Here is a 54325-nt window from a genome sequence, read left to right on the forward strand (position 1 = left end):
GCGGTCGCAACGCTTGCGCCAAGGCTCTTCAGGATGCCTGCGGCATGCGCGACCAACTCGGCATTGGTCTTCGCCAGCACGCCCTTGGACATATAGAGATTGTCCTCCATGCCGACGCGGACATGGCCGCCGAGCAGCCAGGCCTGCGCCACCATCGGGAATTCGGCGCGGCCGATCCCGAAGCCGGACCAGATCGCGCCCGGCGGCAGCAGGCTGCGGGCATAGAACATCGTCTCCGGCGTGGCCGAGAAGCCGTACTTCACCCCGAGCACGAGCGAGAACAGCCCCGGCCCCTTCAGCGTGCCGTCGGCGAACAGGTCGCGCGCCAGATGACAGTCGCCGGAATCGAACAACTCGATCTCCGGCAGCACGCCGGCCGCTTTCATCCGCTCGGCCATGATGCGGACGTTGCGCGGCGTGTTGATCACGACCTCGCCGCCCGAATTCATGGTGTTGAGATCGAGCGTGCAGATGTCGGGCTTCAGCAGCTCGATATGCTCGACGCGCTTTTCGGGGGGAAGCAGCGTGGTGCCGGGCCCGGCAACGCGCGGATCCTCGATCGAGGGCACGAAGCGCCCGCCGGGGCCGGTGGTGAGGTTGATGATGAGGCTCTTGTTGCGGGCGCGGATTTTTTCCACCACCTCGCGGTAGAGGTCGACCGACATCGAGGGCCGCCCCGTCGCGGGATCGCGCACATGGATATGGGCGATGGCAGCGCCGGCCTCAGCCGCTTCCAGCGCGGAGGTCGCGATCTGCTCGGGCGTGATCGGCAGATGCGGCGACTGCTCGGGCTTTGTCAGGTTGCCGGTGATGGCGCAGGTGATGATGGTCTTGCCGGTCATGAGATCAGATGATCCCCAGCTTCTTTAGCTCGTCGATCTTCCCGGCATCGTAGCCGAGCTTGCCGCCGAGAATCTCCTGGGTGTGTTCCCCTAACAGCGGCGGGGCGCGGTAGGTCTCGATCGGGGTGCCCGAGAGGGTCAGCGCATTGCGGATCAGCGAGAGGTCCGGCTCGAAGGGATGGTCGACCTTGACCCGCATGCCGCGCGACTGGACGTGCGGATCGGCAAACACCTGCTCGAAATTGTTGATCGGGCCCGACGGCACGCCGGCCTCCTCGAGCTTGTCCAGCCAGTAGGCCACCGGCTGCTTCAGGAACAGGCCGGCGAAGATCGCCATGATCTCCTTGCCGTGCACGACGCGATCGTTGTTCTTGACGAAGCGCTTGTCGGTCGCCAGCTCGGGCGCGCCGAGCACGGCGCAGGTGCGCTGGAACTGGCCGTCATTGCCGACCACCAGCATCAGCTCGCCGTCGGTGCAGCGGAATACGCCGGCCGGCATGCCGCCATTGCCCCAGGTGCCGCGGCGCGGCGGCGTCTTGCCGTTGACCAGGAAGATCTGCAGCCAGTGCGACAGCGACGCGATGACGGTGTCGAACAGGCAGACGTCGATATGCTGTCCCTGCCCGTCATTGGCATCGCGATGATAGAGCGCCGAGAGGATGCCGATCGAGGTGTTCATGCCGGTCATGTAGTCGACGATCGACGGGCCGACCTTCATCGGGCCCTCGCCGGGCTCGCCGTCGATATGGCCGGTGACGCTCATCAGCCCGCCCATCGCCTGGAGGATCGCATCATAGCCGGCGCGCGGCGCGTAGGGCCCGGTCTGGCCGAAGCCTGTCACGGAGCAATAGATGATGCCGGGGTTAATCGCCTTGATGGTCTCGTAGTCGAGGCCGTAGCGCTTGAGATCGCCGACCTTGTAGTTCTCCATGAAGACGTCGGCGTCCTTGGCAAGCTCGCGGATGATCGCCTGCCCCTCGGGCTTGGCGATGTTGACCGTGACCGACTTCTTGTTGCGGTTGGCGCAGAGATAGAACGAGTTGTTGTTGTTGGCCTTGCCCTCGGGATCGCTCAGGTAAGGCGGGCCGAAGGCGCGCGCGTCGTCGCCGGTGCCGGGCCGCTCGATCTTGATCACCTCCGCGCCGAGATCGCCCAGCATCTGGGCGGACAAGGGCCCCGCAAGCACGCGGGTGAGGTCAAGGATCTTGATGCCTGAGAGCGGCAGGGCCGACATGTAAGCTTCCTCCGGGAACTGGATCTTAGAGCTGATCTTGGCGCGGCGGCGAGATCGCGGCCCGCGCTCCCTGCGGATACACCATTTTGGCGGCCTGAGCACTGCACCTGGGGCATACGGCCATCCCCTGCCGGACAGCGAGGCCACCGGCGCCGGCCAATTTCCGCGCAGCGAATATTATCCGGTCAGGTCGCGGCCACCGCAGCCGCCTGCGGCCGCCGCCGGCTCAGCAGAACCAGGATCAGCACGGCCGCACAGGAGAAGACAAAGGTGAGACCGAGCGCACCGCGGCTGCCGAACTGGGTGAGCAGAGCGGCAAGCAGCGGCGGCGAGATGGCCGAAGCGAGATTGAGCGGCAGCGCGATCATCGACGACGCCTTGGCGAACTCGGCCTGGTCGTAGAACACCAGCGGGATCGTCGCCCGCGCCACAGCCATGGCGCCGCTGCCGGCGCCGTACAGCAGGATGAAGACCGCGACCGCCCAGGTCGCGCCCTCGCTCAGCATCAGGAGCAGCATGGCCACGGGCAGCGCCGTGCCGGCGACAAGCCCGGTCGTGATTCCGTCCCAGCGGCCTCCGCCCATGAAATCGAGCCCGCGGGCGCTGACCTGAATCACGCCGAGCATCGAGCCGAAGGCGATCGCCTGCGCCGGCGCCAGCCCCTCGGCCCGCAGCAATTCGATGAAGACGGCGCTCAGGCCGAAGGTGACGAAGGCATTGACGGTGATCGCGGCGACGACGAGGCCGAACGTGCTCCGCGGGATTGACAGCGCGTTGGCTTGCCTTGCAGGAGCGGTGCCCCCCTCCTTCGCGACGGCCCGGCGCGGCGTTGCGAAAGCATAGAGCGGAAGCGAAACCAGGATCAGCATGGCGGCGTAGACGAGGCAGGTGCCACGCCAGCCGAAATGGCCGCTGAGAAACGAGGTGGTCGGCCAGAAGATGCTGCCGGACAGTCCCGTCACCAGCATCAGCGCGCCAATCGCGCTCTTGGCGTGTCGCCCAGCGACTTCGTTGAGCATGATATAGGAGCCGGTCGACAGCGCGGCGCTTCCGCCCATGCCGAGAATGACCCATGCCACGAAATAGAGCATCGGCTCGTGGGCAAGAGACAGAACGACGTAGCCCGGCACGGCCACGACCGTGCCCAGCATCATGACCTTGCGGGCCCCGTGCCGTGCAAACGCCCTGGCGAGCCAAGGCGCGCAGAGCCCCATGGTGACATAAAGCGTGGAGGTGCCCGCGAACACCATCGGCAGGCTCATGCCAAGATCGGCCGCAATGCCGCGGCCGACGATCGGCGGAAGACCGATCGTGCCCCATCCGATGAGTTGGGTGATTGCCAGCACCAGCATGACTCCAAGGAGTCTGCTGTCAGATTTCAGGAATCGCATTTCCAAACGTCGCCTGCCCGGCAGGCGCAGATCACGCCTGTGCCTCCAGTCTTAGCCGGAGACTCAGCGCGCGGAAATGTTGGTTCCGAATGGCACCGCAGCGTCAGCCGCAGAGCGGCCTTACCATGTCAGCAGCAGGCAGCAGGCAAGCCCCTACCCCGCAAGCCCGAGCAAGGATCGCGCCTCCACCGCGGTCGCAACGCGCCGGCCGTGCCGCACGACGGCCTCGCAGGCGACGGTCGCGAGCTCGGCATTGCTGGCGGCGAGGCGCGTCCTGTCGATCCTGATATTGTCCTCGAGCCCGGTGCGCACCGCGTCGGCGCCGCGCGTCAGCGCCCAGTCCATGACCTCGGCCTGGTGACGCCCGATCCCGGCCGCAGTCCACGTCGCGTTCGGTATCAGCCGACGGAGTTCTGCCAGCAGGATGTCGAGGACATGCTCGTCGGCCGGCATCGCGTTCTTGACGCCCATCACGAACTGCACATGCGGACGCGCATCCATCAGCCCCGCCTCGATCAGGCGGCGGGCGCCATGGAGATGCGACAGATCGAAGATCTCGATCTCCGGCCGGATGCCATTCGCCTTCATGCCGGTGGCGAGGGTCTCGACCAGGGCGGCGCCGTTCTCGTAGACGATCGTCGGGAAGTTTACCGAGCCCGTGGACAGCGAGGCCATGTCCGGCTTCAGATAGAGCGACGATCCACGCGCCGAGGGATCGCGGCCCCGCCCGCCGGTCGAGAACTGAACGATCATGCCGGGGCAGTGCTTTTTGATCCCCTCCTGCACCAGCGCGAAACGCTCGGGGTCGGAGGACGGCGTCTCGTCATCGTTGCGCACATGGATATGCGCGAGCGTGGCGCCGGCTTCGAAGGCCTGGTGTGTCGACTCGATCTGCTCGGACGGCAGGATCGGTACGGCCGGATTGTCCTTCTTGCGCGGAACGGAGCCGGTGATAGCGACAGCAACGACGACGGGGTTCATCCCTTGACCTCATGATGATCGCGCTCGCGCGCACGGAGTTCGAATAGACAATCACGTAACGCATCAGGCCCTGCCGCTGCAAACATCATCGATCGCAGCGGCATGGCTTCGTCACATGCGCATCAGGTCGGAATTGCGGCCGCACCGCTTCCCTCCTCCGCACGCTGCCGCTCATAGTCGGCCCGCGGCATCGGAACGGCCTTGGGATTGCCGAGATCGTCGATGTGGATGCGATAGGTTTCCCGGGCCGTCACGGCCGCCATCGCCGCGATGAGTGTGATGCCGAAGGCAATCGCCCCCACCGTCAAGGGAATGTTGGCCGAGCCGGGAGGCGCCACGATCGCAAACAGCGCGGGGAGCAACGCGGTGATGGTCGTGCCTATGTTCTGCGAGATCGCCATCGCCGACACACGTGTTCGCGTCGGAAACAGCTCGGGGTAGAAGCTCGGGAAGATCGCGTTGTAGCCCTGGTAGACGACGCCCCACATCAGCAGCGACAGCAGGATCGCAAGCGGAACGTTCCTGATGCTGATGGCATAGAGGTAGCCGAAGGCGAGCAAGCCGGAGAGCAGCGCGCCGGCGATGATCGGAGGCTTGCGGCCGACCTTGTCGGAGAGATTGCCGACGAAGGGAATGACGAACACGGCCAGCATGTTTCCGAGCACCGGGATCCACAAATAGACGTCCTTGGCAAAACCGATGCCATAGGCCGGCTGCACCGCATAGGCCGCACCGAAGATGGTGGCAACGACCGGGATGACGTTCATCAGCGCCATGCAGATAACCCTGAGCATGTCGCGCCAGCTCAGCTTGATGGCCTGGACGATGGGCGCCCGCGGTGTTTCTCCCCGCTCGCCCTCGCGGGCAAAGGCTGGGGTCTCGTCGACTTCGCGACGAATGATGTAGCCTGCGACGATGACGAAGAAGGACAGCAGGAACGGGATGCGCCAGCCCCAGCTGTTGAAGGCTTCGGTTGGCATGTAGGCCGCCAGCGGCAGGAACACCGCAGCCGCGAGGATTTGTCCGGCCTGGACGCCCTGGAGCGCAAAACTCGCATAGAAGCCGCGCCGGCCGAACGGCGCATGCTCCAGGATCATCGAGCTTGCCCCGGAGATCTCACCGGCGACGGCAAATCCCTGCACGAGGCGAAGGATGACGAGCAGGATCGGCGCCAGGATGCCGACTTGATGATAGGTCGGCAGGATACCCACCGCCATCGTCGAGATGCCCATCAGGAACATGCAGAGGATGAGAACGGTCTTGCGGCCATGGGTGTCGCCCCAATGTCCGAGCACGAAGGCGCCGATGGGACGCGCCACATAACCTACGCCATAGGTCGCAAGCGAAGCGACGATGGCGACGGTGGGATTGTCCGACGGGAAGAAGATTTGCGGGAAAATCAGCGACGCGGCGGTCGCGTAGATGAAGAAGTCATAATATTCGAGAGCCGACCCGATCCAGCCGCTCGCAGCGGCCTTCCTGGACTGACTCATGTCGTGGATCGCGGTCATCTCTAAATTCCTCCCTGGGTTTGCTGACGTCCCGTTGGCGGGCTTCTTGGAGAAATTGGGCAGCACTTTCCCGGCGCCCTGCGGATGTCCGCGCGCGCTTGTCACTGCCGATCGGTGTTTGATTGGTCGCGACAATAGGCTTTCACCGGGCTAACACAATTACCCAGTTATGCGAGAAACCTAACATGATGTTATTTACGCGGTGGAACGTACGAAGCCCACCGCGCTCAAGGCGGCTTCTTCAACTTCGCTCGCGTTGCGCTTCGCCCGATCCCTCAGGATGCGCCCTCGGCCGCCGGCTCTTGCGCGCGATCCGGCATGGGTCCATCACCCGCCAAAGCACGAAGCCAGCGGCGATACTCCACGCCGAGAAGATCGCTTCTCAAATGGATCTCGTCCTTGGGATGAAGCGGCAAGGTCTGCGGGCGCTGCGATTCGACGATCACGCGATCCTGCTCGTATACCTTGTCCATGCGGGTTACGATCTGCTCGACGGCAACGTCAAAGCCATAATTGATGGCGGCCGTCAGATGCAGCACGCAATTTTCCAGATCGACCGGCGTGACGGCCAGGAACGTGCAAAAGCGCTCGACCTCGCCGGTCTCCTTGTTGAAATAGGCCGTCGTGGGGCGGAAGCAGTAGTAACGATAGACCGCATTGATGGGAATGCCGCGATGATCGCCGTAGGGCTGAAACAAGGTGATCTCGCTTGTGCGCAAGCCTTCATGCGACAACACCACATCGTAATCCACGAGTTCGTCGGGATCATCGGGATTGCCATTGAGGTTGGCGTGCACGAACGGAAAGTGCGCGGGGTCGAGGAAGTTCTCCACGGCACGAAGGGCGTTTGCGTTGTAGTGGTACGGCCCGGCCTGGACCTTGCGATAGGTCGGATCGTCCCACACGGGAAACTGAGGAACGGCGGCGACCGGATTGCCCATGCAGACCCAGATGTATCCATACCGCTCGACCGCGTGATGGCGGAATGCCGCGGCCCGGCTGGTCGGCCGGGTCGTCGGATGGGCCGGGTACCGGCGGCAGGCTCCATCGGCGCCGTATTCCCAGCCATGATAGGGACAGACGACACAACCGTCCTTCACCCAGCCGAGCGACAAGCGCGCACCGCGATGACGGCAATAGTCCTTCCATGCGTGAACCTCGCCGTCATGGCGCCACAGGATGATATCCTCACCAAGCAGGCGCGCCGGCACGATGGCATCGTCCGCGACCTCCTCGCTGCGGCGGACCACGTGCCATTCGTTGACGATGGCGCGATAGTCGGCTCGCTCGGTGTCCCAGGTTGACGCGATCACCATGACCTCACCTCACTCGCAGCCGGACAGGCCGTCATCGCGCATGCGGTCGCGTGGAGTGACAGGTGGGCTTCCGCCTCTCCCGCAATTCACGCCCCGAACATCCAATACAACCATTGGATGTTCTTGCGTCAACAAGAATGTCGGGATTGTACGACTGCGAATGAAATTTGGGGCAAGCGTCCCGCCGGCATGCCTCGGTGCAGACGGTCGAATGCACCCGGCGGGCGGCTTTGAGATCGTGACCTTGTTCAGGTCACACGACGATTGAAGCTAGCTTCCCAGCGCGTTCTCGCCGGCTTCGCGCCCGGGCACGCTGACATGGACCTCGTGCCCCTGGCGGATCGCCAGGGAGGCTGCGGCGACCGCCGACTCGAAGGCGGCTTCCTTGGTGGCGTATTTGCTTTTGACGTCGCCGTCATGCAGCACGCCCCATTCGTCCTCGACCGGCACGATCGCGTATTGAGCAAGGCCCATCGTCCAACTCCTATCGCTGCGTAAGCTGCGGATGCGTGGCCGTCACGCGCCACACCGTGTTGCCACTGTCGTCAGCCACCAGCAGCGCGCCCGATTTGTCGATGGCGACGCCGACGGGACGGCCGCGCGCCTGGTTGTCGCTGTTGAGAAAGCCGGTGACGACATCCTGCGCCGGCCCGCTCGGCTTGCCGTCCGCGAACGGCACGTAGACGACCTTGTAGCCGTTCAGCATCTGCCTGTTCCAGCTGCCGTGTTCGCCGACGAAGGCGCCGCCACGGTAGGCGGCCGGCAGACTCGTGCCGGTGTTGAATGCCATCCCGAGCGGCGCGACATGCGAGCTCAGCGCATAGTCAGGCACGATCGCCTTGGCGACGAGATCCGGCCGCTGCGGCTGGACGCGGGGATCGACGTGCTGGCCGTAATAGCTGTAGGGCCAGCCATAGAAACCACCGTCCTTTACCGAGGTCATGTAATCAGGCACGAGATCGGGACCGAGTTCGTCGCGCTCGTTCACCACCGTCCACAACGCGCCGGTCTGCGGCTCGAAGCTGAGGCCATTGGGATTGCGCAGGCCGCTGGCAAAGATCCGCCAGCGTCCGCTGGTGCGATCGACCTCCAGGATGGCGGCGCGATTGTGCTCGGCCTCCATGCCGTTCTCGGTGATGTTGCTGTTGGAGCCGACACCCGCATAGAGTTTTGAACCATCGGGGCTCGCGACCAGGCTCTTGGTCCAGTGGTGGTCGATCGGCCCACCCGGCAGCGGCGTCAGCACCGTACCCGGCGCGGTGATCCTGGTGTCACCCTCTGTGTAAGGATACTTGACGATCGCATCGGTGTTGGCGACGTAGAAATCGTTGCCAACCAGCGCGACGCCGAACGGCGAGTTGAGATGATCGAGGAAGACGCTCTGCATATCCGGCACGCCGTCGCCGTTGGTGTCGCGCAGCAGCGTGACGCGGTTGCTCTCGCCGGTGTCGCCGCCTGACGTCGCCCATGACTCGATATAGCCCATGACGATTTCCTTGGGCCGCTTGATCGAGCCGCCCTTCGGCGCCTTGGACTCCACCACCAGCACGTCGCCGTTCGGAAGCACGTAGAGGGAGCGCGGATGCTGCAAGCCGGTCGCAAAGGCCTTGGCCTGCAAGCCCTGCGCAACTGCCGGGGTCTCGTCTTTCTTCCATCCGACGATGCGCGCGATGTGCATCGGCGGCAGCCAATATTGCTGGATGTCGGGCAGATCAGGATTGGCGCCGATCTGCGCCTTGGGATCGCCGCTGCCGTCATCGCAGCCGGCGAGACACAGCAACGAAGAACACAACAATGCGTGAGCAATAGAAGACTTCATCGCGCAACTCCCACGCCGTGACGATACACCATGGCCCAGCCGAGCCAGCCGGTGACCGGCAGGATCAACACGGTGATGACCGAGAGTATGAGCCCGGTCGGCCACACCGAGGTCCAGGCATCGCGCGTGTGGATTAACGCGTTGATGGTGGCGAGGATCAGCGCCAATGCGTTGCCGATCAGATGCGGCCAGGCCGGCGGCTGCGCTCGCACCAACCTGTTACCGAGAAAATCGGTGAGGCCTGCGATGGCCGCCAGCACGCCGAAGATGACGCCCACGACCAGCAGCCAGGCCGAAAAATTTGCCCACATGATCTCGGCGCTGATGACATAGGCGATATCCGTCAGCAGCGCTCCGATGAAGCACGCAATCGGGATCGGCACCAGCATCGGATGAATCGGATGGCCCGCGATTTGCGCGGTGGTGCGCACGCGCACAGTCTCTTGCACGGTTGACCTCGTGTGATGTTTTGCCCACCCGATCGGCCAACTCGTACTGGAAGTGATGGTTCCTATGCCGTGTACCCATAAGCGGGCGGCAACGTCCAGCTTCGCTTCAAATACCGGGCGCTCTTGTGCAACCGCGCAAATATCACGATGGGAAAGACGCGAAGGTTAGGCGCGAGCCCGCTTCGAACGCTATAGCCGCCGCACCTCAAAGTACGTTTTAGCCCCGCGCTGAAAGCCCGCGCCCTCATAGAAGCGCAGCGTCGCCTCCCGCTTTGAACCGGTCGCCAGATGGACCTTGTAGCAGTCAGCCCGCGCCGCGAGATCGAGAGCGTGAGCGAGAACTCGTCGGCCCAAGCCCAACTTGCGATACTCAGCGTGGGTGACCACGTTCTCAATCACACCATACGACCTACCGCCACGAGACAGGTTCGGCACAATCGCGAGAGTGCATGAAGATACAAGCAGCTCTTCCGCTTGCGCAACGATCACGGTCATAAAGTTGGATGTAAGCAGAGTCATCCAAACGCGCTCCGCTATGGGAGCATCTGGTTGAGGCTCACTCGGATGAAGATGCTGGTAAAGCTTCAGCACATCAGACAGGTCGCCTTGTGTAGCTGAACGGACGGTGACTTCGTTCATTAATGATCCACTGCTCGAAGGGGTTTGCGGGCGGAGCAAGCGTTGACCGGCCTACAGCCCGAATCGCGAACGACCCCACCGCCGTTCAACTCGCTTCAAACAAGCTATGGCTGCGTCCTTTCGAGTGCTCGTCCTATAGCCAGCTTCGTCAGACTGCAATTCGCTATGCGCTATCGAGCTTTACCGCCGCTTCATTTCTCTGCGGGACGCGATTTGCGCCCTTTACCCGGTCCCGTTCCGTAGCTCAGCTGCTCCAGGAGCATGTCTGTTACAAGGCGCCTTAATTGCGCATTCTCGAATTCAAGCCGCTTGATCTTGTTAGCCGGCGTCTCTCCTGACCCATCCACCGACTTCGCCATGTGATCGCCGCCCGCCGAGATAACATTGACCGTCTGATCAGATTGAAAAGCCTTTCTCCAACGATGGTAAGTCATGACGCTCACACCGATCGCCTTGGAAATCTCGCGCTGTGTCTTTCCTTGAGCCAACAGTTCATTGGCTCGGCCGAGCTTCGCAGAAATCTCGTCGGTATCGTGCCTTTTGCCCACCATCGTAACCTCAAAACGTCAGCGGCTTAACGATAGCCACCTATCGTGAACTTTTTCTAATAGGCGCTTTCCGACGCAGGCGTGTCGGCCAGATTCGCCATGTAAACACGCCTCAGACCATCCTCCAGCGAGCTCAAACGCCGCGCTTGCCATCGGCCGCATCCCGCGTTGCTTCAGCCAGATCGCTCGCCATCATCTCCGCGACCAGCTCTGCAAAATTGCGCTTCGGCTTCCAGCCGAGCACCTCGCGCGCCTTGCTGGCGTCGCCGACGAGGAGATCGACCTCGGTTGGACGGAAATAGGAGGGATCGACCTTCACAACCGTCTTGCCGCTCTTGGCGTCGACGCCGGTCTCGTCGACACCCGCGCCACGCCATTCGACGCGACGGCCGACATGGGCGAAGGACAATTCGACCATCTCGCGCACCGAGTGCGTCTCGCCGGTCGCCAGCACGAAATCATCGGGCTTGTCGGCCTGCAGGATCTTGTGCATGCCCTCGACATAGTCGCGCGCATGGCCCCAGTCGCGCTTGGCTTCGAGATTGCCAAGATAGAGCGTCTGTTCGAGACCGACCTCGATCCGCGACACGCCGCGCGTGATCTTGCGCGTGACAAACGTCTCGCCGCGGATCGGGCTCTCATGGTTGAACAGGATGCCGTTGGACGCGAACATGCCATAGGCTTCGCGGTAGTTCACCGTGATCCAGTAGCCGTAGAGCTTTGCCACGCCGTAGGGCGAGCGCGGATAAAACGGCGTGGTCTCCTTCTGCGGAATCTCCTGCACGAGACCGTAGAGCTCGGAGGTCGAGGCCTGGTAGAACTTCGTCTCCTTCTCCATGCCGAGGATGCGGATCGCCTCCAGCAGGCGCAGCACGCCGATGGCGTCGGCGTTCGCCGTATACTCCGGGCTCTCGAAGCTGACGGCGACGTGGCTCTGGGCGGCGAGATTGTAGATCTCTGTGGGGCGGATCTGCTGCACCAGGCGGATCAGATTGGTCGAATCCGTCATGTCGCCGTAGTGCATCAGGAACGGCACGTCGCCGACATGCGGATCCTGATAGAGATGATCGACGCGCGCGGTGTTGAACGAGGACGAACGCCGCTTGATGCCGTGCACGACATAGCCGAGCGACAGCAGGTGTTCGGCGAGATAGGCGCCGTCCTGTCCGGTCACGCCGGTGATGAGAGCGATCCGCTCAGACATGATCCGCACTTGCTCCCAACAGTGCCAAAAGAGACGGCGGTCTCGAACCCGGACCGAACCTCGCCTTCTTTGACAGAACGGCCGCCGGGGTCAACCCGGTATGGCGGGCATCTCCCGACCGCCGTTGCGGTGCAATTCGCTCTCATTTATCAAATTGAACAACCCGGTATGAGCAGAAACCACATTCGCCCGTGTCGCAACGCTCCGTCTTCCGTCGACGCTTCGCGACGGCGCGCCGTTGCGAGTTGACCAAGGAATCCCGGATGCACCCGACCGACCTGCCTGCCCACCCCGGAATCGTTCGCCCCGGCGCGATCGGCCACAGCCGCGCAGTCGTCGGCCGCAATTTCGCGTTCATACCGCCTGAAGGCGTGTTGAAGAGCCGGCTGCCGGCGTGGTCGTCAACGACCGTGCGGTTTCTGGCGGCGCCGTCGCTCGGAGCCGAGTTTGCCCAATTCATGCTGGAGATCGAGCCTTCGGGTGGCACGGCCCGGCCGATCTGCGTCGACCTTCAGCATTTCTTCTACGTCGTGACGGGTGCCGTCGACATCAGCATCGGGACCGAAGCTCCGACCTCGCTGACGGAAGGCGGCTTTGCCTATTTTCCGCCGGGCACCTCTTTCACGATGCATTGCCATCCCGCTGCACCCGCCCGCGTCCTCGCGCTCAAGAAGCGTTATGAAACGGCCGAGGGCATCGCGGCGCCGACGACGATCATCGGTCAACACCAGGCGATGCCGATGACGAACCATACCGGCTTGCAAGGGCGCGGCTTCAAGCACCTGCTGCCGATGGGCGATCTGCGCTTCGATTTCGAGATGAACCTGATGTTCTTCCAGCCCGGCGTCTGTTTCCCGGCCGTCGAGACCCACATCATGGAGCACGGGTTGCTCATGCTGGAGGGCCAAGGCCTGTATTACCTCGGCAACAGCTGGCACGAGATCTGGGTCGATGACTTCATCTGGATGGGATCGTTCTGTCCGCAGCAGTTCTATCCGACAGGATCGAGCCAGGCGGTGTATCTGCTGTACAAGAACGTCAACCGGGACGTTGCGCTCTGACAGGGCTGCAGGTCGTTGCCCGAAGCCGACAGCGATTGGTTTGATGCCGATCGCAGTTTTGCGAACCGGCGTTTTTTCGCGCCTTATTTCTGACGAGCATTGAGGCCGAGCGCCGGCGCCCTGCGGCGCACTGTTTCTGGCCCGGAAGGCCACCTGCAACCTGCTGATTTCAGAGACCTATTCGTTAATGGAATTTCAGGCAAAAATTGCTATATTATGGGCATGAACAAGGTCACGGCCTCCTCGACCGCTGAACACATCCGGACGCTGGCCCGGACGCATCAGGTAACCTATTCGGAGGGACCAAACGACCGTCTCGCGCACCACATGTCGCGGCTCGCCGGAGACATGGTCGAATTCGATGAAATCGAGCAGCTCCTTATAGGCTTGCAGCGCGCAAACCGGATCACACGTATCGAGATGATCCAGCTTCAGGCCCGCTACCTCCACGAAGCCAAGCCGTGACGTTCGATCCGTTCGGCGACTTTGAAACGCGCGGCTACCTCCGTAATCATGCCCAAGAGAAAAATCCTCCCATTGTAAGGAGGCTTGAACACGCCTCCTTCACGACGGGTATCGATGATGCCTTCGCAGCGATTGAGAAGAAGAAACCTTTGGCCTACGCGGATGTGCTGTACGCACAAGACGCTGTTCGAGGCCATGTATCCCTGGGCCGGGCTGGATCGTACCGAAACGGCACCTGATATCGCGGTAAACCGAGGTGGAGTTCTCTTCGCGCATCCGAAATCTATTCGGAATGCGATTGAGCACGCCCTCAAACTCGGGAACGACCCAAAGACCATGCGGGCCAAGCCAGGCGAAGTTATGGGCTATCTCGCGCACGGCCATCCTTTCCTGGACGGCAATGGGCGGACGATCATGGTTATTCACTCGGTCCTGGCGCAGCGCGCCGGGTTCAGTATCGACTGGGCTTCGACGGACAAGGCTGCATACTTGCAAGCGCTCAAGAAAGAGCTCGACAATCCCGATAAAGGTATCCTGGACAAATACCTCGTAGCGCATATCCACCCGGCCGTCAGGGACCTCAAACAGCATATCAGCGCAGCCAAAGGCCTCGACGGCGGCAATGGTGACGCGGATGCCGTCCGAGGGAGAAACGACGATCCGGCGGTCCAAGCCGAATACAAGCAGCAACAGATCAAACGCGAGGAGCAGAGCAAGGGAGCCTAATCATCCCGCCCCCGCGCAACCGTCCGCCTGCAGTGATATCTGCGTTATAGAGCTGGAGCGGGTGAAGGGAATCGAACCCTCGTATTCAGCTTGGAAGGCTGCTGCTCTACCATTGAGCTACACCCGCGTCTGGGGCTCCCTAACACGGCCGGGCGGCGGTCTCAACTGCCCGAGGAACGGCTTTGCTGCCCGAAGGGCGGCATCTTGCGGCTTTCGGGCGCTTTTCGGTCCTTGCGCACAGACCCGGTTCCGCCCTCGCCGCCTCCCTCTTAACAGCGGCCGCCCCCCGGCCTATATTGAGATCTTCCGCAACCAACGAAAGGAGGTGATCCAGTGTCTCTTACCAAGCGCTGTCACCTCGCTGGGATCGCCCGCTAAGCTTTGAAACGGGCTTGGCATTTGGGGCGCTCTCAGCCCTGGACCAGCGAGCAAGAAATCGGGCGCGACGGGGTCTTCCCCGCCGCGCCTTTTCTTTTGGGAATTGCCTGGGTCGGAAGGCCCGGCTTGGCCGCCTAGAGAGTGCGAAGGCGCTCGCGCAGGGCGACGGCGGCGATCAGGATGCCGATGCACCAGGCCATGGCAGCGCGGGGCGGCTCATCGCCGAGGAGCACGGTGAAGATGCTCGCGCACAGGCACGGGGCGATCGCCTTGCTGGACCGGCTCACGAGCGAGAGCAAGAACGGCATTGCGGCGATCGATATTTGAAGCACGCTCATTGTCGCGTCGGTTCGCTGCGCAGGGCTCAGAAGCCGCAGACGTTCAGCGTGCGCGGCTGCTTGCCGCGGCGGCTCTCGACGATGCGCTCGCCGCCGTTCTCGGCGGAGCTGCCGTAATAGCGGTGATGGCCGCTCTGGTCGTGCAGATCGGCAGGCTCCGATTGTGCTGCCCGCCGCGCGTCGCAGATGATCTTGATGGTCGACATGGCCGCCTCCGAAGTGTTCTTGTCGCCATCAGTCGCCGCGGCTTCAGGCGGCGTTCACACTTTTGGGCCGCAATCGGGTTTCAAGACGGTTTCGTCGCAGCCCACGCAACGCAATAATTTCCGCGAAGCCATTGTCGGAAGCGGCCGGGGTGATACGTCCTTCGGGCTGCGTGCAGCCGAAACAAGCGAGGTGAAAATGCTTTACGCGATCCTGGCCTACCATGTGGAAGACGAGATCCTGTCGTGGACGCCTGAGCAGGACGCCGCTGTCGTGGCCAAAGTCATCGCGGTTCAGGAGCCGCTCAGGGCGAGCGGACACCTTGGGCCGGCTGCCCGTCTGGATGGGACCCGAAAGGCGCACACCTTGCGTGGCCCCGGCGCGGGCATTGTGCTGGACGGCCCGTTTGCCGAGACCAAGGAGCAGCTTCTCGGCTTCCACCTTGTGAACTACGACACCGATGAGGAGGCCATCGCGGCAGCGCGGACACTGCGTCAGGTCAATCCGTCTGCGGTCTACGAAATCCGCCCGGTCATGCTTTACGTGCCGGCGGACGGGTTCGGCGCGACATAGAAGCGCTGGATCAGCAGCCCGCCGAAAGCGATGAACCACAGGAAGGGCGCGACGTGCGGCGCGAAGGCCGCCACGATCGTGCCCGGGATGAACACCGCAAGCGGAAACAGCGAGGCCACGATCTCCCGGCCCCAGCCACCGACGATCCGCCACCACAGCCAGGCATTGAGCCCGGCGATCGCGCTCAGGTGCAGGCCGTAGAGCACGGCCACCGCGCTGCTCATGGGGTAGTTGGTGTAGAGGCCGTTGGTCACCGGCAACAGCACGATCGACAACAGGAAGAACAGATTGAGCATCACCGCACCGCGGCTGCCCACCGGCTGGCGCGCCAGCCGGCGGTGATGGCTGATCCAGAACACGCCGGCGATGATGAAGCTGAGCGCGAAGCCAATCAGCTTGCCGGAATAGACCCGGGCGAGATCGCTCCACTCGGGCGCGCTGGTGAACACCGCCGCCTTGGGCAGGTCATAGGCGAGCAGCGTCATGGCGACGCCGAAGATGGTGTTGCTGAGCGACTCCAGCCGCCGCATCTCGAACTGTTCGGGCTTGAGCTCGGCCATGCCGGGGCGCTTTTCGGGCTGGAACTTCGTGTTGTCTTGTCCCTAGGTCTTAACACCGGTTCCGTCCAGCCGCATTGCGATTCGCGCCGGGATCGCCGATTCTCGTTCTTTCACCGGGGCGATTCGTGGCGACATATCTGGACACGCTCAATGCGGAGCAGCGCCGCGCCGTGGAGCATGGCGTGGCCGACGGCGCGACCGTGGGCGCCCCCCTGCTCGTCATCGCCGGCGCCGGCTCCGGCAAGACCAACACGCTCGCCCACCGCGTCGCCCATCTGATCGTCGCCGGCGCCGATCCCCGCCGCATCCTGCTGATGACGTTCTCCCGCCGCGCAGCCGCCGAGATGGCCGGCCGGGTCGAGCGCATCTCGCGAAAGGTGCTTGGCGAGAACAATGCCGCGATCATGCGTGACGCGCTCACCTGGGCCGGCACTTTCCACGGCATCGGCGCGCGGCTGCTGCGCGAATATGCCGAGCGGATCGGCGTCCATCCGGCCTTCACCATTCACGACCGCGAGGACTCCGCCGACCTGATGAATCTGGTCCGGCACGAGCGCGGCCTGTCGAAGACCGAGAGCCGCTTTCCGGCCAAGAGCACCTGCCTCTCGATCTACTCGCGCTGCGTCAACGCCGAGATGGAAATCGAGAAGGTGCTGGGGGCGCACTATCCCTGGTGCGCCGGATGGGCCGCCGAACTGAAGGGCCTGTTCGCGGCTTACGTCGAGGCCAAGCAGGCGCAGCACGTGCTCGATTACGACGACCTCCTGCTCTACTGGTCGCAGATGATGAGCGATGCGCTGATCGCCGACGAAATCGGCGGCCGCTTCGATCACGTGCTGGTCGACGAATATCAGGACACCAACCGCCTGCAATCCTCGATCCTGCTGGCGCTGAAGCCGGACGGCCGCGGGCTCACCGTCGTCGGCGACGACGCGCAGTCGATCTATTCGTTCCGCGCCGCCACCGTGCGCAACATTCTGGACTTCCCGCAAAGCTTCTCGCCCCGCGCCGAGATGATCACGCTCGACCGCAATTACCGCTCGACGCAACCCGTGCTGGCGGCGGCCAACGGCGTCATCGGGCTTGCCCGCGAGCGCTTCACCAAGAACCTCTGGACAGACCGCACCGCGTCGCAGAAGCCGCAACTCGTCACCGTGCACGACGAAGCCCACCAGGCGCGCTACATCGTCGAGGAGGTGCTGGCCAACCGCGAGCAAGGCGCGCTCCTGAAGCATCAGGCGGTGCTGTTCCGGACGTCCTCGCATTCGGGTCCGCTCGAGATCGAGCTGACCCGCCGCAACATCCCCTTCGTGAAATTCGGCGGGCTGAAATTCCTCGACGCGGCCCATGTCAAGGACGTGCTGGCGCTGCTGCGCTTTGCCGAAAATCCGCGCGACCGCGTCGCCGGCTTCCGCATCCTGCATCTGCTGCCGGGCATCGGCCCCGCAACTGCGCAGCGCGTGCTCGACCAGATGGCGGAAAGCACCGACCCGCTGCACGCACTCGGCCAACTCCCGGTGCCGGCACGCACCGGCGACGACTGGACCGCCTTCGTCCGCACGGTCGAGAATCTGCGCTATTCGGAATGGCCGGCTGATCTCGAACGGGCGCGGCTATGGTACGCGCCGCATCTCGATCGCATCCACGAGGATTCCGAGACGCGTCGCGCCGATCTGATGCAGCTCGAGCAGATCGCGAGCGGCTATGCCTCGCGCGAGAAGTTTTTGACCGAGCTCACGCTCGATCCGCCCGATGCGACCAGCGACAAATCAGGTCCTCCGCTCCGCGACGAGGATTATTTGATCCTCTCCACCATCCACTCCGCCAAGGGCCAGGAGTGGAAGTCGGTGTTCGTGCTCAACGTCGTCGACGGCTGCATGCCGTCGGATCTCGGCGCCGGCACCAGCGCCGAGCTCGAGGAAGAGCGCCGCCTGCTCTATGTCGCGATGACGCGCGCCAAGGACGATCTCCACCTCGTCGTTCCCCAGCGCTTCTTCGTCCACGGCCAGGCCGCCAAGGGCGACCGCCACGTCTACGCCTCCCGCACCCGCTTCATCCCGGAATCCCTGGTCTATCTGTTCGAGCGCACCGCCTGGCCGAAGGCAGGCGCGGGCGCGGCTCGCACCGCCGCGCAAGGCCCGAAGGTCGACATCGGCGCGCGGATGCGGGGGATGTGGCGGTAGACACAAGAGACTGTTGTCGGGACCTGTCAGGATAACCAGAACAGCAGAGGTCTGACATGAAAGCCGTCGTCGTCGAGCAGTACGCGCCCATCGATCAGATCGAGCTGAAGGACGTTCCGTCCCCGCGCATCGAGCCCGGACAGTTGCGCATCCGGGTGGAGGCCGCGGGCATCGGATTCGTCGACGGTCTGAAGCTTCAAGGCCTCTATCAGACCAAGGATCCCCTGCCCTTCATTCCCGGAACGGAGTTCGCGGGAATTGTGGAGGAGGCCCCGGGCGAGCCGGGAGGCTATCGGCCGGGCATGCGCGTGATGGGCATGACGCGGTCTGGCGCGCTCGCTGAAGAGATTGTCGTCAAGCCTGAGGCGCTCCATCCCCTTCCGGACGGCGTTGCCGCCGAAGTCGCGGCCTCGTTTCGTGCCAATTATCTCACCGCCCTCTATGCGCTGAGCGCACGCGCCATGATCGTCGCAGGCGAGCAGCTTCTGGTGCTGGGGGCGGCCGGCGGCACCGGGACCGCAGCGGTGCAGATCGGCAAGCTGCTCGGCGCCCGCGTCATTGCGGCGGCATCGACGGCGGAGAAGCGCGAGTTCGCGCAACAACACGGCGCCGATGCCGTCATCGACTACACGCAAACCGGCTGGCGCGACACGCTCAAGGAGTTGACCAACGGACACGGCGCCGATGTGATCTTCGACCCCGTCGGCGGCGAGATCTCGGTGCAGGCTTTTCGCTCGATCGCCTGGCGCGGCCGCCATCTCGTGGTCGGCTTTGCCGGGGGCGCGATTCCCGCGCTGCCCTTCAACCTGCCGCTGCTAAAGGGCGGCGCCCTGCTCGGCGTCGACCTCGCGCAGATTCCAACGCGCGAGCCTGAGGTGCAGAAGCGTTTGATGTCGGAGCTGACGGGCTGGCTCGCCGAGGGCAGACTGAAGCCCGCGGTCGGCCGCGTCTTTGCGCTCGAAGATTTTCGCGAGGCATTCAGGACGATGCAGACGCGCGCCGCCCTCGGCAAGATGGTCGTGCGGATATCGAAATAACCTTCACAAACGGAAACCGAGCATTTCCGAAAGCCGCCTTGTCGCGCGGCTGCGGTCCATTAAATCTGCCCGATCATCCCACAGAGACCTGATCGATGACCGCACCGCTCGAATTCGGACTGGATACCTTTGGCGACGTCACCAGGGACGCCTCCGGCGCCATGCTTCCGCATGCGCAGGTGATCCGCAACGTTGTCGACGAAGCCGTGCTGGCTGACGAGGTCGGCCTCGACTTCATCGGGCTCGGCGAGCACCACCGCGCAGATTTCGCGATCTCCTCGCCCGAGACGGTGCTGGCTGCGATCGCGTCGCGCACAAAACGCATCCATCTCGGCTCGGCCGTGACGGTGTTGAGCTCGGACGATCCGATCCGCGTGTTCCAGCGGTTTGCGACGTTGGATGCGCTCTCGGACGGGCGCGCCGAGGTGATCCTCGGCCGCGGCTCGTTCACGGAATCCTTTCCGCTGTTTGGCTTCGATCTGCGCAAATACGAAGAGCTGTTCGAGGAAAAGCTCGATCTGTTCACGGCGCTGTTGTCGCAGAAACCGGTGACCTGGGAAGGCAAGCTGCGTCCGCCGCTGAAGGACCAGTTGGTCTATCCGCCGGTCGAGAACGGCCGGCTCAAGACCTGGATCGGCGTCGGCGGCAGCCCGCAATCGGTGGTGCGTGCCGCGCATTACGATCTGCCTTTGATGCTCGCCATCATCGGCGGCGATCCCGCGCGCTTTGCGCCCTTCGTCGATCTCTATCACCGCGCCTTCAAGGAGTTCGGCCGCCCCGCGCAGCCGATCGGCGTGCACTCGCCCGGCTACGTCGCCGAGACGGACGAACAGGCGCGCGAAGAGCTGTGGCCCGATTACAAGGCGATGCGCGACCGCATCGGCAAGGAGCGCGGCTGGCCGCCGATGGGTCGTGGCGAGTTCGTCAACGAAGCCGAGCACGGCTCGCTCTATGTCGGTTCGCCGGAAACCGTGGCGCGCAAGATCGCGAAGACGGCCAAGGCGCTTGGTATTTCGCGCTTTCAGTTGAAGTATTCGGCAGGGCCTTTGCCGCACGGGAAGCTGATGAAGAGCATCGAGCTCTACGGGCGCAAAGTGGTGCCGATGGTGCGGGAGATGATGGGGTGAGAAGCTCGCGTCCGCCTCAGTCCGTCTTCGCCCTACGGGCTTCGCCGGACACCACGCTTCGCCCTTCAGGCATTACGTGGCTGCGCCACGCGTAGCCTGAAGGGCGAAGCGTGGTGGGGGAGGCAGGACTCGAACCTGCGAAGCCATAAGGCGGCTGATTTACAGTCAGCTCCCTTTGCCACTCGGGACACTCCCCCGCTCGACGGCAGCACAATCGGGCCGGACCTTGCCGGCGACCGAAGACGGCCATGGAACGTGAAGGCCGCAACAGCCCGGATGGGGCGCGACCGGTCGCGGTTATGGGCGATGCGGTGGGGCAAAGTCAACCGAGGCGAACAGCTAAAATCGCCCCCGGAGGCACCCAAATTGCCATATTCCGGGACCCGTGACACAAGCGAGCCCATGAAGGACAAGAAATTCACCCCGAGGGGCCCCCGCGGCGGGGCTAAGCCCTTCAACAGGCCCGGGAAATCGGCCGGTCATCCCGCACGGCGCGACCGCGATTCGCAGACCGATGGTCCCGTCATCCTCTATGGCTGGCACACCGTCACCATGGCGCTGGCCAATCCCCGGCGGCAGATCCGCAGGCTGACGCTGACTGAGAACGCCGCCAAGCGGCTTGCGGACGAGAACATCGCAACCCGCGTCACACCCGAGATCGTCCGGCCCCAGGATATCGACCGCCTGTTGTCGCCCGATGCCGTGCACCAGGGCCTGCTCGCCGAGGCCGATGCCCTGCCCTCGCCTGACATCGAGGACCTGGCGCAGGACGGCATGGTGCTGGTGCTCGACCAGATCACCGATCCGCACAATGTCGGCGCCATCCTGCGCTCGGCCGCGGCATTCGCCGTCAGGGCGATCGTCACCACCGCACGCCACAGTCCGGAAGCCACCGGCGTGCTCGCCAAGGCCGCCTCCGGCGCGCTTGAGCTGGTCCCGATGGTGACGGTGCAAAATCTCGCCCGCGCACTGACCACGCTGAACGAGCTCGGCTTCCAGACCGTCGGGCTGGACAGCGAAGGCAGCGAAGACCTCTCGGACGTCGTGCTGCGCGAGCCGCTCGCGCTGGTGCTCGGTGCGGAAGGCACGGGGCTGCGGCGTTTGACGCGCGAGACCTGCAGCGTCGTGGCGCGGCTCGACATGCCCGGCGAGATCAAGAGCCTCAACGTCTCCAACGCCGCCGTGCTGTCGCTCTATGTTGGCGCCAGCCGACTGGGATTGATGAAGCGCTAGCGTTTTCGAGCGAAGTGGACGCCGGTTTGCGTAAAGAAAACGCGTCCAAACAAGATCCAAAACACAAAACGCCCGCCCGCTTGGCGCGGACGGGCGTCTCGTTGGCAGAGCTGATCAGAGATCAGTAATAGCGGCGCAGCACGCGGTGACCGCCGTAATACGGCGCGTGGCGCGGGGCGTAGCCATAGCGCGGGCCGTAGCCGTAATTCGTGCGCGGCAGATAGCCGACGCGGGGGCCATAGCCGTAGCGATACGGACGATAGTGCGAGCGGTGATAGGGAGCGACGGCGGCGGCGCCATAGCCGTAGCCACGGCCCTGGCCATAGCCGTAGCCATAGCCATACCCGCGGCCGTAGCCGTAATTGGCGGGCGCAACGACCGCGTCCTCACGATAGGTCGGATACGGCGCGAAGGCGCCCGGGCCGGTATAGGTCGGGCCCTGGTTGACGTGGTAATATTGCGTGGCCGGCTCGGCGAGGCGCTCATAGGCGCCGTAGCCGGCGCCATAACCATAACCGCCGCAACCGGTGTTGCAGCCGGAATAGACCGGCGCGACCGGCTGGCACGGATTGAAGCCGCACGCCGCGGCGGGCGCGGTGGCGACGAACATCACGGCAGCCGCCGCAACCAGTCCCGAAATCATCTGACGCATTACTCTCTCCTGTTGATTTTCGTATTTTGGTTTTTGTTCTGGATCTTGACGTGTCTTAACCCGGCGGCCTGCCGGGCACCTGTGCATGCGGACGCGGTCGCGGCGGCCGCGGACGATCGTTGATCTCGGGCGCGAGGATCACCGCCGGCGGATTGACGGGCACGTCCATCTGCGCCGGCAGCGGCGCCGATTGCGCGCCCCAGCTCTCGTGATAGCTCGCGGCGGGTTTCGGCAATTTGCGGTTCGCAGGCGGCTCGACCTCGAGCCGGCCATAGCCCGGCCGCAGGCCCATCGTCGGATAATAATGGCCGACGTCCTCGGGCTGACGCTCGGCGATGTAGCGCCCGCCATAGATCGTGGGCTGCACCTGGATGTTCTTGCCCAGGCCCCAGGCCCCCTCGATCACGCTGTAGGACGCGTCGATGTTGTTGATGATGATCGGCACGCCCGGGCGGCCGGGAACGACGATATCGAAACCGCCGCCGGCAAACGCCGTCGCGGGCAGTCCGATCAGAAAAGCAGCGAGCGCCACAGCGCGCATGGAAGGATCCCGGTTTATCCGACGCTCAACCTATCCGATCGCTACGGAGAGAGGGTTAAGGCCCTCTGACCAAATTGCAGTAAGCCTAACGCGTAAGCATCGGATGCTGCTCGAATGCTGCGAAGCGCGCTAGCAAAGCGTTAACGGCACGTGACAGCGCCCGGAACTCGTTCCGTGCACTCACATCTGTTTGACCTCGGGCCCTCGAAAATCCCTTGTTTCATCGGAACGTCGAGCGCCTCCAGCGTTTAGCTCCCCGTCAATCAGAAGGGAGACAACAATGACGAAGATGAAACTCCTCGGCGCCGCCGCGATCGCAGCGACCATGGTGACCGGCTCCGCGATGGCGCAGGCGGTGATCAACAATCCGGCGCGCTGCTCGGCACAATTTCCGAACGCCAATTGCCAGAATCTGGGCCCGGGCAATCCCGACAGCGGCACCCGCAACCGCCGCGTGAGCTATCGCCAAGGCAATGGCGACTGGAATCAAGGCAACGGCGACTGGAATAACGACTGGAACAGGAGCCGCACCGGGTTCTGGCCGACCGACGTCGCAGCTGGCGTGGCCGGCGCCGCGATCGGCACCGCCGGCGCGATCGCCACTGCGCCCGCTCGCGCCTGGGACAACAGCTACGCTTCCGACGATAGCTGGAATAACTCCTGGGATAACAATCGCGGCTGGGATACCCGCACCTACGGCCAGCGCAACGGCTTCGTCTGCGAGCCGGGTACCTTCTTCAAGGGTGAGGACGGCCGCCGGCATATCTGCCAGTAAGCCGATTTAACGCGAACGAGACGGATCAGGCGGCCTTCGGGCCGCCTGTTTCATGCCCGCGAGTGCCATCGCAGGTTCTGGCACTTTCCGTCCAAGTCTGATATTGCGGCGCGCACGGGCGGACAGCCCCGGCACAGGCCGGACCTTACCCCGCATCCCAGCGTCGCCGGCTTAGCTCAGCGGTAGAGCAGCGGTTTTGTAAACCGAAGGTCGGGGGTTCAATCCCCTCAGCCGGCACCAGCGCTCGACGCGCACCTCTCAGCCCGAATTTTTTCCCGCGCTCCCCTGTTGGAAATGCTCGGCGCCGGCGATCTCGACCCAGGCGTGTTTCGATTGCTCGAAAACCGATTTGACGGGAGCCGGAAAATTCGGGTCCGCCATCGCGCCGATGGCGACGCCGATCATGTCAGGCAGATTGTCGGCTCTCCAATAGACCGTCGAGCCGCAGTCCGGACAAAAATAGGACCGGACCTTGCCGCCGCTGTCGGCAGCGCGAACGTACTCCCTCGGCGTCCCCGAGACCGTGACGGCCTCAGCCGCGTAGAAGGCACCGACGCCGAACGGCGCACCGGTCCGGCGCTGGCAGTCAGTGCAGTGGCAGGCGACGACCAGGCGCGACGGTCCCGGAAGCGAAAGCGCGACAGCGCCGCAACTGCATCTGGCATCGATCATCATGCACACTCCGATCCCTCGTGTTTTCGGCTGCCGGGCATTTTGTTCCGCCCGGAATTGGCATGGGCCTCATGCACAACGCACGTCGACCCAATCCGTATCTCGAAGCGCAGAAGTCGGAGCGTGCATGCCCATTTTGACCGATCACGAAGACCTCGCCATTCAAGCCAAGCTCAATTTCATCCTCGGTGCCAAGACATACGACACCTACCTTCAGGGCTTTCGTTGCGCGGAATTGTCCGGCGGCGTCGTGATCGCCTACGCCCGCAGCGAGTACATGGCGGGCGTCATCAGCGCCGAATACAGCACGCAGATCGCGGTCGCGGTCGAGAGCGTGATCAGGCAACCCGCGGCCATGGTGCTGGTGCTGCCATGCCCCAAGCCGCCGCGTTGAGCCCTCACTCCGTCCCCGCCTCGAACGCCAGCAGCACGTTGCCGGCAACCCCGCTCCACTGGCCGTAGCCGGAATTGGTGTAGACCATGCCGCCGGCAATGACCGGCCCGGGACCGTCGATCGCCCCGCCATGTGCCGCCACGCCATTCACAGCCTTGTAGTCCTGCGCGGTGTCGAACTCCCAGAGCAGCTTGCCGTCGGTCGCATAGGCACGCAGGAAGCCGCTGACGCCGCCGGAGAACACGATGCCAGGGATCAGGCTCACCGCCGCCGACAGCGCGGGGCTGCATTGCAGGCGATCACCGCAGGCGACCGGCGCTACCTCCATCACGACTTTCCCGCTGGCGAGATCGAGGCCGAACAGGCCGCCGCCCTGCGTCGGGTCGAGCTGCCGCGAGCCGTCGCGCCTGAAACGCACGTCGGAGTTCGCGACATAGATGCGGTCCCCATCCGCGGCCGAGCCCCATTCGCTGCCACCGAGCGCACCGCCCTTCCCGATGCGCGTCTGCCACAGGATCTTGCCGCCGTCGTCGGGATCGAGCGCATGCACGACGCCGGATTTCTGCGCGATGGCGAGCACGCGCTTGCCGTCGCGCAAGGTCACCAGGATCGGCGACTGGCCGAAATCGTGATCGGGCCCGTGCTCGTCGGGGCAATTGGTCCTGTCTGCGGTGAAGCACGCCACGACGAAAGCATCTTTCGGCGTGGCCTGCTGCTTCCAGAGCAGCTTTCCCGTCGCAAGATCGTAGGCAAGGATCGCGTCGCTCATGGCGGACGGCGGGTTCGAATAGGAATTGCTGGTCGCGACATAGATCGCATTTCGCTTCACGTCGATCGTCGGCGCCGACCATATCGCGGCACCGGAGGGACCATAGAGCTGCGTCCCCCTCGCATTCTTGTCGGTCGGATGCGGCGCTTCGGGGATCGTATAGGCCTGCCACACCGCCTTGCCGGTCGCGGCCTCCAGCGCCACCACGCTGCCGCGGAAGGTGCAGCATTCATAAGAGGGTTGCGAGCCCGAGGCTTCCTCGAGCGAGGACACCGGCACGTAAAGCACACCGTCATGCAGCACCGGCGCGCCGGTGATGCGCGCCCCCGGATGCTCCTCGACCCTGGTTTTCCAGATCAGCGCGCCGGTCAGCGCGTTCACGGCATAGGCGTTGGCGCGCAAATCGCCGAAGAAGATCGCGAACTGATCGGAGCCGGGAAGCGGCGCGAAACTGATCGCCGCGCGCACCGCGGCATCGATCGCGAGCGTCCACACCGTGCAGCCGCTGCGCGCGTCGAGCGCGTGCACCTTGCGGTCGGTGCCGCCGATGAACAACAGGCCGCCTGCGACAGTCGGCGGCGCAAAGGACAGCGAGGCGCCGGGAAAGGCATAGGCCCATTTCAGCCGCAGGCGCGGCACCTGCTCGGCCGTCAGCCCCGCCATGTCGGCCGGCTGGAAGCGGCTGTTGGCGAGATCGACGCCCCATCCGTTCCAGCGCGGGCCGTCGAGCGGTTGCGGAAAGCCGCGGGCCTCTCGCGTGCAGCGGCCTTCCGCATCGCTCGCGCTGGCACCGGTCGCGGCCTTGCCGGTGACAAAAGACGCGATCGCGCGGCGCTCGAGGTCGCTGCGGTCCTTCGCCATCGCAGCCATGCTGCCGGCGGTCAACGCCCCCAGCACATGATCGAACGACATCGCCTGCATGGCGCCGCGCGCGGGCGCACGGCTTTGGGAATCGCCGCCATCGTGACATTGCGCGCAGTGCATCGCGTAGAGCGCGGCGCCGTTCTGCTGCGCCAGTGCCGGCGCGGAGCACCACATCAACAGGGCGGCTACGACAACACTCGGCCTCATGGCGTGCTCCGGCATCGTCGTCGCAATGCGCGATGATTTTACACAACCAGAAGTGTACAGCGACCGCCGTGATCGAAGCAACGGGACTTTCCGCCTGCGCCTGTCACATCGCCGTGGTCATGCGGGCGCGATCGGGCAATTCATCCAGCCGCCACAGCCCGAGGCTCTTGTCGCGCCAGCCGCCGCCGCCCTCCTCGCAACGCTCGTTGATCAAAGCACGCGGCACGGGCCAGTTGAACGGCGCCCGCTCCATGTTGAGCGCACGCCAGTCGCCGTCCTCGCAATCGCGATTTGCGTCCCATTCGGGGAACGTCGTGACGAGCAGGAAGCGGGCTCCGCTCGCACGAAAATTTGCGACGGCGCAGGCGATGTTGTCGAAGCTCAGATGAACCAGGCAGTCCCGGCACAGGATCACATCGGCAGGCGGCAGCGCATCGCGCGTGATGTCGGCCATGACAAACCGGCCAGACACCTCGCCGCGCGCCACGCGCTGGTTGTTGGCTTCGATCAGCGACGGCACGATGTCGATGCCGGTGTAATCGACATCGAGCTTCATGCGGCCGATCCAACCGGCATCGCCGCAGGGCGCATCGAGCAGCGAGCGCGCGCCGAGCTGCCGCAGCAACGGAGGGAGCTCCTCCCGGATCGCGGCCGTCGCCGGGTCCTCCGAGCCGAGGCCGGAAACCGACGTGGCCGCGCCCCACAGATTAGTCTGCTGGATCCGCGCGAACCGCGCGGCGAGATCGAGACCCGCAAAGTTCTCGCGGTCGGCGACGAACCGCTCATGGGCGAGCACGGGAGGACGTTTGGCGGTCATGGGGCGCGGCTCACGTCAGAACTCCGTTGCGAGCTCAGCTTACATGCGAAGCATCGCGTCCGGAATCTTCCTCACGTCGGTTTCTGCCACTCCATGATGTGGAAATATGGCACCCGGAGATGGCGCGCGTTCCTGTCGGGGTCACCGCCCACGGGCTTCGGTTCGATGAACGAGCGCAATTGCAGTCCGTGATCGAGCAGCAGTGTCATGTAGGTGCTGAGCGGACGGTGCCAGTTCAGGACCCGGATGCCACGCCAGCTCACCCAGGTCGCGCGTTCCTCCATGTAATGATCGATGGGGAAGCGCAGGGCGCCGTCGCCGTCGCGCGTCCAGCCTTCGGGCGGGCCTGCGGTATTGAAGCTGGTCAAATTGGCGATCAGCAGCGTGCCGCCCGGGCGCAGCGCCGTCGCCATTTTCGCGATCGCCGTAACGAGATCAGGCATGTCGATCAGGCTGAGATAGCTGACGACCAGATCGAACTCCGCATCGAAATCCATCGTCTCGGCGCGGCCGAGCCGGTAGTCGCCGTTGGGGTCCAGCTCCCTGGCGCGCGCATGCAGCGCCTCGGTGGGATCGATGCCGGTGGTGCGGATGCCGGCGCGCTGCATGATGCGGCAGAAGCGCCCCTCCCCGCAGCCGACATCGAGCGCATTGCGGAAACCGCGTCCTTCGATGCGCTCGCGCATCGGCGCGTCCAGCACGAAGCGGCGGCCGTAGTCGCCCTCGTCGCCCTGCTCGACGATCCAGGCGGTCGCGGACGCGGACCAGCCGTCGCTGACATCCTCATTCATGGGGTGGCCTTCGGAAATGATGTTGGCCGCTTGCCTCGCGGGGACGGCTACTGACCACAGATTGGACCGAAGTTCAACATGAGGTAGCATGCAGGCTGCATGCGCCCCACCACCGCCAGGGAAAAGACCAAGATGGTCGCCGGTGCAGTTACGGCCGTCGTCGTGACGGCCGTGCTGTTCGCAATCGCAATGGGATTTCTGCTGGCACTGTAACGCCAGCGGCGCGGCGGACGGATGCCGCCGAGCAGACTTACGCGGCACGTACCGTGCGCAGGAATTTTCCGACTTCGTCCTTCAGCCGGTTGCTGTCGGTCGCGAGCATCTTCGCGGTCGAGAGCACCTGCGAGGAGGCCGAGCCGGTCTCGGCCGCGCCGCGCTGCACGTCGGTGATGTTGGTGGAGACCTGCTGGGTGCCGTGAGCAGCCTGCTGCACGTTGCGCGAGATCTCCTGGGTCGCGGCGCCCTGCTCCTCGACGGCGGCGGCGATGGTCGAGGACACCTCTGACAACCGCTCGATCGTCGCGGAGATGTCGCGGATCGCATTGACGGATTCCTGGGTCGCGGTCTGAATCCCGGAAATCTGCAGGCTGATCTCGCCGGTCGCCTTCGCGGTCTGCTCGGCCAGCGTCTTCACCTCGGAGGCGACGACCGCGAAACCGCGGCCGGCCTCGCCGGCACGTGCCGCCTCGATCGTGGCATTCAACGCCAGAAGGTTGGTCTGGCCGGCAATGGTGTTGATCAGCTCGACGACGTCGCCGATGCGGGTGGCCGCGACCGAGAGCTCGCTGACGCGCTCGGTCGTGGTGCGCGCCTGGGTGACGGCTTCGCCCGCCATCCGCGCCGATTCCTGAACCTGCCGGCTGATCTCGTTGACCGACGAGGACAGCTCTTCCGTGGCGGTCGCAACCGACTGGACGTTGCCGGTGGCTTCGCCTGACGCCATTACGACGACCGACGTCAGCTCCTGCGCGCGCTGTGCGGTGGTGGCCAGCGTCGAGGACGACGCCTCGAGCTCGGTGGAGGCCGAGCCTACTGTCTCGATGATCTCGCCGACCGCACGTTCAAAACCGTCGGCGAGGTTGACCATGTCACGCTTGCGCTGCTCGGCGGCCAGCTTCTCGGTCTCGAGCTGGGCGGCCTTGAGGCGCTCGACCTCGAGGCCGTTGGTCTTGAAAATTTCGACGGTCTTGGCCATGTCGCCGATCTCGTCGCTACGATCCTTCTCGGGCACATCGATCTTGAGATCGTTGCGGGCCAGGCCTTCCATGGCGAGCTTGAGGCGGGCGATCGGCTGCGACATCGCCTTGAGGCCGATGAACAGCGCAATCGCGATGCCGACAAGCAGGCCGCCGGCGCTGACGCCGATCACGGTCCAGGTCGCGGATTGGGCGTCGCGGTTGATGGCCTCCTTGCGCTTCGCCACCAACTGTGCCGTTTCGCTCACGAACTGGGCGATACGCGCCAGGGCCGCATCCATCACCGGATCGCACTCCTTGTGCGCCCGTTCAGCCGCCTTGGCGTTCTCTTCCGGGCTGCTCGCCTGCGAGCCGACCTTCAGGACCGGATCGCAGCCGGCGAATACCCCCTTCAACTGATCGCTGATGCTCTTGATCTGGCTCGTGCGCGACGGATCGTCCTGCTCCGCCGCATCGAGATATTGGCGGATTTCGTCGCGGTTCTGCGTCGCGGTCTTGAGGCGGCCGGCGTTGCCCGCCTCCGTCGCCTCGGTGAAGACCGCGTAGAGCGCCGCGTGATAGGTCTCGGCACGGCGCTGGGCGCGGGTCAGGTTGAGCGCGGAGGATTGCGAGGCGGCGAGCTCGCTGAAGCCATCGACCGTCGCGGTGAGTTCGCGGGTGCCGAAGGCGGCGACGGCGACCATCGCGCATCCCATCACGGCCACGATCAGCGCGACCTTCCAGACGATCTTCAAATTGTTCAAAAAGCTCATGTCAGCAGCCCAATGATTTTTTCGGTCTCCAGTGACCGAAGCAGTCTCAGCGACGCCATTGGAACCGGCGGACGTTAAAATTTGATAGCAAATGTGGCTTGTTGCTTACGGGAAAATAACCGTTTGCGGCATGGACGTAAGCTTCACGTAAGCTTCAGCCGCTTTTGGCAGCATTGGCCAGACTTTAGCGGCTCCGGAACCAATCGTCCGCGTCAATCGTTCTTTGCTTCATGCGGATCAGAGAAGAAAATCGAAACATGTTTCTGTTGGGGGCGGTGACGCTTTGCTGCACCCTCGTGGCTGGCACGTTTACGCTGCTGGAGCCGGTCGTCTGGCAACCCGCCGAGAAGCAGGTCGCCTATAGCAGAGCCGTTGATGCCTCCGCTCCCGAGCCGGTCCGGGTGGTCGGGGCGCGCTTCGTGCCGAACGTCAATCCGCGCGAGCGATAGCGTTCACCGCGACAGGCCCTCGTTGGGCGCTTCGGGCCTGCCTTGGGCTCGCGCCAATTCTTCGACGAACGCAATCACCTCCGCCCGCTTGCCGGGCGACAGCAACAGGAATACGCGGACGAGCCTCAGGCCCTGCGCTTCCTCGGACTCGGACTGGTCTGTCTTGGCATCCATCCCTCACTCTCGGGCGAGCGGGAAAAATATGCAATCCCCAGCGGGACACCTCCTTGATTCGGCCGGCCAGCTTTGCTGGAATAGCTCCAACAGAGGGTGGACCATGAAGTGGATCAGCGAGCGCGACGCACTGATCGCGCAGACAATGGCCTTCGTCCAATCGGTCACCGGCAAAAAGGGGAGCCTCCATCCGCCGGAGCCCCCGATGGCTGCGCCGGACGTCCCGGTGAACATCGTCACCGTCGAGACCTCCAAGGTTGAGGCCCTGAAGGTTGAGGCCCTGAAGGTCGAGACCCTCGTCGTCGAAACCCTTGCCGTCGAGACTTTCACGGTCGAGATCGACCCGCCACAGGCGGTCTTGCCGCCCCCACCCGTCAAGATCTCCCCGCCGCGAACAAGCGGCGATTTCCGCTCCGAGATGCAGGGCCGCATCGCCAATTTCCGCAAGCATCAGGAGCGGTTCGAACGGGAGCGCGAGGAGTATTGCGCGGCCACCCTGACCAGACTTCGGGCCGCGATCCGCGACCCGTCTCTCCGTCCGCCAGCCGACGAGTAAGTCCGGCGGGTTTGGTCAGGCAGCTACAACCAGGACCACACCAGCCAGAGATTGGCCGCACAGGCGCCGAACAGTGCCAGCGTCAGTGGCAACAGCATGTGCCCGCAGCAGGTTTTGAGGTCGGTCGTCATGGCCGGAAACATCCGCTGATTCCGGCAAATGAGTCCCGGGGATTCTTTTTTCGGGGATTCAGGTCTCGTTAAGGACTCAGGGCCCGCTCCCCCGGCCTCTTGATCACGCCGCCGTGATCGACCCGGAACACTCGTTCCCTCAACTCGTTAACGCGCTTTCCCGGAGCGGAAAGAATGCCCTACGCCCTGTTCTGCAACGACGCCCAAATCAGCAAGGCCTACCCCGATGAGGCCGATATCTGGAAGCTTGCGCAACAAAGCGGGCTCGTGGTGGATCTCAGCACCGACGACGAACGTCACGGGCCACGCCGGGTGCTCGACAACGACTACGAGATCAAGCCCTGCCGGGCAGCCCAGGGTGAGGACCCCGCCAGGAACAAGGCGGAGGCTGAACGGCAGTCCAGGATGGAGCTAGAGCTGAATTCCTGAGGCTAAATGCCTGAGGCCAAGCCGGCAGGCCTGACGACCCTCAACGGATCTCAGGGGGTCGCGGTCGCTAGCGACGCCTGCTCACCGGCGATGACCACGCAGGCCTTCCGGCGGTGCAGCCCGCGGATCGCGCCTGTCACCTTCAGAACCTTGCCCGATGGGCAGGAGGCATCCTTGACGAAGGCAACCTCATAGGGTGCCAGCATCAGAGGCTCGGACTTGAGGATTGTCTGTGCAGAGCACGGCAAGGAAATGAAGCACGAGAGCACACCAGCCGACACCAAAATACGCATGTCCGTCGTCCCACCAGCCCACTAATTCTCATATAACGCTTTCCGGCGCGCGAGTTCCGTAAGCGGCAAAAATTATTTTTGCTTTACGCCAGTCCCATGACGCGCGTGAGAAAGCGCACGCCCGACCATTTGCTTGCAAATGACGCGCCAGATGGTTCACGCAAAGCAAATAAGAGGGCTCGGAACGGGAGGCCCACAAACGAAAGGCCGGCTGGAGCCGGCCTTTGTCAGATCGCGAACGTTGGCGGAGGGTCAGTAGCGCGAGGCTGCCGGACCGCCCCAGCCGAAGCGATAGTTCACACCGACCTTGACGGTATGCTCGTCCTCCCGACCTCGAACGCCGACGACGTCGACCGGGCCGGAGGTGATCGTGGTGCTGCCGAAGTTGTAATACTGGTACTCGGCCTTGGCCGACCAGTTCGGCGCGAACATGTATTCCAGGCCGGCGCCGACGGTGTAGCCGTCCTTGCTGTTGCCGGTGGCGGTGAAGGGCTGCGCCACGCCGGCGACGTTCACGCCGAGGCCGCCGTTGCGCCAGGCGTAACCGCCCTTGGCGTAGAGGAGTGCCGGGCCCCAGGTGTAGCCGAGCCGGCCGGTCACCGACCCGATCTGGTCGGTGTTGGAGGTCACCTGCGTACCCAGCGGGAATGTGACGCCGCTGTTGCTGGTCGGCAGCCAGGAGTACTGCGCCTCGATACCCACCACCCAATTCGGGGCGAACTGGTAGTCGAAGCCGCCCTGCACGCCGCCCATGAAGCGGGCGTCGCTGGACTGGAAGCTGCTGTCGCCGGCAAAGGCACCGCCGACATGGCCGCCGATGTAGAAACCGGTCCAGTTGTAGATGACCTGCGGCGGCGTATAGGCCGGGGCCTTGGTGTAGGTGCGCGCCTGCATGTCGGCCGCAGCCGCCGGCCCTGCCAGCGCCAACAGCGCGACTGCGCCCAGCAAAATCTTCTTCATGATCATCCCCGTTCTTTCATTTACGACACTCAGGAAACAACGTGGCGTGAATTGGGTTGCTTCGCGGCGATGCCGGAACGTTGATCGTTCGCAACTGTGACGGGGCGGCAACATCGCGATTTTGTTCCGTCACGTCTGCTTGCGCCAACAGATTTTGCCGTTGCCGCAAGGCCTTCCGTAACAATCTGTCGCAAGGCGGAACTGCCCCGTTCAAAGCTCCCCGAAATGTGATCCGACGGCTCAGGCGCCCGAGGTCTACCACCGGGCGATGAAGGCGGGCTTTGCCCTACCGCGTCATCTTTTCCAATTCCGGAAAGGGTGCGTAAACCGCACCGGCGCAGAGCTCGCTGGCGCGGTCGACGACGCGATCCGCCCGGCCGTTGACGAAGACCACCGCGCGCTCGCGCGCCCCGCCCCTGTAGCTGCCGTCGGTCTCGCGCGGGGTGAAGCGCAGGCAGCTCACATAGAACTGTCGCCCGCCCACCTCACGCTGCACCGGCTCGGCCATGCTGGCCTCGCGCACCCCGACGGGGTTGTTCAGATAGCTGCGCATCAAGGCCAGCGTGTCGCTGCGGAAATTGTCGGGAAACGGCTGCGGCCCGCCGGCCTGGCTCCCGCCCAACAGAGATGGCCGGTCGCCGTCGCTGCCAAAGCATGCCGCGAGCGCCAACGGCAACACCAGGATCATCGCACGTTTCGCTAATCGCGCCACAGGTCGCGCTCTCCGCTCGATCGACTCGGAGATGTTCCAGCCCCAAGGTTTGCAATGATGCATGTCTAGAGGTGTTTTGCCCGACGAGTCAACGGATTCGTAAAATCCGCAAACGCGCACGTCCGTCAAGCCATTGATTCATCGGTCGCCGGCTACTGTGCATGGGGTTGTTTTCGCATTTTTTGTTTGTGGTCGCGATCTGCAGGGAATTCGCTCGCAGCACCGGCCCGCCGTCAGCACCTCGCGCTTTCGCACGGGTATGACGAACGGGCCGGGCCTGGATTCCGCACGCGGCGGCGGGGCAATGCGGGATGCCGCCGCGCGGGACCAGTCGTTAGCTGCGCTTGTCGGTGGTCACCGGCTTGGTCACGTCAGGCTGCGCCTTCAGCGACTTCTTGGCCGACAGGTGCTTGTGGTGGCTGCGATGCGTGCGCACGGTCTTGTGCTCGTCGGGTGTCACGGCCGCGTTGGCGTTCATCGCCTTCGACTTGCTGTCCACCTTGGCGTCCGCCTTGACGTCGGCAGCACCCTTTGCGTCAGAAGCCTTGACCTCGGGAGCCTTGACGGCGGTGTCGGGTTTCGCGGCGGTGGTCGCCTTGGTCTGGCTCTGGTCCGCCTTGATCACCGGCGCGGTCGTGGTGGTCTTGGCGGTCTCGGCTGCGAAGGCCGGGGCTGCGATCACGGAGGCGGCGAGCAAGGCGGCGGAAATGGTCTTCAACATGGTGTGTCTCCTCTTGGAAGGATCTTGAGGCGGCGCCCTCTCGCCAGCTCTTCGATCGTGGGTGTGAGCCTAGGCGTGTCGCGCTGAACCCATTCTGAAGCCGGCTGGCAGCTTCCATTCATCTCGATGACAAGTTTGTCATCCACCCGCGGAGCGGGAATGTTTTTACCGGATGGGTGTTCCGGTCTTTGGGCAATCGTGTAGGATCGCCACGTTCCATACGGGAGAACTTAGATGCGCAGACTCTCAATGCTTCTGGTGCCGGGACTCGTTTCCATGACGCTGGCAGCCGGGCCGGTTCTGACCAGCGCCTATGCCGCGGGCAGCGACGAGCCCTCGCCGCCGAAGTCGGACACCTCGACCAAGAAAGAAAAGAAGAAGAAAAGCTCCTCCGTCAGCGATCCCAAATTCCTCGCGGCCTATCGCACCGCCTACACCACGATCTACGACAACCACGACTACACCGGCGCGATCGGCCAGCTGAAGTCGCTCAAGCGCGACGACGTCGCCGACGTCGCCAATTTGATCGGTTATTCCTATCGCAAGCTCGGCGATTACCAATCGTCGAAGGTCTATTACGAGCTGGCGCTGAAGGACGATCCGAACCACGTCCGCACCTGGCAGTATTACGGCCTCTGGCAGCTCGAGCAGGGCAACCGCGAACAGGCGCAGTATCATCTGAATAAGATCGCTTCGCTCGCCGGCGCCGACAGCTCCGAATATCGTTCGCTCGCCGCCGCGCTCGACAAGCCGACCGGCGCGACGCTGGTCTACTAAGCGCATCTCTGAACGACGACGAACGGGCACAACCTCGCGGGTTGTGCCCGTTCCGCTTTCTCGGCTAGCCTTCGCGCACGAATCCTCCCCACAATTGGTGCGCAATGGACATTTGGCTGCGATCCGCGATCGACTACATCAGCTCCTGGATCGAATTCCAGCAGACGACAATCCAGCAGCCCGGCGTCATCGTTGCGTTCGCCCATCGCGGTGAGGTCGTCGCCGAGCATGCCTTCGGCCTCGCCAATCTGGACACCGGCGAGAAGCTCACCCCGCGCCACCGTTTCCGCATTGCCTCGCACTCGAAGAGCTTCACCTCGGCCGGCATCATGAAGCTGCGCGAGCAGCGCAAGCTCCGGCTCGACGACACGGTCGGCCAATATGTCGGCGGCCTGCATCCGCGCGTCGCCGAGACGACGATTGCCCAACTGCTCTCGCACACCGCGGGACTGGCGCGCGACGGTGCCGATGCCGGCCAGTTCACCGACAACCGCTCCTATCTGAACGCGAACGAGCTGGTCGCGGAGCTGAAGCTGCCGACCGCGATCGAGCCGGGCACGCGCTTCAAATATTCCAACCACGGCTTTGGCCTGATCGGTCTCGTGATCGAAGCCGTCACCAAGGAGCCCTACTCCGTCTGGATCAAGCGCGAAATCGTCGAGCCGGCAGGTCTGCGCGAGACCGAACCGGACGCGCCGCTTCCGAAGGGGGCATTGCTTGCACGCGGCCACACGCGACGCGTGCCGCTCGGCGAGCGCGGCGTGATCCCCGGCGACAATCCCACGCACGCAATGGCGTCCGCCACCGGCTTTGCCGCCACCGCCGGCGACACGGCACGCTTCTTCGGGCAACTCGCCCCCAACGCCAAAAGGAGCGTGCTGTCAGTCGCGAGCCGCCGCGAGATGACGCGGCATCAATGGCGCATTCCGCAAACCCTCGAGGCCTATTACGGACTCGGCGTCAACGCGGGCAAGACCGACGGCTGGGATTGGTTCGGCCACAGCGGCGGCTTCCAGGGCTACATCTCGCGGACCTGCTCCATCCCGTCCTGCGAGCTCGCGATCAGCATCCTCAGCAACTCGCTCGATGGTGCCGCGCCATTCTGGATGGACGGCGCGATGCAGATCCTGCGCGTGTTCAAGACGCGCGGTGCGCCCGACCGCCGCGTGCGCGACTGGACCGGCCGCTGGTGGACGATATGGGGCGCGACGGACTTCGTGCCGATGGGCAACCGCGTGCTGCTCGCCAATCCGCAATTCAACAACCCGTTCATGGATGCCGCCGAGATCGAAGTGACCGGCCGCGATACCGGCGAGCTCGCCTGGGCCGCCGGCTATTCCAGCCACGGCGAGCCGGTCCGCCGCGTCCGCAACGCACGCGGCAAGGTCAGCGACATCTGGATCGCCGGGGCGCATGTGAAGCCGGCAGGCGTCGTGGCGAAGGAGATCGAGCGGCGATACAAGCCGCGCAAGCGCAGGCCTACTCCCTGATCAATCCTTCGACCTCGCCGCGAAACGCCTGCCGCGAGCCGTCGCGCGAATAGAACATGTGGCCGCCGGGATAGACGACGAACTTGACGCGCTGCGTCGCGAAGGCCGGCAACTGGTCGAGCACCCGCTTCGTTCCGAAATAGGGCGTGGCGAGATCGAACAGGCCGTGCCCCACCAGCACGTTCAGCTTCGCGTCGGTGGCCATGATCTGGCGCAGCTCCGACACCGACTGCGGCGGGCTGATGCCGCGGCCGTAATCCCAGTCGATGGCGCCGTTCAGGACTTCGTAGGAGCCATCAGGTCGCCAGTTGAGCTTGCGCGAGAGCACGTCGACCGCGGCGCTCGTCAGCGGCGCCTGGAGCGCATCGCCCGAGGGGTCGCCGAACCGGGAATTGCCCGAATCCGGATAGGGATCGAAGCCGCGCACAGAGGCGTCGTAGCGTCCCGTCACCTTGGCGTTCTTGCGGTCGAATTCGCGGCGAAATTCGCCGACGTCGAAGCGGCCGGCGAGCCTGCGGCTCACCGCCGGGTCGATGCCGGTGAGCTCGGCGACCTTGTCGGCAAGACGATTGGTGGCCTCCTTATCGGCCTCGCCCTTGACGAGATCGGCCAGAAATTCGCCGCGCGCATAAGCCTCGACATCGGCGAGGTCGGCGCGCTTGACCGGCCCCTTGGCTTCACGCGCGACCGCGACATAGCTCGGCAGCGTCGCCACATATTGCAGGAGGCTCGTGCCGGTGAACTCGCGGAAGTCCAGCAACGGCGACACCAGGATCAATCCCCTGACGCCGACGCCGTGCTGGATCTGCAGCTGGCGCACGACCTTCGGCCCGCGAATGCCGCCATAGCTTTCGCCCGCGACATATTTCGGCGAGGTCAGGCGATTGTGCTTTTCAAGCCAGCGGCGGATCACGAGCGCAATCGAATTGGCATCACCGTCGACGGAATAGAACGATTTGCGCGCATCCTCGCCGCTCGCAACGAAACGGCTATAGCCGGTGCTGACGGGATCGATGAAGACGAGATCGGTGAAGTCGAGCCAGGTCTCCGCGTTCGGCTTCACCTCGGGCGAGGCCGACGGCGACAGGGCTTCGCCATCGAGCGGCAGCCGCCAGGGACCAGCCGCACCGAACTGAAGCCACGCCGAGGACGCGCCGGGTCCGCCGTTGAACAGGAACGTCACGGGGCGCGTCGCGCGGTCGGCACCATCAAGCTCGTAGGACGTATAGGCGATGTCCGCGAGCGGTTCGCCCTTGCCGTCGAACACGCGGATGGAGCCGGCGGTCGCCGCGAAGTTGAGGGTGCGACCGGGCAGATCGAGCGTCTGCTTCGTGGTCGAATCCGGCGGCAGGCGGTGCAACTCGGCGGCCGATGACGAATTCTGCGACGCGCCTTGCGGACCACCTCCGCGCCCGCCCTTCTGGCCAGCAGGCGCCGCCGTCTCGGCGCGCGGCTGCGGCGGATCGTCCGCGCGGGCAAATCCCGCGAGCGCGAAAACCGACACCGCCAGCACCAGGGCCGTCCGACGCAGCGCCGGCAAGTTCGTGACCATGATCGTCCTCCCTGCCCGGCTGTGGAGGCCGGAGAGCCCAAAAGGCTAACGCGGAATTGCGACGGTTTGGGGGATCATGGGCCCGACCGCGCCCGAGGAGGCCGATCCGGCTCGAAACGCCCGGTTTTGTCCCCAATCCGGCCGTCGCCCATTTGCCTTGAAAGGCGGTCATCCTCGACAATCGAGGCCGACCTCGTATAGACGAGCGCGGCGGAACTTTCTCCAGCCAGCGGCCCTGCCCGGAAGCCATGACCAAGCCATCGCGATACGACCGGATCGCCTTCGTCGCCAGCCCGAGCAGCGAGGCGCAGGCCGCCTTCCATCAGCTCACCTCGCAATATGGCAATTGCAATCCTGACGAGGCCGACATCGTGGTCGCGCTCGGCGGCGACGGACTGATGCTCCAGACGCTGCACCACCACATGCGCTCTGGCAAGCCGATCTACGGCATGCATCGCGGCACAATCGGCTTCCTGATGAACGAGTACTCGCCGCACGATCTGCGCACGCGGCTCGAAGCGGCGCATGAATCCGAGATCAATCCGCTCCTGATGCGCGCGACCGACACCAACGACCGCGTCCATTTGCACCACGCGATCAACGAGGTCTACCTGTTCCGGCAGACCTCCCAGGCAGCACGCCTGCGGATCCTGATCGACGAGCGCGAGCGCATGCCCGAGTTGATCGCCGACGGCATCATCGTGGCGACGCCAGCCGGCTCGACCGCGTACAATCTGTCGGCGCAAGGCCCGATCCTGCCGATCAACGCCGCACTGCTGGCACTGACACCGATCAGCGCCTTCCGGCCGCGGCGCTGGCGCGGGGCGCTGCTCCCCAACACCGCCTATGTCGTGATCGAGGTGCTGGAAGACGACAAGCGCCCCGTTGCGGCAGTCGCCGACCACGAGGAGGTGCGCAGGGTCCGGCGCGTCGAGGTGCTATCCGACAAGACCATCTCGATGCGCATGCTGTTCGACCCCGGCCACAGCCTGGAAGAGCGCATTTTGCGCGAGCAATTCGGCTCCTGATCCGCCTCTGAGCCCCCCGGTCTCAACCCTTCGTTAACCGCCGGCGCGATATGGTTAACGAAAGTTGACCGCTTTGGCCATGGCGTCATGTTCCGCATCGATTTCAACAAGCTGCGCTTCCTCGTCTGCGACGACAATCCGCACATGCGCCGCATCCTGCGGACGCTGCTGCATTCCTTCGGCGCGCGCGAAGTCTATGAAGCCGAGGACGGCGCCACGGCGCTGGAAATGTACAGCCATTACGTCCCCGATATCGTCATCACCGACTGGGCGATGCCGATCTTCGACGGGCTCGAGCTCGCGCAGATGATCCGGCAACCGGAATCCAAGGGCAATCCCTACGCGCCGATCATCATGCTGACCGGTCATTCCGAGAAGCGCCGCGTCACGGTGGCGCGCGATGCCGGCGTCACCGAATTCCTGGCCAAGCCGATCTCGGCCAAGGGCCTCTATCAGCGCATCCTCAACGTGGTCGCCAGTCCCCGGCCCTTCATCAAGACCAAGACCTATTTCGGTCCGGACCGCCGCCGCAACACCGCGTCCGCCTATATGGGGCCCGAGCGCCGCGTCGGCGAAAAGCACGAGGTGCTCCAGCAGCCTTCGCTGCTCGACAAGGCCCGCTCCACCATCTAGCGCAACGTCTCACACGATCGGGGCAGATATCATGGCGAAGAACAGCGCAAAGGACATCGAGGTCGCGGCCTTCGCCACGCATCAAGTCATCACGCAGCCTAATCCGTTGCGCAAGGTTCTGCGCCGCGTCGACGAAAAGGATATGGACGATCCGATCGGCCGCGCCGAGCAGGCGCTCGCGGGCCTCTCAGGCGAGTTCAAGGACTGGATGACGATCGAGGTCAACCGTCTCTCGGCCGCCTACGTCGCCATCCGCAACGACGGTTTCACCAAGGACAGGCGCGACGAGCTGTTCCATGCCGCGCACGACATCAAGGGCGACGCCGCAACGTTCGGCTATCCGGCGGCGGCGGGAATTGCCGAGAGCCTGTGCCGCGTGATCGAGCACGCGCCCGATCTCGAACGGGTGCCCGCCGAGCTGTTCACGCACCACATCAACGCCATCCTCGCCATCGTGCACGAAAACACCAAGCTCGACCGCATCAGCGTCTCCGCCGAACTCAGCCGCCGCCTGCGCAAGGTCGCCGACGATTACCTTGCCCACGTCAATCGCGACCGCCCCGAGCACCTCGAGGTGATCCTGGCGCCGAGCATCGTGCCGGCGGAGTAAGGTTCGGCTCTCTCCTCGTCGTTGCGAGCGCAGCGAAGCAATCCAGAAATCCCTCCGCGGGGACAGTCTGGATTGCTTCGCTGCGCTCGCAATGACGGAGTTTGCGGATCCAGCTCGACCTACGCTGCGATCAGATCGTCGTAGACCGGATCGATCGCATCGTCCGCGACGATCTCGTCGCAGAACAGCCTTGCCTCTTCGCGGGCGGACTCGGTGGCAAAGCGGCGAAGCAGGACCATCAGCGGCTCGGTGGCGCCGCGGTCGGTCTCGCAATGGGTCAGCACGCGCTCGACCATGCGCCGGCGCAGCCGTGCTGCACCGTCGTCGCTGTCGATAAAGCCCTGCTCGTGGCAGGCATCGAGCGCGACCTGGAACGCCGCAAACGTGGCCTCGGGCAGCCCGGCGCGGCGGAGCAGTGCGTGCAGGCTGTTGCCGCCGCGGTCGTGCAGCAGCGCCGAGACGCGCGCCAGCGGCAGGTCGGCGAGTTCGGCGAGCGCCGCATCGAACAGATCGAGATTGCTCGACAGCAGCGCGCGCAGGATGAGGCCGGCGGTGAGCTGGCCGGTGATGCGCAGGTGCCGCACCAGGCCCTGCATGTCCTCGCCGCGCGATCGCGCCGCGATGTTGACGGTGGAACGGTCGCGCGCCTCGATCGTCACGCGTTCGGCACGGTCTGCGCTCAGCCAGTTCCGCGCCACGACGAATTGCGCCAGCGTCTCGGAAAGCTTTGCCACCAGTGCCGCGCGCGTGGCCGACGGCAGATCGTCCAGCACCAGCATCGCCTCGCGGATCGCGGCGAGATGGCCGTGACGTTCGACAATGCGGTTCCAGGAGAACGGCGCGAGTTCGGCGTGGGGATTTTCGATCAGCTCCAGCGCGGCCGCCGCACAGCCGACTTCGGCGATGGCGGCGCAGACCGAGACCGGCAACGCGATGCGGCGCGCGACCGCGCATTGCACCTCGTCATTGCCGGTCGCGACGATGTCGACGAGATCGGCGTCGATCAGCAGCGGAGAATGTTCGAGCACCGGCAGCGCGACGGTCGGCTGGTCCGCCGACAACGCCCGCACGATTGCGGCCGGCGCCTCTGTGCTGCGCGCAAAAGCCTCGGCCATCGCCTGCCGTACCAATGGCGAGGGATCGTCGAGCAGCATCAGCAGCGCGCCTTCGGCGGCGACGCGGTCGTCATGGGAAAGGTCTGAGATCAGCCAGGCCCGGGCCAACGCCCGCGTTGCCTCGGCCCGCTCACCAGCGGGCGCGGTCCTGATCCAATTGATAAACTGCCGAACAATCATGCTGCTTCCGGCTTACACAACAAACGAAAATGGTGACGGCGCGTCACCTGAAACACAAAATAAACCACGACGCTTAACAAAGCGTTCACCATAAGCGGCTGGTTTTATTGATGATTTGTTAAGGGAGCAAAAGCCGCTCAGAGCGATCTATCAGCTCGAGAACGTGCCGCTGCGATCGCTGAAGAGATCGAGCGGCTGCGGTGCGCGCACGTCCGGTGTCGCCGAAGCGACGGATGTCAGTGAGGCATTGTTGCCCCACAATTTCTGCACGGTCGTCGAGACCGGCTGCGCATCGCTGGGCTGATAGATCGAGCGGAAGGCCGGCGTGGTCGGCGCATTATCGGCAACGGCCGTCGACGACGTGGCGCTGACCGGCGTCACACCGCGCGCCTCGGGGAAGGTCTGGAGATAAGCGGCGTTGTCCACCACGGGCGCAGTGGGCTGCACGCCGTTGGCGCTCGCGACCTGCGTGGTCGACGGCGTGCCGCCATACATCGCCATCGCACTGCGGGTGGTCTTCGAATTTGCCGCGCTGGCATAGCGCGCATCCAGCACCGAATAGACTTCGGAGACGCTGCGCGCACTGCCATCCCTGGCATAGAAGATTGAGCGGTTGGCGGAGGCCGCATTGGGAAACAGCCGCGCGCCAACCGCTTGCGGATTGTCCTGGGCATTGGCGATCAGTTTGGCGGCGCCGCCGACGCCCATGAAATGCGCCATGTAGAGCTCGCTGTCGCTCGGCCTGCGACCGAGCAAGCCTGTGAGCTTGAAACTGTTCGACTGCGTCAGCGCAGCCGCCATGCTGGATGCGGCTTCCGGGTCGTCGCGCAGCTTCATGATCGACCGCTTCATGAAGGGGTCGTCAACGGTATAGCTGCCGGAGGAGGTCCTGGTGATCGCGTTGGCGTAGTTGCCGTAGCCGAGCTGGGTGCCGGCCTCCTTCACCGTGCCGAGCCAGGTCTGGTCGATGAACTGGTAGAGCCCGTGCGCGGAGGACGTGGTGGCCCCTGCTGTCGGATCGAAATCCGATTCCATCTTGGCGGTGGTCAGCATGTATTGGAAGCTGACGCCGGTGATGTTCGAGGCCTGTTTGATCGCACCGGCGACGCGTGCCCGCGACGGATCGAGAACCGCCGTCTGAGAGGCACTGGAGTTGTCGACCGACATGATGAAGTGCCCGCCCCGTGCGGCGTTGAGCGGCACCGGCAATTCGGCGCCCTATCGTCTCACCGTGGGACAGGTATGGTTAATGCGGGGTTAATTTGAAGGCTCGCCCCCTCTCGAGTCATTCCGGGGCACACCGCGGGTGTGAGCCCGGAATGAGCGAGGGCTATTTCTTATAAACGTCGTTGGGATCGAACAGCCTGCCTGCATCGACGAAGACGAGCTTCGCGCCGCCGCCCTCGGCCTCGACCTTGCGGTAGAAGCACGACCGCCGCCCGGTGTGGCAGGCCGCGCCGATCTGCTCGACGTGAAGCCAGACCGCGTCCTGATCGCAATCGGTGCGGATCTCGACCACGCGCTGGGTCTGACCCGAAGTCTCACCTTTTCGCCACAAGGCATTGCGCGAGCGGCTGAAGTACCAGGCCTCGCCGGTCGCGATGGTCTTGCGCAGTGCCTCTTCGTTCATATGCGCGACCATGAGGACGTCACCACTGGCGACGTCGGTCGCGACGACTGTCACGAGGCCGGCGGCATCGAAGCGCGGCAGGAAGGACAAGCCTTCCTCGATCTCATGGGAGTGAGCGGACACGAGCGTCCTCGCTTAAAGCGTTAGCGAGGTCAGCGCGTGCCTCGCACCATGGACAGGAAACGGGCCTGCTCCGCCGGGTTGTCGCGGAACATGCCGGTGAAGCGGCTGGTGAAGGTGGAGGCGCCATGCTTGGCGACGCCGCGCACCGACATGCAGGTATGCTCAGCCTCGATCAGAATGGCAACACCACGCGGCTTGAGGATCTCGTCGATCGCCGCCGCGATCTGCGCCGTCATATGCTCCTGGGTCTGGAGCCTGCGGGCGAAGATGTCGGTCAGGCGCGCGAGCTTCGACAGGCCGACGACGCGCTCCACCGGCGTATAGGCGATGTGCGCCTTGCCGTAGAACGGCATCATGTGATGCTCGCATTGCGAGGTGAATTCGATGTCGCGCACCAGCACGAAATCGTCATAGCCGGCCGTCTCGCCGAAGGTGCGGTCGAGCACCTCCGCCGGGCACTGGTGGTAGCCCTGATAGAGCTCGTCGAAGGCCTCGACCACACGGCGCGGCGTGTCCAGGAGGCCCTCGCGTTCGGTGTTCTCACCGATATAGGCAAGCAGCGTCTTCACCGCGGCTTCCGCCTCGGCGCGCGCCGGACGCGGCTGGTCGGCGCGGACGGCGGCCGCAAGGAATTCGGCAGGATCGAGCTCAGCCGGGCGGCTCTCAAGCTGCTTGTTGGGGCGGATCGGTTTGATCGTAGCGTCCATGTCTACTCCGTTCGACGGCCTTGCGGCCGGAGTGTCACCGGCAGACGGGGCGGCAAGCCGCCGGACGCCTGAAGAGAACAGTTTTGACGAAAAAGAGCCTTGGGTCATCACACTGGCAGCGCAGATCTGGATCGCTGCCGCCGCACCGCTGGACTTTTTTTCCGCCAGTTCCGCCCCTATATAGGACCCTGGACGGCGCCCGCCAAGGCCGATCCAATGCGGAAGTCCCGGACTCCATCACATGCTGAACGACATTTATAACAAGCGGATCATCGAGCTGGCCGGGAATATTCCGCGCCTCGGGCGGTTGTCGGACCCCGACGCCAGCGCCACGGCCCACTCCAAATTGTGCGGCTCGACCGTGAAGGTCGATCTCAAGATGGAGGGCGACACCGTCACCGACTTCGCCCATGACGTGAAGGCCTGTGCACTGGGCCAGGCCTCCTCATCCATCATGGCAAGTCAGGTCGTCGGATCGACTGCCAGCGAACTCCGTGAGTTACGCGAAACCGTTCGCAAGATGCTCAAGGAGAATGGCGTTCCTCCTGAAGGCAAGTGGGAAGAGATCAAGTTCCTCGAGCCGGTCCGCGACTACAAGGCGCGCCACGCCTCGACGCTTCTGACCTTCGACGCCGTGGTCGATGCCATCGGCCAGATCGAGGCAAAGGCCAAGCAGCCGGCGACGGCCCAAGGCTAACTTATCGAGGCTAACGTCATCTCGGCTCCCCCCGTCGATGTCATTGCCGAGCGTGCGTCGGCGCGACCCCGAACAGGGCAGGCCTACTTCGAGCCTGCACTCGGCGCCGCACCGGTCGGCACGACGGCCTCAGCCGTCTTGGTCGATCTGACGGGCTGTTGTTCCGCCTCCGCCCCGAACCGCGCCTGCGTCTTGGCCTCGGCCATCGCCGGTGCGGAGACATCCACATGCGGCAGCACGTCGGCAACCTGATCAGTCGTCACGAGGTTGGTAAGCTTCAGCTCGCCCGCGTCCAGTTCGCGCAGATCTTCCCACGGCGGCACGCTGAGCGCGAGCGACAGCAGATCGCCGGCGCCGCCCATGTCGAAGGTGTACTTGGCGAGCCGCCCGATATCGCGTTCCACGATCATCAGGTCCTGCGCGCTGTAGCTTGCGGCCTTGGCATCGTCGGCGCGGTCGCCCATCCAGATCTGGTGGACGCGGACATGCGCCGCTTCCGGCACGTAGCGCTTCTTGCCGGCCAGCAGCAGGAACGCGCACATGGATTCGCAATAGGCCTCGGGGGCCACCGTCGGACGAACGCCCTGCCCGCCACGGTTCTGAAGGCTGATGCCGACCGTGGTCAGGAGGCCCAGAGTGCGGAAGCGCCGGCCGAGCGTGATCGCGTCGTTGACGGAGCCGCCGCTGGAGTCGAGCACCACGGTGGCGCCGCCGAGCTGCCGCCCGCGTGAAAATTCTTCAAAATCCTTGGGCGTGTCGGCGGTGATGATGCCGACCGCGCTGACCCAACCGCGGCAGTTCGGCTCGCAGGCCACCCAGTTGAATTTCATCGGCAGCTTGCGCTCTTCGAGGGCGCCACCGGCCCGGGCCGACGATCCCATGGTCGCGACGGCACCAGCCAACACGACCCCACAAGCAGCGGTTCCCACCAGCAACCAGCCGCGAAGATTAAGCGACTTCAGAAGTTTCAAACTGGTCCCTTCCCCAAGCCCTAAAGCAAGTCAGGCAAGCCCCGTTTCGACGTCCCGTGAGTCTCACACGAACGTCACAAAAATGGTATCCGGGGGAATACAGATCGTCCATAGGTACTTGCTGCACTGCTCCCTGAAAGCAGGCAAAGTATGGCGCGCAAACAACACGTCGCTGTTCCCTGCGTTGGAACCGCGCAACATTTCGCTCAAGGCCGCAGCAACGCGCACATGAAGCATTCAGCTTGCGAGCACTGTTCCAATCCCGTCGGAGGCGCGCTTCGGCTCCCGCGCAGATTCGGCCGCGCGCTGATCTGGCTTTACCGCCATACGCTCTCACCACTGGTCGGCTACAACTGCCGGCATCTGCCGACCTGCTCCGTCTACGGCGACGAGGCGATCGAGCGGTTCGGACTTTGGGCCGGCGGCTGGATGACGCTCGCGCGCCTGCTGCGTTGCAATCCGTTCGGCACGTCGGGAATTGACAATGTGCCCCTCACCGCGCCGCCAGCTTCGCGCTGGTATTTGCCGTGGCGGTACGCCCGCTGGCGCGGCGTGAATGCGGCCTAAACATGCTGCGGTGCTTTGCGCATCGCGGCCATGAGCGGAACCGGAACTTCTCCCTCGCGTTGTTTTGTCGCTCCATTGGGAGGAAACAACAATGCGCTGGAAAATCAGCCCTCACTTTCACTTCGGGCTCGGTCCCAATTCGAGCTCGAGGGGGCATCACCACGACCCCAGGACGATTGACCTGCTCGCGATCGTCGCTTTGCTGGCGCTGGTCCTCGGCTCCGGCTGGTATCTAGGGACGAGCCTCGCGACGCCACCGAGCACGACGGCGTTCGTCGTGCCGAGCCAGAGCGTGCACTGGTAGTTAGCGGAACCAGAAGAATCGCCCCGGCGGCGGCTGGACTGCCTCAGGCGGGCGCGGTCGCTTGGGGCGCGGCTTTGGCGCTGGCTCAGCGGATGAGGTGGTCTCCGCGGCGGGGGCCGCCTCGCTTCCCGGCACCCTCACCGACAGCAGCAAATTCGACTCGTGCATGCGCCAGCGATAGCCGACGCCGAAATCGATTGGCTGGGCGCGCGTGAACAGTTCGGCGTAGCGCTCCTGATAGCGGCCGGGGAATTCGTTGATCGGTCCGAGATAGCGGCCGAACGGGAAGAAGCCCCACTGCTTCGCGCTGTAGTTCGCAAGCGGAATGCCGGAATCATCCTGGATGATGGTCGCGCTGTTGGCGAGCAACCAGTCGCGTGCGACAGTGAAGTTACCGGAGTGCAGTAGATACGATGCACTCTTGATCAGGCTGTTGCCGGGGCCGAGCGTCTCGCAGAACTTCAGGAAGCCCGCGGCGCGCGCGCTCGCGTTGGAGAGATCGGCGGAGAAATAATACAGCGTGCGCGCTTCACCGTCGGGGCCCGCAAAGGTGATGCGGGTGCCGCGCGTCGCGTTCGGTCCGGGATTGTCGTTGCCGACATGCATCCCGCCCTTGTCGTCGAGCGCGACCATCTCGACATTGCGGATGGTCTTGCCGGAGCGAACCAGGAAGACATAGAGGATCGGCAAGGTGCCGTTGACCTGGTTGGCGTGCAAATCGACCTTCATCTGCTTGGTGATGAAGAACGAGAAGCTCAGGATCGAGCCGAGCGAGCGCTCGACATTGTAAAGCGCAGCCCCGACCGCACCGCGCGGCAGCCGCGTCAGGTCGGGCACGGCCCCGACCGGCTCCAGCGCGCCGAGCACGTAGGTGCTCGCCTTGGAATAGAAGGCATTGGCGTAGAGAAAATCAGGGCCGCTGAACAAATAGAACATGGTCGGCTTGGGCGCCGCCAGATTGGCGTCGGCCCAGTTGCGGATCCTGGAGATCTGCCGCTGCTCGAGCTGGGCGAAAGCACCGTCGAAGAATTTGGCGTGGCGCTGCCAGCCCGGGTCCTTCGTGAGCGGCACCAGCGGCGAGTCCGCCGACGGCTGCATGCCCGCGAGGAATCGCGCGGTGTCGTCGAAGGTGACGTCGGCCGCGCGCGCGGACGAGATGGCCGCAGCCAGCAGGGCAACAGCGACGGCTGCAATTCTCATGGATCGAAACATGTCTATTCGCGATTGTGTGACGTGCCAGCGGCGACCGGCCGCCTGCGGAAAACAGCATAAATCAACAGGCCGGCGAGCATGACGAGCATCCCCGCCAGGGAATGCCATGGCCGCTCGGTCAAAAGGTAGTACATCATGAACCCGGTCACGAGCAGGAAAACCAGCGGTGTGAACGGGTATCCCCAGGCCCGATAGGGCCTTGGCAGATCGGGATCGGTGATGCGCAGCTTGATGACGCCGGCGACCGTGAAGAATGAGCAGAACAGCAGCGCGAACTGGATGAAGTCGAGCACCGCCTCGAAGCTGCGCGTGAACAGCAGCAGATTGGCGACCGCGAGCTGAAACAGGATGGCATAGGCCGGCGCACCGCTCACCGATCGCTTCGAGAACACCCGCAGCGCCGGAATGTCCTCGCCCATCGTCATCATGACGCGGGGGCCGATCCACATCATCGCGCTGATCGAGGAGATCAGGCCGAAACAGATCATCGCGCCCACGATCCGTCCGCCGAGGCTGCCGAAGATCGCGGTGCCGGCGACGCTGGCGACATCGAGCTGGCCAGCGAGTGCGCCGACCGGCGTCGAATAGAGAAACACCGCATTGAGAGCGACGTAGAGCACGAGCACGATCAGCGTACCCGCGAGCAGCGCCCGCGGCAGGTCACGCTGCGGCATGTTCATCTCGCCGATGATATAAGTCGCGGCATTCCAGCCCGAGAACGAGTACATCACGAAGACGAGCCCGATCGCGAAAGGCGCGCTGACGATGTGGGCGAGATCGCCCGGCTGCGGCGTGAAGGTGATCGGCTGCGGCACGCCGATGATGAAGCCGGCGACCAGGAAAGCGATGATCAGCACGACCTTCAGGATGGTCGAGACCAGCTGGAAGGTCGAGGAGTGCCTGACGCCTGTCAGTTGCACGATCGAAACCAGCCACACCATGCCGATCGCGAGCGGGATTGGCGGCAGGTCAGGCACGACCGATTTGGCGTATTCGCCGAAGGCCATCGCCGCGAGCGCGACCGGCGCGGCAAAGCCGACCGTGGCAGAAACCCAGCCGGCCAGAAAGCCGAAGGCGGGATGATAGGCGCGGCCGAGGAAATTGTATTCGCCGCTCGAGCGCGGAAACATTGCGCCAAGCTCGCTGTAGGAAAACACCCCGCATAGCGCGACGATGCCGCCGACGGTCCACAGCAACAGGATCGAGAAGCCCGAGGGGATGTCCTTGACCTGGAAGCCGAGGCTGGTGAAGACGCCGACCCCGATCATGTCGGCCACGACGATGGCGGTGGCGACCAGAACGGAGATCCCCGACCCGCTTCCGGTCAGCCGGCCAGTCCAGGGCGCAGGTCCCGCATCTGATGCCGTCATCGGGGTCCTCAAACCTCAGGCGTCGCGCCTCGTGGGAAGCATCGTGCAGTTCGGTCCAGTCAATTCAAGCAGGGTTAACAAGGGTTAAATGAGGCGGCTGGAATCGGTATATTGACACCGCTTACGCACGATACTGGGCAATAAACCTGCACAAACACCGGAGAATCCCGTTTTTCTCCCCCCACAATCACGACACGATTGCATGGTCCCTTGAGCGTTCCGGATGTGGGGAAGTTTCTCCGGACACTTAACGTCGCCTAAACGCCAGTCGGCTCAATTGTCTAGAGATTGCCGATGGACGTGTGACTTGGGTCGTGACTTGGGGTCATGGGTGGATGGTCGGGGCCGTTCCGAAACTGAGAGCTGATAGCCGTGCCAATCGGACGCCGTCCGATGTGCGCGGTCGTGCGCTCCGGATCGGCCTGATCTCTGCCTTGGTGCCGCTGTCGCTGACGCTGGTTCAATGCGGCAAGGCGCCCAATCCGGCGGCGCTCGCGGCGAACTCGCAGGCCAACGTCCAGGTCGTTGCGAAGACCAAACCTCAGCAAGTCGCAAGCGCCGACACGTTTGAGGATCGCTTCCCCGCCCCACAGTTTGGCGAGCGCTTCCCCTCGGCGAGCGAGAGCTTTCTGCAACGGCAGATGTCGGACTTCTCGCCCAAGCGCGCCGTGCAGCAGCAGCCTCCGCCTGAGCAGGCGCCCTACAAGGTGGCCTCGCTCGCCCCGCAGGTCCCCTATCAGCGCCCCGCCCGCGAAGACCTCACGACGCTCGTCAGCATGAAGTCGTCGGCCTTCCCCTATTTCGGCAACAATCCCGCCTCGGACGCGCCGTTCCTCAACATCTCCAAGGGCGACCGCCGCGGCCACCGCAGCTATTCCGGCCGCGTCTACTGGCAGGACGAAACCTACAACGACAGCCGCGTGCTGATGCACGTGCCCGAGCATTTCGACGTGCGCAAGCCGGGCGTGATCGTGGTGTTCTTCCACGGCAATGGCGCGACGCTCGAGCGCGACGTGCGCGACCGTCAGCTGGTGCCGCAGCAGGTCACCGATTCCGGCGCCAACGCCATCCTGCTCGCTCCGCAGATGGCCATCGATGCCGCCGATTCCAGCGCCGGCAAATTCTGGCAGCCGGGCGGCTTCAAGCGCTTTATGGAGGAATCGGCCAACCACCTCGCCCGCGTCACCGGCGATCCCAACAGCGCCCGCGCCTTCGCCAACATGCCGATCGTCATCGTCGGCTACAGCGGCGGCTTCCTGCCGACGGCCTGGAGCCTCGAGGTCGGCGGCATCAGCGACCGCGTTCGCGGCGTCGTGCTGCTCGACGCCGTCTATGGCGAGATGGACAAGTTCGCCGCATGGATCGAGAGCCACCGCTCCGGCTTCTTCGTCAGCTCCTACACCCGCTACACCGCTCGGCGCGACCGCGAGCTGATGAGCACGCTGCGGCAGAAGGGCATCAGCGTCTCCGAAGACATGGATGGGCCTTTGCGTCCCGGCAGCGTCGTGTTCGTCGAAACCGGCGACGGCATCACACATCGTGATTACGTGACCCGCGCCTGGACGCGGGATCCGCTCAAGGACGTGCTGGTGAAGATGTCGGCGACGCCGTCACTGGCGCTGACGCGCGTTGCGTCCACCAACCCGTCGGCATCAAGTCGATAGCGATATTGCGCGCGCCGGGATTTTGGCCGCACTGCCTGCGGTTGCCTCAGGCTTTGATCAAAATGTGATGTTGATGGCCGGTTTCCCCGGGACTGACCGGATTGCTTCTGCTGGCAACGATCATAGTTTGCCGGGCGAGTTGCATCTGGAATTCGACGAGGACAGTTCGTGCGTCAGGGACTTTACAAGGTCGACTTCCACACGGTTCATGGAACCGGATGCGGCGTCATCTATGTGACCGAGGGCAAGATGCGCGGCGGCAACTCCGCCTTCGCCTTCATCGGCACCTATACCGGCGAAGGCAGCAGCATCAAGGTCAAGATCTCGACCGAGCGCTACAACGACGACCCGTCCTTCAAGGCGCTGTTCGGCCACGACAGGATTACCCTGACGCTCGCCGGCCGTGAGGACGGCGACACGGCAGAATTCGAAGGCACCGCACTGCAAGTGCCGGGCGTTGCCTTCAGAGCGGTCCTGAGCCGGATCAGCGACTGACCGTCCGGCTTCCTATCTCAGGTTTTGGGCAGCTTCGGAATGCTCTCGGCAAAACCATTGTAGCAGGCCAACCGCTCGTCCTCTTCCTTGAAGAAACGGCAATCGGCGTAGCCCTTGGCCTTGGCCGGCTTGGGCTTCGGCGCCGGTGGCATCACCCCATCGTAGCAGTTGAGGCGGTCCTTGGTACCGTCGTCGATGTCGAGGCAGGCCTGGAGGCGCGCTGCGATCGATTGCGGCTTGCCCTTCGGAGCTGCGGCGGGCTTGGCGGCAGCTTCCCTGGTCGCCGCTTTGGTCCCCTTGGGCTGGACCTGCACCAGCGGCTTGTCCCCCACCATCGGTGGCTTGTCGGCTTGCGCGAACGCGGAGGCTGAATAGAGCACCGCGGCAACCGCCAGAATCATCCTCATTTCAGTCAACTCTCTTTGGTCCCCATGCCTCGCCTTCTAGCGCTCCCGCGCGCGGTTTGCCAAGCGCCTTGCGGCAAGGAAAACGGGGGATTCAGGCGGTGGCGGCGGCAGCCGGCCGGGGCCGGCTCAGGATGACCAGGACCAGCGCCAGCACGACGAAGCCGGCCGCCACGAAGCCGAGCGGATGCAACAGCTCGCGGGCGAACAGCAATCCGCCGATGGCGGAGCCGACAGCCTGGCCGATGTAAAGCACGGAGGTGTTGAGCGCGACGGTCGCCGACGCAAGCTGCGGCGCGGCGGTGACCAGCCGCACCTGCTGCATCGAGTTGGTCGAGGCAAAGCCAAGGCCCCAGATCGCGACGGCACCCGCCATCAACGCGAGCGTGCCGGCACCGAGCGCCCAGCCCGTGATGCCCGCCAGCAGCAGGCAGGTGAACAGCAGCGAGGTGCGATAAGGCCCCCAGGTGTCGACGATGCGGGTCGCGATCACGACCCCGAGGAAGCCGCAAACACCATAGATGCCGAACACCATGCCGATCGCATCGGGACTGGCCTCGGTGAGCTTCTTGAGCAGCGGGCCCATGAAGGTGAACACCACGAACTGGCCGGACATCTGCAGCATCGTGATCGCAAGCAGCAGCAGAATGGTCCTGTTGCGACCGACCGCGCTCCAGGTCTTCAGATCCACCGGCGTGCCCTTCAGACCCGCCGGCAGACGCAGCAGCAACAACAGGAAGCTGATGCAGCCGAGCACGCCGATCCCGCCGTAGGCCGCGCGCCAGCCATAGCGGCTCGCCATGAAGGTGATCAGCGGAAGACCAACGGCGGCCGCGAGCGACCAGCCAAGAAAGATGTAGGCGATGGTGCTGCCACGCCGCTCCACAGGCACGATCAGCGCCGCCGTGCCGGCGGCCTGCGGCGTGTAGAGCGCGCCGACCGCGAGCATCAGAAGGCGGATGACGAGAAGGCTCGCATAGTCGGGTGCGAAGGCCGAGGCGAGATTGCCCAAAGCCAGCACCGCAAGCGTCGTCGCAAGCAGCGTCCGCCGCTCGATGCGACTGGTCAGCCACGCCGTCAGCGGCGAGCCGATGCACAGCGTGATCGCGCCGAAGGTGATCAGCAGCCCGGCCGCATGGATGCCGATGCCGAGCCCCGTCGACAATTCCGGCAGCATGCCCGCTGGCGCCAGCACCGAGCTGCCGGTCACGAGGTTTCCGAGCATCAGGGCGGTCGGCGTGAAACGGCCGGCAGAGGGCGGATTTTCCATGCAAATGCATGTAGAGCGGGCCTGCGGCCATTGAAAGGGCGGCGCGCGAAATAGTTGAAGCGCCGCCGCGGCTTTTGCGCGCCACTTTCCTGGAAATGCCGGATTGCGCAGGCCGAATCGCCTGATATATCGCTCGTTCCCGCTTACCTGCGCTCGTTCGCAGGAGTGAGCTTCAGGAGAAAAGCAATGACCGACCAGAACAAATCCGAATCCGGTTTCCAATATTCCCTCAGCAATCTGAAGCCCGTGAACCCTGCCGCCAAAGTCACCCTCAGCTTCCCCGACGGCGCCCGCCGCGAATATGACAAGAGCATCACAGGCCTCGAGATTGCCAAGGGCATCTCGCCGTCGCTGGCCAAGCGCACCGTTGCGATGGCACTCGACGGCATCGTCGCCGACCTCGACGACGCAATCGAAGCCGACGCCAAGATCGAGCTGATCAACCGCGACGATCCGCGCGCGCTCGAGCTGATCCGCCACGATTGCGCGCACGTGCTCGCCGAAGCCGTGCAGGCGCTGTGGCCGGGCACGCAGGTCACCATCGGCCCCGTGATCGAGAACGGCTTCTACTACGACTTCTTCCGCAACGAGCCGTTCACGCCGGAAGACTTCGCCGCGATCGAGAAGAAGATGCGCGAGATCATCGCGCGCGACAAACCCTTCACCAAGGAAGTCTGGGACCGCGAGAAGACCAAGCAGGTGTTCCGCGACAAGGGCGAGGCCTTCAAGGTCGAGCTGGTCGACGCCATTCCCGGCAACGAGCCGATCAAGATCTACTACCAGGGCGACTGGTTCGATCTCTGCCGCGGCCCGCACATGACCTCGACCGGCAAGGTCGGCAACGCCTTCAAG

61 protein-coding genes and 3 tRNA genes (2 of these 64 running past the window's edge) are annotated in these 54325 nt (G+C 64.3%); 25 read left to right on the plus strand and 39 right to left on the minus strand.

The genetic code is table 11. From position 1 onward, the window contains the following. The 12 genes from AB7532_RS22390 to gmd all read right to left on the minus strand — a co-directional run. Positions 1-842: the 5' portion of a 3-keto-5-aminohexanoate cleavage protein gene (locus AB7532_RS22390; RefSeq protein WP_441236874.1), read on the minus strand. The gene continues 37 nt to the left of window position 1, outside the view; only the first 842 of its 879 coding nucleotides appear in the window; its start codon is at positions 840-842; the stop codon falls past the left edge of the window. A gap of 4 nt (positions 843-846) precedes the next feature. Then, on the minus strand, positions 847-2076 hold the full coding sequence (locus tag AB7532_RS22395; RefSeq protein WP_441236875.1) for a CaiB/BaiF CoA transferase family protein: 1230 nt from the start codon (positions 2074-2076) through the stop codon (positions 847-849). Between the two features lie 185 nt (positions 2077-2261). Beyond that, positions 2262-3467, minus strand: a complete 1206-nt coding sequence (locus AB7532_RS22400) for an MFS transporter (protein ID WP_441236876.1) — start codon at positions 3465-3467, stop codon at positions 2262-2264. Positions 3468-3620: 153 nt separating this feature from the next. After that, complete coding sequence (locus tag AB7532_RS22405; RefSeq protein ID WP_441236877.1) at positions 3621-4448, minus strand: 3-keto-5-aminohexanoate cleavage protein; 828 nt, start codon at positions 4446-4448, stop codon at positions 3621-3623. A gap of 122 nt (positions 4449-4570) precedes the next feature. Then, complete coding sequence (locus AB7532_RS22410; protein WP_441236878.1) at positions 4571-5959, minus strand: MFS transporter; 1389 nt, start codon at positions 5957-5959, stop codon at positions 4571-4573. A 275-nt stretch (positions 5960-6234) separates the two neighbouring features. Next, positions 6235-7275, minus strand: coding sequence for a Rieske 2Fe-2S domain-containing protein (locus tag AB7532_RS22415; RefSeq protein WP_441236879.1), 1041 nt, complete (start codon positions 7273-7275; stop codon positions 6235-6237). Between the two features lie 270 nt (positions 7276-7545). Then, positions 7546-7749: a hypothetical protein gene (locus AB7532_RS22420; protein WP_063986285.1), complete on the minus strand. Its 204-nt coding sequence runs from the start codon at positions 7747-7749 to the stop codon at positions 7546-7548. A gap of 10 nt (positions 7750-7759) precedes the next feature. Then, positions 7760-9094 (minus strand): PQQ-dependent sugar dehydrogenase, encoded by a 1335-nt coding sequence (locus AB7532_RS22425; RefSeq protein ID WP_441236880.1) that lies wholly within the window; start codon positions 9092-9094, stop codon positions 7760-7762. Then, positions 9091-9543, minus strand: coding sequence for a DUF2231 domain-containing protein (locus tag AB7532_RS22430; RefSeq protein ID WP_441236881.1), 453 nt, complete (start codon positions 9541-9543; stop codon positions 9091-9093). The genes AB7532_RS22425 and AB7532_RS22430 overlap by 4 nt, the downstream gene beginning before the upstream one ends. A 189-nt stretch (positions 9544-9732) precedes the next feature. Further along, positions 9733-10182 carry a GNAT family N-acetyltransferase gene (locus AB7532_RS22435; RefSeq protein WP_441236882.1) on the minus strand — a complete coding sequence of 150 codons (450 nt, stop codon included), beginning with the start codon at positions 10180-10182 and terminating at the stop codon, positions 9733-9735. A gap of 191 nt (positions 10183-10373) precedes the next feature. Beyond that, entirely contained in the window at positions 10374-10733 is a 360-nt protein-coding gene (locus AB7532_RS22440) for a helix-turn-helix domain-containing protein (RefSeq protein WP_441236883.1), read from the minus strand. 130 nt (positions 10734-10863) lie between these two features. Further along, a complete protein-coding gene (gene gmd / locus AB7532_RS22445) occupies positions 10864-11934 on the minus strand; it encodes a GDP-mannose 4,6-dehydratase (RefSeq protein ID WP_441236884.1) in 1071 nt (356 codons plus the stop codon). A 263-nt stretch (positions 11935-12197) separates the two neighbouring features. Here gmd and allE point away from each other — a divergent pair, with 263 nt between their 5' ends. From allE to AB7532_RS22460, 3 genes are all read left to right on the plus strand, one after another. Continuing rightward, positions 12198-12995 carry a (S)-ureidoglycine aminohydrolase gene (gene allE / locus AB7532_RS22450; protein WP_441236885.1) on the plus strand — a complete coding sequence of 266 codons (798 nt, stop codon included), beginning with the start codon at positions 12198-12200 and terminating at the stop codon, positions 12993-12995. Positions 12996-13217: 222 nt separating this feature from the next. Further along, positions 13218-13460, plus strand: coding sequence for a hypothetical protein (locus tag AB7532_RS22455; RefSeq protein WP_441236886.1), 243 nt, complete (start codon positions 13218-13220; stop codon positions 13458-13460). A 114-nt stretch (positions 13461-13574) separates the two neighbouring features. After that, complete coding sequence (locus tag AB7532_RS22460; protein ID WP_441236887.1) at positions 13575-14186, plus strand: Fic/DOC family protein; 612 nt, start codon at positions 13575-13577, stop codon at positions 14184-14186. A gap of 53 nt (positions 14187-14239) precedes the next feature. Here the strand turns inward: AB7532_RS22460 and AB7532_RS22465 are convergent. From AB7532_RS22465 to AB7532_RS22475, 3 genes are all read right to left on the minus strand, one after another. Next, a tRNA-Gly gene (locus AB7532_RS22465) sits at positions 14240-14313 on the minus strand. A gap of 385 nt (positions 14314-14698) precedes the next feature. Continuing rightward, a complete protein-coding gene (locus AB7532_RS22470; RefSeq protein ID WP_441236888.1) occupies positions 14699-14902 on the minus strand; it encodes a hypothetical protein in 204 nt (67 codons plus the stop codon). 26 nt (positions 14903-14928) lie between these two features. Beyond that, positions 14929-15108 (minus strand): hypothetical protein, encoded by a 180-nt coding sequence (locus tag AB7532_RS22475; protein ID WP_441236889.1) that lies wholly within the window; start codon positions 15106-15108, stop codon positions 14929-14931. A gap of 196 nt (positions 15109-15304) precedes the next feature. Here AB7532_RS22475 and AB7532_RS22480 point away from each other — a divergent pair, with 196 nt between their 5' ends. Beyond that, positions 15305-15679, plus strand: coding sequence for a YciI family protein (locus AB7532_RS22480; protein WP_441239335.1), 375 nt, complete (start codon positions 15305-15307; stop codon positions 15677-15679). Here AB7532_RS22480 and AB7532_RS22485 read toward each other — a convergent pair. Beyond that, positions 15646-16239, minus strand: a complete 594-nt coding sequence (locus AB7532_RS22485) for a TMEM175 family protein (RefSeq protein ID WP_441236890.1) — start codon at positions 16237-16239, stop codon at positions 15646-15648. The genes AB7532_RS22480 and AB7532_RS22485 overlap by 34 nt on opposite strands. 125 nt (positions 16240-16364) lie before the next feature. Here AB7532_RS22485 and AB7532_RS22490 point away from each other — a divergent pair, with 125 nt between their 5' ends. The 3 genes from AB7532_RS22490 (at position 16365) to AB7532_RS22500 (ending at position 20586) form a co-directional block, all read left to right on the plus strand. Further along, complete coding sequence (locus AB7532_RS22490; RefSeq protein WP_441236891.1) at positions 16365-18422, plus strand: ATP-dependent helicase; 2058 nt, start codon at positions 16365-16367, stop codon at positions 18420-18422. 56 nt (positions 18423-18478) lie between these two features. Further along, on the plus strand, positions 18479-19459 hold the full coding sequence (locus tag AB7532_RS22495; RefSeq protein WP_441236892.1) for an NADPH:quinone oxidoreductase family protein: 981 nt from the start codon (positions 18479-18481) through the stop codon (positions 19457-19459). Between the two features lie 95 nt (positions 19460-19554). Further along, on the plus strand, positions 19555-20586 hold the full coding sequence (locus tag AB7532_RS22500) for an LLM class flavin-dependent oxidoreductase (RefSeq protein WP_441236893.1): 1032 nt from the start codon (positions 19555-19557) through the stop codon (positions 20584-20586). A 111-nt stretch (positions 20587-20697) separates the two neighbouring features. On the opposite strand, the gene AB7532_RS22505 is transcribed toward AB7532_RS22500, so the two are convergent. After that, positions 20698-20783 (minus strand) — tRNA-Tyr (locus AB7532_RS22505). 205 nt (positions 20784-20988) lie between these two features. Between AB7532_RS22505 and rlmB the strand changes: the two genes are divergently transcribed. After that, entirely contained in the window at positions 20989-21819 is an 831-nt protein-coding gene (rlmB, locus tag AB7532_RS22510) for a 23S rRNA (guanosine(2251)-2'-O)-methyltransferase RlmB (RefSeq protein ID WP_441236894.1), read from the plus strand. A 121-nt stretch (positions 21820-21940) separates the two neighbouring features. Here the strand turns inward: rlmB and AB7532_RS22515 are convergent, their stop codons facing one another. Further along, on the minus strand, positions 21941-22471 hold the full coding sequence (locus AB7532_RS22515; protein ID WP_441236895.1) for a hypothetical protein: 531 nt from the start codon (positions 22469-22471) through the stop codon (positions 21941-21943). Between the two features lie 55 nt (positions 22472-22526). Continuing rightward, positions 22527-23012, minus strand: a complete 486-nt coding sequence (locus AB7532_RS22520; protein ID WP_441236896.1) for a hypothetical protein — start codon at positions 23010-23012, stop codon at positions 22527-22529. Between the two features lie 280 nt (positions 23013-23292). Here AB7532_RS22520 and AB7532_RS22525 point away from each other — a divergent pair, with 280 nt between their 5' ends. After that, a complete protein-coding gene (locus tag AB7532_RS22525) occupies positions 23293-23787 on the plus strand; it encodes a hypothetical protein (RefSeq protein WP_441236897.1) in 495 nt (164 codons plus the stop codon). Positions 23788-23952: 165 nt separating this feature from the next. Further along, positions 23953-24027 (plus strand) — tRNA-Thr (locus AB7532_RS22530). 18 nt (positions 24028-24045) lie between these two features. Here the strand turns inward: AB7532_RS22530 and AB7532_RS22535 are convergent. Further along, a complete protein-coding gene (locus AB7532_RS22535; RefSeq protein WP_441239336.1) occupies positions 24046-24459 on the minus strand; it encodes a GFA family protein in 414 nt (137 codons plus the stop codon). 127 nt (positions 24460-24586) lie between these two features. Here AB7532_RS22535 and AB7532_RS22540 point away from each other — a divergent pair, with 127 nt between their 5' ends. Beyond that, the gene (locus AB7532_RS22540; RefSeq protein WP_441236898.1) at positions 24587-24853 is read left to right on the plus strand and encodes a hypothetical protein; all 267 of its coding nucleotides are present in this window, start codon (positions 24587-24589) and stop codon (positions 24851-24853) included. A 4-nt stretch (positions 24854-24857) separates the two neighbouring features. On the opposite strand, the gene AB7532_RS22545 is transcribed toward AB7532_RS22540, so the two are convergent. From AB7532_RS22545 to AB7532_RS22560, 4 genes are all read right to left on the minus strand, one after another. Further along, the gene (locus AB7532_RS22545; RefSeq protein ID WP_441236899.1) at positions 24858-26693 is read right to left on the minus strand and encodes an outer membrane protein assembly factor BamB family protein; all 1836 of its coding nucleotides are present in this window, start codon (positions 26691-26693) and stop codon (positions 24858-24860) included. 103 nt (positions 26694-26796) lie between these two features. Next, entirely contained in the window at positions 26797-27510 is a 714-nt protein-coding gene (locus AB7532_RS22550; RefSeq protein WP_441236900.1) for a class I SAM-dependent methyltransferase, read from the minus strand. A gap of 71 nt (positions 27511-27581) precedes the next feature. Further along, entirely contained in the window at positions 27582-28301 is a 720-nt protein-coding gene (locus tag AB7532_RS22555) for a class I SAM-dependent methyltransferase (protein WP_441236901.1), read from the minus strand. 250 nt (positions 28302-28551) lie between these two features. Next, positions 28552-30249: a methyl-accepting chemotaxis protein gene (locus AB7532_RS22560; protein WP_441236902.1), complete on the minus strand. Its 1698-nt coding sequence runs from the start codon at positions 30247-30249 to the stop codon at positions 28552-28554. A gap of 257 nt (positions 30250-30506) precedes the next feature. Between AB7532_RS22560 and AB7532_RS22565 the strand changes: the two genes are divergently transcribed. Further along, complete coding sequence (locus AB7532_RS22565; RefSeq protein WP_441236903.1) at positions 30507-30698, plus strand: hypothetical protein; 192 nt, start codon at positions 30507-30509, stop codon at positions 30696-30698. A gap of 3 nt (positions 30699-30701) precedes the next feature. Here AB7532_RS22565 and AB7532_RS22570 read toward each other — a convergent pair whose 3' ends face one another. After that, on the minus strand, positions 30702-30872 hold the full coding sequence (locus tag AB7532_RS22570) for a hypothetical protein (protein WP_441236904.1): 171 nt from the start codon (positions 30870-30872) through the stop codon (positions 30702-30704). Between the two features lie 103 nt (positions 30873-30975). Here AB7532_RS22570 and AB7532_RS22575 point away from each other — a divergent pair, with 103 nt between their 5' ends. After that, positions 30976-31428 carry a hypothetical protein gene (locus AB7532_RS22575; protein ID WP_441236905.1) on the plus strand — a complete coding sequence of 151 codons (453 nt, stop codon included), beginning with the start codon at positions 30976-30978 and terminating at the stop codon, positions 31426-31428. Positions 31429-31733: 305 nt separating this feature from the next. Then, positions 31734-31988 carry a hypothetical protein gene (locus AB7532_RS22580; protein ID WP_441236906.1) on the plus strand — a complete coding sequence of 85 codons (255 nt, stop codon included), beginning with the start codon at positions 31734-31736 and terminating at the stop codon, positions 31986-31988. A gap of 50 nt (positions 31989-32038) precedes the next feature. On the opposite strand, the gene AB7532_RS22585 is transcribed toward AB7532_RS22580, so the two are convergent. The 4 genes from AB7532_RS22585 to AB7532_RS22600 all read right to left on the minus strand — a co-directional run bounded on the left by AB7532_RS22585 (position 32039) and on the right by AB7532_RS22600 (position 34674). Beyond that, complete coding sequence (locus AB7532_RS22585; RefSeq protein WP_441236907.1) at positions 32039-32281, minus strand: hypothetical protein; 243 nt, start codon at positions 32279-32281, stop codon at positions 32039-32041. A 252-nt stretch (positions 32282-32533) separates the two neighbouring features. Continuing rightward, entirely contained in the window at positions 32534-33241 is a 708-nt protein-coding gene (locus AB7532_RS22590; RefSeq protein WP_441236908.1) for an outer membrane protein, read from the minus strand. Between the two features lie 286 nt (positions 33242-33527). Next, positions 33528-33929: a hypothetical protein gene (locus AB7532_RS22595; RefSeq protein ID WP_441236909.1), complete on the minus strand. Its 402-nt coding sequence runs from the start codon at positions 33927-33929 to the stop codon at positions 33528-33530. 358 nt (positions 33930-34287) lie between these two features. Beyond that, the gene (locus tag AB7532_RS22600; protein ID WP_441236910.1) at positions 34288-34674 is read right to left on the minus strand and encodes a His-rich protein BRANT; all 387 of its coding nucleotides are present in this window, start codon (positions 34672-34674) and stop codon (positions 34288-34290) included. A 234-nt stretch (positions 34675-34908) separates the two neighbouring features. On the opposite strand from AB7532_RS22600, the gene AB7532_RS22605 reads away from it, so the two are divergent. Together AB7532_RS22605 and AB7532_RS22610 are read left to right on the plus strand one after the other, a co-directional pair. Then, positions 34909-35451, plus strand: a complete 543-nt coding sequence (locus AB7532_RS22605; protein ID WP_441236911.1) for a tetratricopeptide repeat protein — start codon at positions 34909-34911, stop codon at positions 35449-35451. 104 nt (positions 35452-35555) lie between these two features. Then, positions 35556-36941: a serine hydrolase domain-containing protein gene (locus tag AB7532_RS22610; RefSeq protein ID WP_441236912.1), complete on the plus strand. Its 1386-nt coding sequence runs from the start codon at positions 35556-35558 to the stop codon at positions 36939-36941. Here AB7532_RS22610 and AB7532_RS22615 read toward each other — a convergent pair. Continuing rightward, positions 36931-38493, minus strand: coding sequence for a S10 family peptidase (locus tag AB7532_RS22615; RefSeq protein WP_441236913.1), 1563 nt, complete (start codon positions 38491-38493; stop codon positions 36931-36933). The genes AB7532_RS22610 and AB7532_RS22615 overlap by 11 nt on opposite strands. A 248-nt stretch (positions 38494-38741) precedes the next feature. Here AB7532_RS22615 and AB7532_RS22620 point away from each other — a divergent pair, with 248 nt between their 5' ends. The 3 genes from AB7532_RS22620 to AB7532_RS22630 all read left to right on the plus strand — a co-directional run bounded on the left by AB7532_RS22620 (position 38742) and on the right by AB7532_RS22630 (position 40764). Then, positions 38742-39521, plus strand: a complete 780-nt coding sequence (locus AB7532_RS22620) for an NAD kinase (protein ID WP_441236914.1) — start codon at positions 38742-38744, stop codon at positions 39519-39521. A gap of 87 nt (positions 39522-39608) precedes the next feature. Then, complete coding sequence (locus tag AB7532_RS22625) at positions 39609-40154, plus strand: response regulator (protein ID WP_441236915.1); 546 nt, start codon at positions 39609-39611, stop codon at positions 40152-40154. A gap of 31 nt (positions 40155-40185) precedes the next feature. Further along, entirely contained in the window at positions 40186-40764 is a 579-nt protein-coding gene (locus AB7532_RS22630; protein ID WP_441236916.1) for an Hpt domain-containing protein, read from the plus strand. Positions 40765-40883: 119 nt separating this feature from the next. Here the strand turns inward: AB7532_RS22630 and AB7532_RS22635 are convergent, their stop codons facing one another. From AB7532_RS22635 to folE, 4 genes are all read right to left on the minus strand, one after another. Next, positions 40884-42059 (minus strand): DUF2336 domain-containing protein, encoded by a 1176-nt coding sequence (locus tag AB7532_RS22635; protein WP_441236917.1) that lies wholly within the window; start codon positions 42057-42059, stop codon positions 40884-40886. Positions 42060-42209: 150 nt separating this feature from the next. After that, on the minus strand, positions 42210-43226 hold the full coding sequence (locus AB7532_RS22640; protein ID WP_441236918.1) for a lytic transglycosylase domain-containing protein: 1017 nt from the start codon (positions 43224-43226) through the stop codon (positions 42210-42212). 163 nt (positions 43227-43389) lie between these two features. Further along, the gene (gene hisI / locus AB7532_RS22645) at positions 43390-43812 is read right to left on the minus strand and encodes a phosphoribosyl-AMP cyclohydrolase (RefSeq protein WP_441236919.1); all 423 of its coding nucleotides are present in this window, start codon (positions 43810-43812) and stop codon (positions 43390-43392) included. Positions 43813-43841: 29 nt separating this feature from the next. Beyond that, a complete protein-coding gene (folE, locus tag AB7532_RS22650; protein WP_441236920.1) occupies positions 43842-44519 on the minus strand; it encodes a GTP cyclohydrolase I FolE in 678 nt (225 codons plus the stop codon). Positions 44520-44760: 241 nt separating this feature from the next. Here folE and AB7532_RS22655 point away from each other — a divergent pair, with 241 nt between their 5' ends. Beyond that, on the plus strand, positions 44761-45216 hold the full coding sequence (locus tag AB7532_RS22655; RefSeq protein WP_441236921.1) for an iron-sulfur cluster assembly scaffold protein: 456 nt from the start codon (positions 44761-44763) through the stop codon (positions 45214-45216). Between the two features lie 83 nt (positions 45217-45299). On the opposite strand, the gene AB7532_RS22660 is transcribed toward AB7532_RS22655, so the two are convergent. Further along, the gene (locus tag AB7532_RS22660; RefSeq protein ID WP_441236922.1) at positions 45300-46187 is read right to left on the minus strand and encodes a hypothetical protein; all 888 of its coding nucleotides are present in this window, start codon (positions 46185-46187) and stop codon (positions 45300-45302) included. A gap of 228 nt (positions 46188-46415) precedes the next feature. Between AB7532_RS22660 and yidD the strand changes: the two genes are divergently transcribed. Together yidD and AB7532_RS22670 are read left to right on the plus strand one after the other, a co-directional pair. After that, on the plus strand, positions 46416-46754 hold the full coding sequence (gene yidD, locus AB7532_RS22665; protein ID WP_441236923.1) for a membrane protein insertion efficiency factor YidD: 339 nt from the start codon (positions 46416-46418) through the stop codon (positions 46752-46754). 91 nt (positions 46755-46845) lie between these two features. Further along, positions 46846-47058, plus strand: a complete 213-nt coding sequence (locus tag AB7532_RS22670) for a hypothetical protein (RefSeq protein ID WP_441236924.1) — start codon at positions 46846-46848, stop codon at positions 47056-47058. On the opposite strand, the gene AB7532_RS22675 is transcribed toward AB7532_RS22670, so the two are convergent. Both AB7532_RS22675 and AB7532_RS22680 read right to left on the minus strand, forming a co-directional pair. Further along, positions 47059-48258, minus strand: a complete 1200-nt coding sequence (locus AB7532_RS22675; protein ID WP_441236925.1) for a hypothetical protein — start codon at positions 48256-48258, stop codon at positions 47059-47061. It lies immediately after the preceding gene. 14 nt (positions 48259-48272) lie between these two features. Beyond that, positions 48273-49640, minus strand: coding sequence for an APC family permease (locus AB7532_RS22680; RefSeq protein ID WP_441236926.1), 1368 nt, complete (start codon positions 49638-49640; stop codon positions 48273-48275). A gap of 335 nt (positions 49641-49975) precedes the next feature. Here AB7532_RS22680 and AB7532_RS22685 point away from each other — a divergent pair, with 335 nt between their 5' ends. Beyond that, the gene (locus tag AB7532_RS22685) at positions 49976-51304 is read left to right on the plus strand and encodes an alpha/beta hydrolase (protein ID WP_441236927.1); all 1329 of its coding nucleotides are present in this window, start codon (positions 49976-49978) and stop codon (positions 51302-51304) included. A 168-nt stretch (positions 51305-51472) separates the two neighbouring features. Continuing rightward, a complete protein-coding gene (locus AB7532_RS22690) occupies positions 51473-51799 on the plus strand; it encodes a hypothetical protein (protein WP_441236928.1) in 327 nt (108 codons plus the stop codon). Positions 51800-51816: 17 nt separating this feature from the next. Here the strand turns inward: AB7532_RS22690 and AB7532_RS22695 are convergent, their stop codons facing one another. Together AB7532_RS22695 and AB7532_RS22700 are read right to left on the minus strand one after the other, a co-directional pair. Next, positions 51817-52206 (minus strand): hypothetical protein, encoded by a 390-nt coding sequence (locus tag AB7532_RS22695; RefSeq protein WP_441236929.1) that lies wholly within the window; start codon positions 52204-52206, stop codon positions 51817-51819. Between the two features lie 91 nt (positions 52207-52297). Continuing rightward, positions 52298-53473: an MFS transporter gene (locus tag AB7532_RS22700; RefSeq protein ID WP_441236930.1), complete on the minus strand. Its 1176-nt coding sequence runs from the start codon at positions 53471-53473 to the stop codon at positions 52298-52300. A 186-nt stretch (positions 53474-53659) separates the two neighbouring features. Between AB7532_RS22700 and thrS the strand changes: the two genes are divergently transcribed. Further along, positions 53660-54325, plus strand: partial view of a threonine--tRNA ligase gene (thrS, locus tag AB7532_RS22705; RefSeq protein WP_441236931.1) — the 5' end (the start) only. The gene runs 1377 nt beyond the window's last position; the window shows 666 of its 2043 coding nt (coding positions 1-666); the start codon lies at positions 53660-53662; its stop codon lies off the right edge, out of view.

This window comes from Bradyrhizobium sp. 930_D9_N1_4, assembly GCF_052076015.1.
Classification (GTDB): domain Bacteria; phylum Pseudomonadota; class Alphaproteobacteria; order Rhizobiales; family Xanthobacteraceae; genus Bradyrhizobium.

Excerpts from the sequence above, each read along its gene's own strand:
- AB7532_RS22395 (WP_441236875.1), bottom strand. The coding sequence starts at position 2,076 with ATGTCGGCCCTGCCGCTCTCAGGCATCAAGATCCTTGACCTCACCCGC.
- AB7532_RS22400 (WP_441236876.1), bottom strand. The coding sequence starts at position 3,467 with ATGCGATTCCTGAAATCTGACAGCAGACTCCTTGGAGTCATGCTGGTG.
- AB7532_RS22405 (WP_441236877.1), bottom strand. The coding sequence starts at position 4,448 with ATGAACCCCGTCGTCGTTGCTGTCGCTATCACCGGCTCCGTTCCGCGC.
- AB7532_RS22410 (WP_441236878.1), bottom strand. The coding sequence starts at position 5,959 with ATGACCGCGATCCACGACATGAGTCAGTCCAGGAAGGCCGCTGCGAGC.
- AB7532_RS22415 (WP_441236879.1), bottom strand. The coding sequence starts at position 7,275 with ATGGTGATCGCGTCAACCTGGGACACCGAGCGAGCCGACTATCGCGCC.
- AB7532_RS22420 (WP_063986285.1), bottom strand. The coding sequence starts at position 7,749 with ATGGGCCTTGCTCAATACGCGATCGTGCCGGTCGAGGACGAATGGGGC.
- AB7532_RS22425 (WP_441236880.1), bottom strand. The coding sequence starts at position 9,094 with ATGAAGTCTTCTATTGCTCACGCATTGTTGTGTTCTTCGTTGCTGTGT.
- AB7532_RS22435 (WP_441236882.1), bottom strand. The coding sequence starts at position 10,182 with ATGAACGAAGTCACCGTCCGTTCAGCTACACAAGGCGACCTGTCTGAT.
- AB7532_RS22440 (WP_441236883.1), bottom strand. The coding sequence starts at position 10,733 with ATGGTGGGCAAAAGGCACGATACCGACGAGATTTCTGCGAAGCTCGGC.
- gmd (WP_441236884.1), bottom strand. The coding sequence starts at position 11,934 with ATGTCTGAGCGGATCGCTCTCATCACCGGCGTGACCGGACAGGACGGC.
- allE (WP_441236885.1), top strand. The coding sequence starts at position 12,198 with ATGCACCCGACCGACCTGCCTGCCCACCCCGGAATCGTTCGCCCCGGC.
- AB7532_RS22455 (WP_441236886.1), top strand. The coding sequence starts at position 13,218 with ATGAACAAGGTCACGGCCTCCTCGACCGCTGAACACATCCGGACGCTG.
- AB7532_RS22460 (WP_441236887.1), top strand. The coding sequence starts at position 13,575 with ATGATGCCTTCGCAGCGATTGAGAAGAAGAAACCTTTGGCCTACGCGG.
- AB7532_RS22470 (WP_441236888.1), bottom strand. The coding sequence starts at position 14,902 with ATGAGCGTGCTTCAAATATCGATCGCCGCAATGCCGTTCTTGCTCTCG.
- AB7532_RS22475 (WP_441236889.1), bottom strand. The coding sequence starts at position 15,108 with ATGTCGACCATCAAGATCATCTGCGACGCGCGGCGGGCAGCACAATCG.
- AB7532_RS22480 (WP_441239335.1), top strand. The coding sequence starts at position 15,305 with ATGCTTTACGCGATCCTGGCCTACCATGTGGAAGACGAGATCCTGTCG.
- AB7532_RS22485 (WP_441236890.1), bottom strand. The coding sequence starts at position 16,239 with ATGGCCGAGCTCAAGCCCGAACAGTTCGAGATGCGGCGGCTGGAGTCG.
- AB7532_RS22495 (WP_441236892.1), top strand. The coding sequence starts at position 18,479 with ATGAAAGCCGTCGTCGTCGAGCAGTACGCGCCCATCGATCAGATCGAG.
- AB7532_RS22500 (WP_441236893.1), top strand. The coding sequence starts at position 19,555 with ATGACCGCACCGCTCGAATTCGGACTGGATACCTTTGGCGACGTCACC.
- rlmB (WP_441236894.1), top strand. The coding sequence starts at position 20,989 with ATGAAGGACAAGAAATTCACCCCGAGGGGCCCCCGCGGCGGGGCTAAG.
- AB7532_RS22515 (WP_441236895.1), bottom strand. The coding sequence starts at position 22,471 with ATGCGTCAGATGATTTCGGGACTGGTTGCGGCGGCTGCCGTGATGTTC.
- AB7532_RS22520 (WP_441236896.1), bottom strand. The coding sequence starts at position 23,012 with ATGCGCGCTGTGGCGCTCGCTGCTTTTCTGATCGGACTGCCCGCGACG.
- AB7532_RS22525 (WP_441236897.1), top strand. The coding sequence starts at position 23,293 with ATGACGAAGATGAAACTCCTCGGCGCCGCCGCGATCGCAGCGACCATG.
- AB7532_RS22535 (WP_441239336.1), bottom strand. The coding sequence starts at position 24,459 with ATGATCGATGCCAGATGCAGTTGCGGCGCTGTCGCGCTTTCGCTTCCG.
- AB7532_RS22540 (WP_441236898.1), top strand. The coding sequence starts at position 24,587 with ATGCCCATTTTGACCGATCACGAAGACCTCGCCATTCAAGCCAAGCTC.
- AB7532_RS22545 (WP_441236899.1), bottom strand. The coding sequence starts at position 26,693 with ATGAGGCCGAGTGTTGTCGTAGCCGCCCTGTTGATGTGGTGCTCCGCG.
- AB7532_RS22550 (WP_441236900.1), bottom strand. The coding sequence starts at position 27,510 with ATGACCGCCAAACGTCCTCCCGTGCTCGCCCATGAGCGGTTCGTCGCC.
- AB7532_RS22555 (WP_441236901.1), bottom strand. The coding sequence starts at position 28,301 with ATGAATGAGGATGTCAGCGACGGCTGGTCCGCGTCCGCGACCGCCTGG.
- AB7532_RS22560 (WP_441236902.1), bottom strand. The coding sequence starts at position 30,249 with ATGAGCTTTTTGAACAATTTGAAGATCGTCTGGAAGGTCGCGCTGATC.
- AB7532_RS22565 (WP_441236903.1), top strand. The coding sequence starts at position 30,507 with ATGTTTCTGTTGGGGGCGGTGACGCTTTGCTGCACCCTCGTGGCTGGC.
- AB7532_RS22570 (WP_441236904.1), bottom strand. The coding sequence starts at position 30,872 with ATGGATGCCAAGACAGACCAGTCCGAGTCCGAGGAAGCGCAGGGCCTG.
- AB7532_RS22575 (WP_441236905.1), top strand. The coding sequence starts at position 30,976 with ATGAAGTGGATCAGCGAGCGCGACGCACTGATCGCGCAGACAATGGCC.
- AB7532_RS22580 (WP_441236906.1), top strand. The coding sequence starts at position 31,734 with ATGCCCTACGCCCTGTTCTGCAACGACGCCCAAATCAGCAAGGCCTAC.
- AB7532_RS22585 (WP_441236907.1), bottom strand. The coding sequence starts at position 32,281 with ATGCGTATTTTGGTGTCGGCTGGTGTGCTCTCGTGCTTCATTTCCTTG.
- AB7532_RS22590 (WP_441236908.1), bottom strand. The coding sequence starts at position 33,241 with ATGAAGAAGATTTTGCTGGGCGCAGTCGCGCTGTTGGCGCTGGCAGGG.
- AB7532_RS22595 (WP_441236909.1), bottom strand. The coding sequence starts at position 33,929 with ATGATCCTGGTGTTGCCGTTGGCGCTCGCGGCATGCTTTGGCAGCGAC.
- AB7532_RS22600 (WP_441236910.1), bottom strand. The coding sequence starts at position 34,674 with ATGTTGAAGACCATTTCCGCCGCCTTGCTCGCCGCCTCCGTGATCGCA.
- AB7532_RS22605 (WP_441236911.1), top strand. The coding sequence starts at position 34,909 with ATGCGCAGACTCTCAATGCTTCTGGTGCCGGGACTCGTTTCCATGACG.
- AB7532_RS22610 (WP_441236912.1), top strand. The coding sequence starts at position 35,556 with ATGGACATTTGGCTGCGATCCGCGATCGACTACATCAGCTCCTGGATC.
- AB7532_RS22615 (WP_441236913.1), bottom strand. The coding sequence starts at position 38,493 with ATGGTCACGAACTTGCCGGCGCTGCGTCGGACGGCCCTGGTGCTGGCG.
- AB7532_RS22620 (WP_441236914.1), top strand. The coding sequence starts at position 38,742 with ATGACCAAGCCATCGCGATACGACCGGATCGCCTTCGTCGCCAGCCCG.
- AB7532_RS22625 (WP_441236915.1), top strand. The coding sequence starts at position 39,609 with ATGTTCCGCATCGATTTCAACAAGCTGCGCTTCCTCGTCTGCGACGAC.
- AB7532_RS22630 (WP_441236916.1), top strand. The coding sequence starts at position 40,186 with ATGGCGAAGAACAGCGCAAAGGACATCGAGGTCGCGGCCTTCGCCACG.
- AB7532_RS22635 (WP_441236917.1), bottom strand. The coding sequence starts at position 42,059 with ATGATTGTTCGGCAGTTTATCAATTGGATCAGGACCGCGCCCGCTGGT.
- AB7532_RS22640 (WP_441236918.1), bottom strand. The coding sequence starts at position 43,226 with ATGTCGGTCGACAACTCCAGTGCCTCTCAGACGGCGGTTCTCGATCCG.
- folE (WP_441236920.1), bottom strand. The coding sequence starts at position 44,519 with ATGGACGCTACGATCAAACCGATCCGCCCCAACAAGCAGCTTGAGAGC.
- AB7532_RS22655 (WP_441236921.1), top strand. The coding sequence starts at position 44,761 with ATGCTGAACGACATTTATAACAAGCGGATCATCGAGCTGGCCGGGAAT.
- yidD (WP_441236923.1), top strand. The coding sequence starts at position 46,416 with ATGAAGCATTCAGCTTGCGAGCACTGTTCCAATCCCGTCGGAGGCGCG.
- AB7532_RS22670 (WP_441236924.1), top strand. The coding sequence starts at position 46,846 with ATGCGCTGGAAAATCAGCCCTCACTTTCACTTCGGGCTCGGTCCCAAT.
- AB7532_RS22675 (WP_441236925.1), bottom strand. The coding sequence starts at position 48,258 with ATGAGAATTGCAGCCGTCGCTGTTGCCCTGCTGGCTGCGGCCATCTCG.
- AB7532_RS22680 (WP_441236926.1), bottom strand. The coding sequence starts at position 49,640 with ATGACGGCATCAGATGCGGGACCTGCGCCCTGGACTGGCCGGCTGACC.
- AB7532_RS22685 (WP_441236927.1), top strand. The coding sequence starts at position 49,976 with ATGGTCGGGGCCGTTCCGAAACTGAGAGCTGATAGCCGTGCCAATCGG.
- AB7532_RS22695 (WP_441236929.1), bottom strand. The coding sequence starts at position 52,206 with ATGAGGATGATTCTGGCGGTTGCCGCGGTGCTCTATTCAGCCTCCGCG.
- AB7532_RS22700 (WP_441236930.1), bottom strand. The coding sequence starts at position 53,473 with ATGGAAAATCCGCCCTCTGCCGGCCGTTTCACGCCGACCGCCCTGATG.